52 protein-coding genes (1 of these 52 running past the window's edge) are annotated in these 57,671 nt (G+C 53.5%); 12 read left to right on the forward strand and 40 right to left on the reverse strand.

Annotation, left to right across the window (positions count from 1 at the left end):
* Positions 1 to 158 precede the first annotated feature (158 nt).
* Together serA and PHN51_10485 are read right to left on the reverse strand one after the other, a co-directional pair.
* On the reverse strand, positions 159 to 1,742 hold the full coding sequence (gene serA, locus PHN51_10480; GenBank protein ID MDD2819201.1) for a phosphoglycerate dehydrogenase: 1,584 nt from the start codon (positions 1,740 to 1,742) through the stop codon (positions 159 to 161).
* A 57-nt stretch (positions 1,743 to 1,799) separates the two neighbouring features.
* Entirely contained in the window at positions 1,800 to 2,309 is a 510-nt protein-coding gene (locus PHN51_10485) for an A24 family peptidase (protein MDD2819202.1), read from the reverse strand.
* A gap of 135 nt (positions 2,310 to 2,444) precedes the next feature.
* Here PHN51_10485 and pilM point away from each other — a divergent pair, with 135 nt between their 5' ends.
* Entirely contained in the window at positions 2,445 to 3,512 is a 1,068-nt protein-coding gene (gene pilM / locus PHN51_10490; protein MDD2819203.1) for a pilus assembly protein PilM, read from the forward strand.
* Positions 3,512 to 3,700 carry a hypothetical protein gene (locus tag PHN51_10495; GenBank protein ID MDD2819204.1) on the forward strand — a complete coding sequence of 63 codons (189 nt, stop codon included), beginning with the start codon at positions 3,512 to 3,514 and terminating at the stop codon, positions 3,698 to 3,700. The genes pilM and PHN51_10495 overlap by 1 nt, the downstream gene beginning before the upstream one ends.
* Positions 3,701 to 3,749: 49 nt before the next feature.
* Here PHN51_10495 and ilvC read toward each other — a convergent pair whose 3' ends face one another.
* From ilvC to PHN51_10525, 6 genes are all read right to left on the reverse strand, one after another.
* Positions 3,750 to 4,781, reverse strand: coding sequence for a ketol-acid reductoisomerase (gene ilvC / locus PHN51_10500; GenBank protein ID MDD2819205.1), 1,032 nt, complete (start codon positions 4,779 to 4,781; stop codon positions 3,750 to 3,752).
* A 49-nt stretch (positions 4,782 to 4,830) separates the two neighbouring features.
* Positions 4,831 to 5,367 carry an acetolactate synthase small subunit gene (gene ilvN, locus PHN51_10505; GenBank protein MDD2819206.1) on the reverse strand — a complete coding sequence of 179 codons (537 nt, stop codon included), beginning with the start codon at positions 5,365 to 5,367 and terminating at the stop codon, positions 4,831 to 4,833.
* Positions 5,367 to 7,130, reverse strand: coding sequence for an acetolactate synthase large subunit (locus tag PHN51_10510; protein MDD2819207.1), 1,764 nt, complete (start codon positions 7,128 to 7,130; stop codon positions 5,367 to 5,369). The genes ilvN and PHN51_10510 overlap by 1 nt, the downstream gene beginning before the upstream one ends.
* A 188-nt stretch (positions 7,131 to 7,318) precedes the next feature.
* Positions 7,319 to 8,950: an FAD-dependent oxidoreductase gene (locus PHN51_10515; GenBank protein ID MDD2819208.1), complete on the reverse strand. Its 1,632-nt coding sequence runs from the start codon at positions 8,948 to 8,950 to the stop codon at positions 7,319 to 7,321.
* A 40-nt stretch (positions 8,951 to 8,990) separates the two neighbouring features.
* A complete protein-coding gene (gene ilvD / locus PHN51_10520; protein MDD2819209.1) occupies positions 8,991 to 10,838 on the reverse strand; it encodes a dihydroxy-acid dehydratase in 1,848 nt (615 codons plus the stop codon).
* Positions 10,839 to 10,896: 58 nt separating this feature from the next.
* The gene (locus PHN51_10525) at positions 10,897 to 13,185 is read right to left on the reverse strand and encodes a hypothetical protein (protein MDD2819210.1); all 2,289 of its coding nucleotides are present in this window, start codon (positions 13,183 to 13,185) and stop codon (positions 10,897 to 10,899) included.
* A 60-nt stretch (positions 13,186 to 13,245) separates the two neighbouring features.
* Between PHN51_10525 and PHN51_10530 the strand changes: the two genes are divergently transcribed.
* On the forward strand, positions 13,246 to 13,884 hold the full coding sequence (locus tag PHN51_10530) for a response regulator transcription factor (protein ID MDD2819211.1): 639 nt from the start codon (positions 13,246 to 13,248) through the stop codon (positions 13,882 to 13,884).
* Positions 13,885 to 13,888: 4 nt separating this feature from the next.
* Here PHN51_10530 and gatB read toward each other — a convergent pair whose 3' ends face one another.
* Genes gatB through PHN51_10570 form a run of 8 tightly spaced genes read right to left on the reverse strand, consistent with a single transcriptional unit; the run spans position 13,889 to position 23,450 of the window.
* Positions 13,889 to 15,415, reverse strand: a complete 1,527-nt coding sequence (gene gatB, locus PHN51_10535) for an Asp-tRNA(Asn)/Glu-tRNA(Gln) amidotransferase subunit GatB (protein ID MDD2819212.1) — start codon at positions 15,413 to 15,415, stop codon at positions 13,889 to 13,891.
* Positions 15,412 to 16,905 carry an Asp-tRNA(Asn)/Glu-tRNA(Gln) amidotransferase subunit GatA gene (gene gatA, locus PHN51_10540; protein MDD2819213.1) on the reverse strand — a complete coding sequence of 498 codons (1,494 nt, stop codon included), beginning with the start codon at positions 16,903 to 16,905 and terminating at the stop codon, positions 15,412 to 15,414. Before gatA ends, gatB begins: the two co-directional genes overlap by 4 nt.
* Positions 16,906 to 16,907: 2 nt before the next feature.
* Positions 16,908 to 17,204, reverse strand: a complete 297-nt coding sequence (gene gatC, locus PHN51_10545; protein MDD2819214.1) for an Asp-tRNA(Asn)/Glu-tRNA(Gln) amidotransferase subunit GatC — start codon at positions 17,202 to 17,204, stop codon at positions 16,908 to 16,910.
* Positions 17,201 to 19,369 (reverse strand): NAD-dependent DNA ligase LigA, encoded by a 2,169-nt coding sequence (gene ligA, locus PHN51_10550; GenBank protein ID MDD2819215.1) that lies wholly within the window; start codon positions 19,367 to 19,369, stop codon positions 17,201 to 17,203. Before ligA ends, gatC begins: the two co-directional genes overlap by 4 nt.
* Positions 19,362 to 20,384, reverse strand: a complete 1,023-nt coding sequence (locus PHN51_10555) for a hypothetical protein (protein ID MDD2819216.1) — start codon at positions 20,382 to 20,384, stop codon at positions 19,362 to 19,364. Before PHN51_10555 ends, ligA begins: the two co-directional genes overlap by 8 nt.
* Positions 20,381 to 21,466, reverse strand: a complete 1,086-nt coding sequence (mnmA, locus tag PHN51_10560) for a tRNA 2-thiouridine(34) synthase MnmA (GenBank protein MDD2819217.1) — start codon at positions 21,464 to 21,466, stop codon at positions 20,381 to 20,383. The genes PHN51_10555 and mnmA overlap by 4 nt, the downstream gene beginning before the upstream one ends.
* A complete protein-coding gene (locus tag PHN51_10565) occupies positions 21,463 to 22,647 on the reverse strand; it encodes a cysteine desulfurase family protein (protein MDD2819218.1) in 1,185 nt (394 codons plus the stop codon). The genes mnmA and PHN51_10565 overlap by 4 nt, the downstream gene beginning before the upstream one ends.
* A gap of 23 nt (positions 22,648 to 22,670) precedes the next feature.
* Positions 22,671 to 23,450, reverse strand: coding sequence for an enoyl-CoA hydratase-related protein (locus PHN51_10570; GenBank protein ID MDD2819219.1), 780 nt, complete (start codon positions 23,448 to 23,450; stop codon positions 22,671 to 22,673).
* 78 nt (positions 23,451 to 23,528) lie between these two features.
* Here PHN51_10570 and glgX point away from each other — a divergent pair, with 78 nt between their 5' ends.
* Complete coding sequence (gene glgX / locus PHN51_10575) at positions 23,529 to 25,631, forward strand: glycogen debranching protein GlgX (protein ID MDD2819220.1); 2,103 nt, start codon at positions 23,529 to 23,531, stop codon at positions 25,629 to 25,631.
* 5 nt (positions 25,632 to 25,636) lie between these two features.
* Here glgX and glgP read toward each other — a convergent pair whose 3' ends face one another.
* Positions 25,637 to 28,258 (reverse strand): alpha-glucan family phosphorylase, encoded by a 2,622-nt coding sequence (gene glgP / locus PHN51_10580; GenBank protein MDD2819221.1) that lies wholly within the window; start codon positions 28,256 to 28,258, stop codon positions 25,637 to 25,639.
* A 154-nt stretch (positions 28,259 to 28,412) separates the two neighbouring features.
* Here glgP and PHN51_10585 point away from each other — a divergent pair, with 154 nt between their 5' ends.
* Complete coding sequence (locus PHN51_10585) at positions 28,413 to 30,473, forward strand: alpha-1,4-glucan--maltose-1-phosphate maltosyltransferase (protein MDD2819222.1); 2,061 nt, start codon at positions 28,413 to 28,415, stop codon at positions 30,471 to 30,473.
* Positions 30,454 to 32,646, forward strand: coding sequence for a 1,4-alpha-glucan branching protein GlgB (gene glgB / locus PHN51_10590; protein ID MDD2819223.1), 2,193 nt, complete (start codon positions 30,454 to 30,456; stop codon positions 32,644 to 32,646). The genes PHN51_10585 and glgB overlap by 20 nt, the downstream gene beginning before the upstream one ends.
* A 13-nt stretch (positions 32,647 to 32,659) precedes the next feature.
* On the opposite strand, the gene PHN51_10595 is transcribed toward glgB, so the two are convergent.
* Positions 32,660 to 33,568, reverse strand: a complete 909-nt coding sequence (locus tag PHN51_10595; protein MDD2819224.1) for a tetratricopeptide repeat protein — start codon at positions 33,566 to 33,568, stop codon at positions 32,660 to 32,662.
* Between the two features lie 87 nt (positions 33,569 to 33,655).
* Here PHN51_10595 and PHN51_10600 point away from each other — a divergent pair, with 87 nt between their 5' ends.
* From PHN51_10600 to PHN51_10615, 4 genes are read left to right on the forward strand one after another with little or no spacing between them, the layout of a single operon-like run.
* Positions 33,656 to 34,129 carry an Rrf2 family transcriptional regulator gene (locus tag PHN51_10600; GenBank protein MDD2819225.1) on the forward strand — a complete coding sequence of 158 codons (474 nt, stop codon included), beginning with the start codon at positions 33,656 to 33,658 and terminating at the stop codon, positions 34,127 to 34,129.
* A gap of 15 nt (positions 34,130 to 34,144) precedes the next feature.
* Entirely contained in the window at positions 34,145 to 34,576 is a 432-nt protein-coding gene (mce, locus tag PHN51_10605) for a methylmalonyl-CoA epimerase (GenBank protein ID MDD2819226.1), read from the forward strand.
* Between the two features lie 12 nt (positions 34,577 to 34,588).
* Positions 34,589 to 34,810 carry a hypothetical protein gene (locus PHN51_10610; GenBank protein MDD2819227.1) on the forward strand — a complete coding sequence of 74 codons (222 nt, stop codon included), beginning with the start codon at positions 34,589 to 34,591 and terminating at the stop codon, positions 34,808 to 34,810.
* 25 nt (positions 34,811 to 34,835) lie between these two features.
* Entirely contained in the window at positions 34,836 to 36,683 is a 1,848-nt protein-coding gene (locus PHN51_10615; protein ID MDD2819228.1) for an acyltransferase family protein, read from the forward strand.
* Here the strand turns inward: PHN51_10615 and PHN51_10620 are convergent.
* The 3 genes from PHN51_10620 to nucS are packed head-to-tail and all read right to left on the reverse strand — an operon-like array spanning position 36,680 to position 38,407.
* Positions 36,680 to 37,429, reverse strand: a complete 750-nt coding sequence (locus tag PHN51_10620) for a hypothetical protein (protein MDD2819229.1) — start codon at positions 37,427 to 37,429, stop codon at positions 36,680 to 36,682. The two genes, PHN51_10615 and PHN51_10620, sit on opposite strands and share 4 nt — an antisense overlap.
* 10 nt (positions 37,430 to 37,439) lie before the next feature.
* Positions 37,440 to 37,724 (reverse strand): hypothetical protein, encoded by a 285-nt coding sequence (locus PHN51_10625; protein ID MDD2819230.1) that lies wholly within the window; start codon positions 37,722 to 37,724, stop codon positions 37,440 to 37,442.
* Between the two features lie 2 nt (positions 37,725 to 37,726).
* Positions 37,727 to 38,407 carry an endonuclease NucS gene (gene nucS, locus PHN51_10630; GenBank protein MDD2819231.1) on the reverse strand — a complete coding sequence of 227 codons (681 nt, stop codon included), beginning with the start codon at positions 38,405 to 38,407 and terminating at the stop codon, positions 37,727 to 37,729.
* Positions 38,408 to 38,460: 53 nt separating this feature from the next.
* Between nucS and PHN51_10635 the strand changes: the two genes are divergently transcribed.
* Positions 38,461 to 38,784, forward strand: a complete 324-nt coding sequence (locus PHN51_10635; protein MDD2819232.1) for a hypothetical protein — start codon at positions 38,461 to 38,463, stop codon at positions 38,782 to 38,784.
* On the opposite strand, the gene murA is transcribed toward PHN51_10635, so the two are convergent.
* Positions 38,781 to 40,049, reverse strand: a complete 1,269-nt coding sequence (murA, locus tag PHN51_10640) for a UDP-N-acetylglucosamine 1-carboxyvinyltransferase (GenBank protein MDD2819233.1) — start codon at positions 40,047 to 40,049, stop codon at positions 38,781 to 38,783. The two genes, PHN51_10635 and murA, sit on opposite strands and share 4 nt — an antisense overlap.
* A 28-nt stretch (positions 40,050 to 40,077) precedes the next feature.
* On the opposite strand from murA, the gene PHN51_10645 reads away from it, so the two are divergent.
* Positions 40,078 to 40,653: a cob(I)yrinic acid a,c-diamide adenosyltransferase gene (locus PHN51_10645; GenBank protein MDD2819234.1), complete on the forward strand. Its 576-nt coding sequence runs from the start codon at positions 40,078 to 40,080 to the stop codon at positions 40,651 to 40,653.
* Between the two features lie 75 nt (positions 40,654 to 40,728).
* On the opposite strand, the gene PHN51_10650 is transcribed toward PHN51_10645, so the two are convergent.
* The 18 genes from PHN51_10650 to thrC all read right to left on the reverse strand — a co-directional run.
* Positions 40,729 to 41,121 (reverse strand): F0F1 ATP synthase subunit epsilon, encoded by a 393-nt coding sequence (locus tag PHN51_10650; GenBank protein MDD2819235.1) that lies wholly within the window; start codon positions 41,119 to 41,121, stop codon positions 40,729 to 40,731.
* A 3-nt stretch (positions 41,122 to 41,124) separates the two neighbouring features.
* Positions 41,125 to 42,570, reverse strand: coding sequence for a F0F1 ATP synthase subunit beta (gene atpD / locus PHN51_10655; GenBank protein ID MDD2819236.1), 1,446 nt, complete (start codon positions 42,568 to 42,570; stop codon positions 41,125 to 41,127).
* 14 nt (positions 42,571 to 42,584) lie between these two features.
* Complete coding sequence (locus tag PHN51_10660; GenBank protein ID MDD2819237.1) at positions 42,585 to 43,490, reverse strand: F0F1 ATP synthase subunit gamma; 906 nt, start codon at positions 43,488 to 43,490, stop codon at positions 42,585 to 42,587.
* A gap of 5 nt (positions 43,491 to 43,495) precedes the next feature.
* A complete protein-coding gene (atpA, locus tag PHN51_10665) occupies positions 43,496 to 45,121 on the reverse strand; it encodes a F0F1 ATP synthase subunit alpha (GenBank protein ID MDD2819238.1) in 1,626 nt (541 codons plus the stop codon).
* 82 nt (positions 45,122 to 45,203) lie between these two features.
* The gene (locus PHN51_10670; protein MDD2819239.1) at positions 45,204 to 46,019 is read right to left on the reverse strand and encodes a F0F1 ATP synthase subunit delta; all 816 of its coding nucleotides are present in this window, start codon (positions 46,017 to 46,019) and stop codon (positions 45,204 to 45,206) included.
* Positions 46,019 to 46,579, reverse strand: coding sequence for a F0F1 ATP synthase subunit B (locus PHN51_10675; protein MDD2819240.1), 561 nt, complete (start codon positions 46,577 to 46,579; stop codon positions 46,019 to 46,021). The genes PHN51_10670 and PHN51_10675 overlap by 1 nt, the downstream gene beginning before the upstream one ends.
* A 65-nt stretch (positions 46,580 to 46,644) precedes the next feature.
* Positions 46,645 to 46,851 carry an ATP synthase F0 subunit C gene (locus PHN51_10680; protein ID MDD2819241.1) on the reverse strand — a complete coding sequence of 69 codons (207 nt, stop codon included), beginning with the start codon at positions 46,849 to 46,851 and terminating at the stop codon, positions 46,645 to 46,647.
* Positions 46,852 to 46,924: 73 nt separating this feature from the next.
* Positions 46,925 to 47,725, reverse strand: a complete 801-nt coding sequence (gene atpB / locus PHN51_10685; protein ID MDD2819242.1) for a F0F1 ATP synthase subunit A — start codon at positions 47,723 to 47,725, stop codon at positions 46,925 to 46,927.
* A 318-nt stretch (positions 47,726 to 48,043) separates the two neighbouring features.
* On the reverse strand, positions 48,044 to 48,478 hold the full coding sequence (locus PHN51_10690) for a hypothetical protein (GenBank protein ID MDD2819243.1): 435 nt from the start codon (positions 48,476 to 48,478) through the stop codon (positions 48,044 to 48,046).
* A complete protein-coding gene (locus PHN51_10695; GenBank protein ID MDD2819244.1) occupies positions 48,475 to 49,605 on the reverse strand; it encodes an MraY family glycosyltransferase in 1,131 nt (376 codons plus the stop codon). The genes PHN51_10690 and PHN51_10695 overlap by 4 nt, the downstream gene beginning before the upstream one ends.
* Before the next feature lie 7 nt (positions 49,606 to 49,612).
* Complete coding sequence (locus PHN51_10700; GenBank protein MDD2819245.1) at positions 49,613 to 50,878, reverse strand: serine hydroxymethyltransferase; 1,266 nt, start codon at positions 50,876 to 50,878, stop codon at positions 49,613 to 49,615.
* Between the two features lie 94 nt (positions 50,879 to 50,972).
* A complete protein-coding gene (locus tag PHN51_10705) occupies positions 50,973 to 51,608 on the reverse strand; it encodes an L-threonylcarbamoyladenylate synthase (GenBank protein ID MDD2819246.1) in 636 nt (211 codons plus the stop codon).
* A gap of 3 nt (positions 51,609 to 51,611) precedes the next feature.
* Complete coding sequence (locus tag PHN51_10710) at positions 51,612 to 52,595, reverse strand: peptide chain release factor N(5)-glutamine methyltransferase (GenBank protein ID MDD2819247.1); 984 nt, start codon at positions 52,593 to 52,595, stop codon at positions 51,612 to 51,614.
* Complete coding sequence (prfA, locus tag PHN51_10715; GenBank protein MDD2819248.1) at positions 52,592 to 53,668, reverse strand: peptide chain release factor 1; 1,077 nt, start codon at positions 53,666 to 53,668, stop codon at positions 52,592 to 52,594. Before prfA ends, PHN51_10710 begins: the two co-directional genes overlap by 4 nt.
* Positions 53,669 to 53,777: 109 nt before the next feature.
* Positions 53,778 to 53,996 carry a 50S ribosomal protein L31 gene (gene rpmE / locus PHN51_10720; protein ID MDD2819249.1) on the reverse strand — a complete coding sequence of 73 codons (219 nt, stop codon included), beginning with the start codon at positions 53,994 to 53,996 and terminating at the stop codon, positions 53,778 to 53,780.
* Positions 53,997 to 54,126: 130 nt separating this feature from the next.
* A complete protein-coding gene (rho, locus tag PHN51_10725; GenBank protein ID MDD2819250.1) occupies positions 54,127 to 55,851 on the reverse strand; it encodes a transcription termination factor Rho in 1,725 nt (574 codons plus the stop codon).
* 153 nt (positions 55,852 to 56,004) lie between these two features.
* Positions 56,005 to 56,922 carry a homoserine kinase gene (gene thrB, locus PHN51_10730; GenBank protein MDD2819251.1) on the reverse strand — a complete coding sequence of 306 codons (918 nt, stop codon included), beginning with the start codon at positions 56,920 to 56,922 and terminating at the stop codon, positions 56,005 to 56,007.
* Positions 56,923 to 56,925: 3 nt separating this feature from the next.
* Positions 56,926 to 57,671 carry the 3' portion of a threonine synthase gene (gene thrC, locus PHN51_10735; GenBank protein ID MDD2819252.1) on the reverse strand. It continues 313 nt past the right edge of the window, so only the last 746 of its 1,059 coding nucleotides appear in the window; the start codon falls outside the window, past its right edge; the stop codon is at positions 56,926 to 56,928.

Consider the following 57,671-nt stretch of genomic DNA (forward strand, 5'->3'; position numbering starts at 1 on the left):
TAACAACGCCATGAACTGAATCTGACGCGCAGAAGGGCGCCGTCCCGAAGAACGACGCCCTCTAACTTTGTCTGTCATCGCAACCCCTGCACTACTCAGGTGTTGCATCGACCCCTAGAACCCAAGAATCGCTTCTGGGCCCTTACTTATGTGAATCCTTAGATGAGGCTTACTGCGCGACCTGAGTGCGCATCAATCTCTTTCACGATTGCTTCCAGGGTTGCAGCTGGCGCTGGCTGATCAAGGGTCAACACGATGAGTGCATGACCGGAATCATTGCGAGCTACCTGCATGTTGGCGATGTTCACGCCTGCTTCACCAAGAACGCGGCCAACGACACCAACGACGCCTGGCTTGTCGTGGTAGCGAAGGAATGCAAGTTGATCACTGATTGCGACGTCTATGTCGTAGCCATCAAGTTCAACGAGCTTGCCGATATTACGTGGACCGGTTGATGTTCCCGCAACTTCGACCTTTGAACCGTTTGTCAGCGTTAGACGCACACGGACGAGCGAGCGATGATCGCCACTTTCGCGATTTGTGGTCAAAGCAACTTCTACGCCACGCTGTTCAGCGAGCACCGGAGCATTGACGAATGACACTGGATCATGAACAAGGTTCTGGAAGACACCCTTGAGCGCACTGAGTTCAAGTACGCGAACATCGTGATCAATAACGTCACCAAGTACTTCAACGTCAACACGCTCAACCGCGTCACCTGCCAAGCTGCATGCGATCAGACCGAGCTGCTCAGCAAGTGGAACAAGCGGCTTGATCTGGTCGGCCATTTGGCCACCTTGGACGTTCACTGCGTCAGGTACGAGTTCGCCAGCAAGCGCAAGACGTACTGAGCGAGCAACTGCGATGCCAGCTTTTTCCTGAGCTTCATCTGTTGATGCACCAAGGTGAGGGGTAGCAACAACCTGCTCAAGGCTAAACAAAGGTGAGTCAGTGCAGGGCTCCTTGGCGTATACGTCAACACCTGCGCCCGCAACACGACCGTCAACAATTGCTTCGTACAAAGCCTTTTCATCAACAATGCCGCCACGAGCAGCGTTAATAATGCGCACGGTTGGCTTGACCTTGTGAAGCTCTGCATCACCGATCAGACCAATGGTTTCTGGTGTCTTTGGAAGGTGAACGGTGATGAAATCACTCTCAACCAGAAGGTCATCAAGGGTGACCATGCGGATGCCAAGCTGAGCAGCACGTGCTGGCTGCACGTATGGGTCATAAGCAATGAGTTGCACACCGAAGGCGCTCAAGCGCTGAGCGACCAGAATGCCGATGCGGCCAAGACCAACAACGCCAACCACCTTGTCGGAAAGTTCAACACCGTTGTATTTCGAGCGCTTCCACTCCCCCTTGGTGAGCGCAAGGTTTGCCGGAACGATGTTGCGAGCGCTAGCCAGCAACAAAGCAACTGCGAGCTCTGCAGCCGACACGATGTTTGAGGTTGGAGCGTTGACCACCATGACGCCGGCTTGAGTTGCAGCCTTCACATCGACGTTGTCCAGACCAACACCTGCACGGGCAACAACCTTGAGCTTCTTGGCAGCTGCAAGGGCCTCAGCATCGATTTGAGTTGCTGAACGCACCAAAATGGCGTCTACGTCAGCGATCGCAGGAAGCAAGGCAGCGCGGTCGGCACCATCGCATTCCACGATCTCAAAGTCCGGGCCAAGGGCCTCGACGGTTGCTGGGGACAGTTCTTCGGCGATGAGTACACGTGGTTTAGTCACTGGGTGAGTCTAGCGAGATCACAAGGGGCCTCCGTTCGCGGCTATCCACGCCATCCTTCACCCCAAATGCGCAATAAATTCGCCATGAACCAGCCATGGCCCAAGGGCAAGCGCTACCCAGAAACCTGCAACCAGGAACGGACCAAAGGCAATTGCCGATGACCGTTGCGCCCGCCCGATCACCATCAGCAGACTTGCAAAGATCCCACCAAGGAACCATGCGCAGATAACTCCGACAGCGGCGATCTCCCACCCAAACCACCCAAGGCTTAGGCCCAAAACAGGCGCAAGTTTCACATCGCCAAAACCCATCGCTCTGCCTGAAGTGACCAACCAAACGGAGCCGAGCATCAGGGTCCAGATACCTGCGCCTATGAATGCCTGCGTCCAGCTCCCCCTACCCCCAAGCGCTCCCGCGAGAGCAAGTGCCAAAGTGACGAGCGGGTACAGGCTGAACACGATGCGATTGGGGAGTCGATGCGTGCGGATATCGATAACCACGAGCGCTGTTCCTGCAATACCCCACACACATATCAATGGCAGATACGCCAGTAATTGACTGTTCATCCGGTCAGTATCCGAACAATTTTCGATGGACGCACATCACCATCCACAGGTTCCTGACCGAACTGTGTTCGACTACATGCGAATCGGGTACCGTCCACATGTAGGTAATTTGGACTTGACGCATTAAGGAATCAGATGTCGCGGCTTCACCTCACTCGGCGGGCATCACACGCCGTAGGTGTGCGATTCGAACCCTCGAGAATTCAGGCAGTTGAACTTCACCATTCCCGTGGCTCCATGCGAATAAAACATGCGACTGAAGTTGCATTGCCCGAGGGCGCCATCGTCAATGGCGTAATAACAGATCGAAGCGGGGTAACCAAGGCACTTCGAAAAACTTGGCGGCAAGGTCATTTCACTACCCGCAACGTGGTGTTCAGCGTTGATGGCGCCTCAATCACACTCGAGGACCTTGTAGAGGGTGACCAAATTGACGCACGCACTAATGCTCTCGCAATCCAAATAGCTTCTGAAACATTGATCGATGCTCGACTTACCCCCATTGCCACTGAAGCACTGCCAAGTGCCCTTGCCCGCACTGTGCATAACGTTGCCGACACTGCTCAAATGATTGCTGCGGTCGACATTGCCTCTGACGTTGTCACCGTTGCCTTCGTCAATAATGCTGGACTGCAATTCACAAGGAGTTACGCCAACCAAGGTACCGATATTGCTGCTCTCACTCTTGAGTCCACTTTTGGCATTTCCTTTGAACAGGCGCGTGAACGAATATTTGCAATCACCAGTGAATTAGACAATTCAGTGGAGTGGCAACGCCGCACTCGAGAAATTCTTCACACCTGGAATCACTCAGTTGCCAATCTCTTGGCTGATTGCATTGATCAATATTCTCAAAGTAATCCCGAATCATTGATTACGTTAATTGCGTTGACTGGCGAAGGAAAAGATGTCGCTGACATCACGCACAATTTCCGAACATCGTTTGCATGCAATGTGGTCTGCCTGGATGACTACGCGCTGCCCGTAGCACTCGCTCGCACTTCGGGGTTCACGAGTACTTTGCCCCGAACAAATCTCCTGCCTAGCGCAGTACGCGAAGCAGTGGTTTTGCTTGGCATCAAACGCTGGATTCTCGCGTCTTTCGTGATGCTTGGCATTGCCAGCGTCGCCTTGTGGTTGTACCAGCAGCCACAGCTCAATGACCTCAGTCATCAACTGCAACTCTTGAGGGGCGGGCAGTGATGGAAGATCAGATTGGTCACCCGCGCTTACGCATGATCGGCGGCGGGATTGCACTCTTTATTGCCGTTGCAGCAGCAATTTGGTTTCTCATTCTTGGCCCACGCCAGCAACAAATCACTGATCTCACGAATTACATCGATCAGTTGCAGCAGCACACTTCAGCGCCCCAAGATCCCGCACAAAGCTAATGGCCAGCCCCGAGTGGGACTGGCCATTAGCTCAAATGCTTACTGATGTTTAGCGTGCTGCAGTGCCTTCAACGTAGTCATCACCACGGTTATCAACCCAGCTCATCAAGCCGCGAAGTTCGCGACCAACAGCTTCGATTGGGTGCTTCTCGCCCTTGGCGCGAAGTGCCTTGAACTCTGGGCCACCGGCTGCTTGGTCATCCATGAAGCGTTGAGCAAAGTTGCCATTTTGGATGTCTGCAAGAACAGCCTTCATGTTTTCCTTCACCGAAGGATCAATCACGCGAGGACCTGACACGTAGTCGCCGTACTCCGCAGTGTCAGAAACACTCCAACGCTGCTTAGCAATGCCGCCTTCGTACATGAGGTCAACGATGAGCTTGAGTTCATGCAAGCACTCGAAGTAAGCAACCTCTGGCTGGTAGCCAGCTTCAGTGAGAACCTCGAAGCCGTACATCACGAGCTGGGAAGCACCGCCACACAGCACTGCTTGCTCACCAAAAAGGTCAGTTTCAGTTTCTTCGGTGAATGTGGTCTTGATGCCACCTGCGCGAAGTGAACCAATTGCCTTGGCGTAGCTGAGGGCCAATGGCCAAGCATTGCCAGTTGCATCTTGCTCAACGGCAACGATGGCAGGAACGCCACGACCAGCTGCGTACTCACGGCGAACCAAGTGGCCTGGGCCCTTTGGAGCAACCATGGCGACATCTACGTCAGCAGGTGGCTTAATGAAACCAAAGCGAATGTTGAAACCATGGGCGAAGAAGAGTGCATCGCCAGCCTTGAGGTTTGGTTCGATTGCATCCTTGTAGAGCTTTGCCTGAACAGGGTCCGGCACGAGCACCATGATGACGTCTGCCTCAGCAGCAGCGGTTGACGGATCAACCACGCGCAAGCCAGCTTCTTCAGCCTTGGCACGGCTCTTTGAGCCCTCGGCTAGGCCAACACGGACATCGACGCCTGAGTCACGAAGGGACATAGCGTGGGCGTGACCCTGGCTACCGAATCCGAGCACCGCAACCTTGCGGCCCTGGATGATCGATAGGTCGGCGTCCTTGTCATAGAACAGTTCTGCTGCCACCGGAGGTTCTCCTTGATTGTGTGAAAATTGCGTTAAAGCGCTCCACAGATTACGCGGTGCGCTCCCCTGACTTATCCGCAGGGCGGCTGGACCTATCTGAAATGGAGCGGGAACCGCGGCCAACGGCCACCATGCCCGACTTCACCAATTCTTTGATGCCAAATGGCTCCATCACCTTGAGGAAATCCGTGAGCTTCTCTGGATTTCCGGTGATCTCGATGGTCAATGCCTCAGGAGCCACATCCACGACCTTGGCCTTGAAGAGTTGGACCACTTCGATGACCCGGCTGCGGGAGTCCACATCGGCCTTGACCTTGACCAGCATGATTTCGCGAGAAACCGAAGCCGCAGGGTCAAGTTCAACGATCTTGAGCACGTTAATGAGTTTGTTGAGTTGCTTGGTCACTTGCTCAAGCGGCGAACCGTCGACGTTCACCACAATGGTCATGCGCGAAACATCGGGCACTTCAGTTGGGCCCACAGCCAAGGATTCAATATTGAACCCGCGACGTGAGAACAAACTGGCTACACGAGCAAGAACTCCGGGCTGATCTTGAACCAGCACAGACAGCGTATGACGAGTCATTATTCGTCGCCTCCCCACTCTGGAGCCATAGAACGAGCGAATTGGATTTCATCGTTACTTGCACCTGCTGCAACCATCGGCCACACCATTGCATCCTTGTGAACCACAAAGTCAATAACAACCGGTGCATCATTGAGACTCATGGCTTTTTCGATTGTTGCATCGACCTGATCTTGTGATTCGCAACGAAGACCATGGCATCCATACGCATCGGCTAACTTCACAAAATCCGGGATGCGATGTGAATGCAGATTCGTATTTGAATAACGCTCGTTGTAGAACAAGGTCTGCCATTGACGCACCATGCCAAGGCTGCTGTTGTTGATCAAGGCAACCTTGATGGGAATTTCGTTAATGGAACATGTGACGAGCTCTTGATTGGTCATCTGAAAACAGCCATCGCCATCAATTGCCCACACGGTTTTGTCAGGTACGCCAACCTTTGCGCCCATGGCTGCAGGCACTGCGTAACCCATAGTGCCCAAACCGCCTGAGTTCAACCAGGTATTCGGCTTGTTGTACTTGATGAACTGAGCCGCCCACATTTGATGCTGACCAACGCCAGAAGTGAAGATTGAGTTGTCGCCAGAAATAATTCCAAGACGCTCAATGACATATTGAGGCGACAAGGTGCCATCGGTTGGGAAGTCGTAGCCCAATGGGTAGTCATCACGGATCCGCCCTAACTGAGTCCACCAGCCTTCGTAGTCACCACGATTGTTGTTCGCGAATTCAACTTCAATGGCTGCAACCAGGTCGGGAATGATCTCTGACAAGTCACCCACGATTGGCACATCTGCAAAACGATTCTTTCCGATTTCAGCTGGGTCAATGTCCGCGTGAATCACCGCAGCGTTTGGAGCAAACGTAGAGAGCTTGCCAGTGACGCGATCATCAAAACGTGCCCCGAGGGTGATGAGCAAATCTGACTTTTGCAACGCGCCAACTGCAGCAACAGAACCGTGCATGCCTGGCATACCAAGGTGCAGCATGTGGGTGTCAGGGAATGCGCCACGCGCCATGAGCGTGGTCACCACAGGAATTCCCGTGAGTTCAGCCAAACGTAATAAGGCAGCAGATGCATTCGCACGAATCACGCCACCACCGACGTACAGCACAGGCTGACGCGACTCAACAATCAGACGAGCTGCTTCGCGCACCTGCTTGGCGTGCGGACGCGTGACTGGGTGGTAGCCGGGAAGGTCAACTGACGATGGCCAATCGAACGTGGTGAGTGCCTGAAGCGCATCTTTTGATACGTCGACAAGAACTGGCCCTGGTCGACCTGTTGCAGCAATGTGGAAGGCCTCGGCGACTGCCTGAGGGATCATGTCTGGATTCGTTACCAAGAAACTGTGCTTAGTGATCGGCATCGTGATGCCGCGAATATCTGCTTCCTGGAAGGCGTCGGTGCCGATCGAGGTACTTGCCACCTGACCAGTAATGGCCACCATCGGAACTGAGTCCATATTGGCGTCTGCGATTGGGGTAACCAAATTGGTGGCACCTGGGCCACTGGTTGCCATGCACACACCTACACGACCAGAGGCAGCCGCATAACCTTCCGCAGCATGACCAGCACCTTGCTCATGACGAACCAAAATGTGGCGAATCCGAGTTGAATCCATCAAAGGGTCATACAGGGGAAGGATCGCTCCACCGGGAATACCAAAGACATCGGTCACTCCCGCCGCCTCTAGGGACAGCACGAGGCTCTGGGCGCCCGTGATCTGCTCGCTCATTACTGCCTTCTTCTCTTCGATTCGGGTGAATCGGTCAGGTCGATCTCATAAGAAAACCCCCCGACCCTTGCGGGTAGCGGAGGGAGCGCGCCGGCTAACAATCAGGCGGCGCGCCTCATAACTACAAGTGACGTTGACACAGGAATGAGTTTACTCCCGCAACAGGCCCCTGTCACCCCCCTTTGGGGTGACGCGGGCCACGGCTTGAATTAGCCCCGAGCGGCAGGCGAATGTGACCAAGTTTGGTAGCCACCATCGAGGTTCGACGCCTCAATGCCGAGCTCCCCCAAAAGTGTGGCTGCGGTGTGCCCGCGCTGCCCCACCTTGCAATAGACAATGACGTCTTCCTTAGGTAGTTCACCAAAGCGCTCGCGAAGGTCGTCAACGGGAACATTCACAGCCCCTGGAATGTGCCCACTTTTGAATTCGCTCGCACTACGGACATCGACAACGGTCGCCCCTTGGGCCACTCGGTCAGCTAATTGGCTCCACTGCACTGAAGTTGTCAGCCCAGTGAGGATGTTGTCCGCCATGTAGCCAAGCATGTTCACTGGATCTTTTGCTGAGCCAAACGGTGGAGCGTAGGCAAGTTCAAGATCTGCGAGCTCTGGCGCGGTGATACCTGCACGCATTGCTGTGGCAATCACATCGATGCGCTTATCAACACCTTCACGGCCTACTCCCTGAGCACCAAGGATGTGTTCAGTGTCGGCATCGATCAGCAACTTGAGCATCATCGATTCCGCACCTGGGTAATAGCCCGCATGTGAACCTGGATGTGAATGCAGAACAACGAATGAACGACCAGCAGCCGTGAGCCTTTTTTCATTCCATCCGGTGGTTGCTACTACGAGGTCAAAGACCTTGACGATCGCGGTTCCAATCGTTGGAACTTCACGCACTTTGCGTTCCATGATGTGATCTGCAACGACGCGACCCTGGCGGTTTGCGATATTCGCCAATGGCACGAGCACTGCTTCGCCGTCAAGAGCATCACTCTTTTCCGCAGCGTCACCAATGGCATAGATGAACTTGTCAGATGTGCGATTGAAACCGTCAACCACAATTCCGCCACGTGGCCCTACTTCAACATCAGCTGCTTTTGCCAACGTTGTATCTGGGCGAACACCAATGGCCAAGATGATCAAATCTGCATCGATGCGTTCGCCGTTTGCCAACTCAACGCCAGTCTCAGTAACGGCAGCAAGACCCGAACCTAAGCGCACATCGATGCCATGGTTGCGCAACTCATCAGCTACTGGCAATGCCATTTCTGGGTCAAGCGGCGCCAGCACTTGATCCATGGCTTCGATCAACGTGGTCTTGATACCGCGGTGTACAAGATTTTCAGCTGTTTCCACACCAATAAATCCGCCACCAATCACTACTGCGTGCGAAGGATTGGCTTTGACGGCATTGGCCATCTTGGTTACATCTTCGATTGTGCGAAGCGTGAGCGCGCGTTCAATGCCAGGCAGCGGCGGAACGATTGGCGAGGCCCCTGGGCTGAGTACCAAGTAGTCATATGGCAGGTCATAGGACTGTCCGTCAACTAAATTCTTGACCGTCACCGTTTTAGCGCCACGATTAATTCCAGAGACTTCACTCAAGATTCGCACATCGAGGCGGAAGCGGTCGTGCAAACTTTCTGGTGTTTGCAAGAGTAGATCTTGTCGCTCTGAGATGACACCGCCTACAAAATACGGCAGTCCGCAGTTTGCATACGAGACGTAGCCACTGCGTTCGATCACAATGATCGATGCTGTTGGGTCTAGACGACGAAGACGAGTAGCTGCAGACATGCCGCCCGCTACTCCACCAATGATGACGATTTGTTTCATGGCAAAAGCATACCCCTAGGGGGTATATAAATCAAGTACATCAGTCGAGTCGACTGACATCCCGGACCGCCCCGGTGTCAGCCGAGGTCACCATTGCTGCGTAGGCCCGCAATGCCGGCGAAACCACGCGATCGCGACCTATTGGCTTATAAGCATCGGCACCCTTGGCTTCCATCGCTGCACGCCGGGCGGCGAGTTCCTCATCAGCAACATCGAGCCGGATCACGCGAGCTGGGATATCGATGATGATGGTGTCGCCTTCTTCAACCAACGCGATTGTTCCGCCGCTGGCAGCCTCAGGTGAGACGTGACCAACTGACAAACCGGAAGTTCCGCCAGAGAACCTGCCATCAGTGATCAGCGCGCAGGCCTTACCCAAGCCCTTGGACTTGATGAATGACGTTGGGTACAGCATTTCTTGCATGCCTGGACCACCGCGAGGGCCCTCATAGCGAACGATGACGCAATCACCGGCAACGATCTTGTTATTAAGGATGCCTTCAACTGCTTCATCTTGACTGTGGAAGATGCGCGCTGGACCAGAGAAAGTCAACAACTCCTCTGCAACTCCAGCGGTTTTCACGATGCATCCATCAACTGCCAAGTTTCCAAAGAGCACCGCCAAACCGCCGTCTTGAGAAAATGCATGCTCCTTGTTACGGATAACACCGCCTACACGGTCTGTGTCAACGGAGTCGTAACGACGGTCCTGAGAAAAGGCCACCTGCGTTGGCACCCCGCCAGGAGCGGCGCTGAAAAACTTATGGACTTCTGGGTCTGTTGTTTGCGCGATATCCCACTTCGCCAAGGCCATTGCCATTGTTGGTTCGTGAATCGTTGGCAACTCTGTGTGCAACACACCCGCACGATCGAGCTCACCAAGAATCGCCATCACACCACCCGCGCGGTGAACGTCTTCCATATGCACGGTTTGCACCGCAGGAGCCACCTTCGAAAGGTTTGGCACCTTGTGCGAAAGCCGATCGATATCGGCCATGCGGAACGGAACACCAGCTTCGGTCGCTGCAGCAAGAAGATGGAGCACAGTGTTCGTTGAGCCACCCATCGCAATGTCAAGGGCCATAGCATTTTCAAAGGCATCAAACGTTGCTATCGAACGTGGAAGAACTGACTCGTCATCTTCCTCGTAGTAACGCTTGGTGATCTCAACGATCAAACGACCCGCGCGCAAGAACAGTCCCTTGCGATCAGCGTGAGTCGCCAGCATCGAACCGTTGCCGGGCAATGACAAGCCCAGCGCTTCAGTCAGGCAGTTCATCGAGTTAGCGGTGAACATGCCCGAGCAGGATCCACAGGTTGGGCAAGCGGAACGTTCCATGCGCTCGATATCAGCATCGGAGTTCTTTTCGTCGCCCGCTTCGATCATCGCGTCGATGAGGTCCACTGCTCGAGTGGTATCACCCCATTGCACCTTGCCGGCTTCCATCGGGCCACCGGAAACAAAAACAACGGGAATATTGAGGCGAAGTGCTGCCATCAGCATGCCCGGCGTGATCTTGTCGCAGTTTGAGATACACACCATGGCGTCTGCCGTATGCGCGTTGACCATGTATTCAACTGAGTCTGCAATGAGATCCCGACTTGGCAATGAATAGAGCATGCCCGCGTGACCCATCGCGATGCCATCGTCGATAGCAATGGTGTTGAACTCTTTGGCGACACCGCCAGCAGCCTCGATCTCACGAGCAACCAACTGGCCCATGTCTTTGAGGTGCACGTGGCCAGGGACGAACTGAGTAAACGAGTTCACAACCGCGATGATTGGCTTACCAAAGTCGCTATCGCCCATGCCCGTTGCGCGCCAGAGTGCACGGGCACCTGCCATATTGCGGCCATGGGTTGAGGTGCGTGAGCGGTACATTGGCATAACTGGCCTACCTATCTCGTGGAATTCAAAGGTGCGCCCTCTAAGGGTAATCGCAACCCTAGGCTCGGGCACTCCCCCTCGGGCTTCTTGAGGGCCAAACCTCGATGGCGCGACTCAAAATGACTGCGTAGGCGCTTTCACCGACTTCTCGATCCTCGCCTTCCTCAACCTGAAGGGCTACATCTCCAAATTCTTGTCGTTCACCAGGGCTCAGCCCTACTTCACGCAAACTGTTGCGCTCTACCGTCAGCACCAGATGGTCTTCTACGCCATCGGTAAACACTTGTACTTGGGTTCGTTGTGTTCGGTTGGCCACCAGTAGGGAGTACAAGAGTGAATGGAGATTTGCATCAATTGGTCGACTGTCATGTGATGAAACCATGGCCTTCACCCGTGTTCTGATTCCTAGATCTGCTACTTCTTCAACCAGTGACCTCATCAGCACCGCAAACGATCCATCTCGTTCAGAATCAACCTGGATCGCTGCACGAATGCGACCATCTTGAACTTCTAATTCATTTCGCAGTTCATCGGTCAATTCACTTCCATTAGCGATCATTTCTAAAACTTCAAGTGCCGAAGAAATCGCATCATCGAGCTGCGCATTGACTTCTTGCGCCGCCTGCGCCCGCGAGCGTTCTGCAATTTCCAAGAGACGTAATGCTCGAGATCGATCTGCAGCTTTGCGATATGCCTTTGCTCCTACGAAAGAAACAATCAAAATGATTGGCAGCACAACAAGTGAATTCAGTAGAGCCAAGGCAACTGAATCACGACAGTTGGCAGAGAAACTCATCACAACGTTCCACCCACCAATAGCCCAAACAGCAAGCCCAACACTGCCAGCCAAACGACCACTCCAGGCCGAGATGATCATCACAGTGAAACCTGAAATTGTCAGAACAGGCGAAATGAACCCACTGTCACTACATGCAAATTCAGTTCTCACTAAAAATGTAGGAACAAGTGCTGGCAACAGCACCAAAAGCGCACCCAGCCACGACTTAAGCCGGTATCGGCGAACAACTATTGCGGCAGCGATCGCTATTCCCGCAAGTCCAAGCCATGCACTGATTTCAGTAATTCCTTGATCCAAGAACATGAGATGGATGAAATAGATGGATCCAACTACCGACATAGCAGCCAACGGAGAAGTAACAAGCAGCCGAGCCTTATCAAAGGGCGGGAATCCAACCGCTTGACTGTGAGGTGAAGTGGAGTCGTGATTAGCCAGATGTATTTCTATGAACGACTTTGCGCGTCCATCTGAAATCTTCTGCGTGGCGAACCTCGCTCCTATTGAATCCAGGGACTGCTCCACCACGGTTGTACGACCGATTCCAGGAACGCTTTTTTCATCTACTGGCGCACCGCCCTCAAGGCAGATGATCACACTTGCTTCCGGGGTGACTTCCATTGACAGCTCAACGCGCTTGTCTACTGAATGTCGATCAATATTTCGCATTAACTCAACGATTGCAGCCCTCAATGATTCAAATACTTCACGTTCGAGTTCGACGTCAGGAACGCTTCCAACCACGGAAACCGAAAGGTGCTCAAAATTTGCAAAGGCCACCTCTTGGATGAGGTCAGCGGTGCTGGGCCCATGATCCCAGACACGTGACCTGCGGCCAGAAGATGCAAGCGCAATTTCCTCATTGAGTCGACTTCCGTCAATTGACGTTGTTAGGAGTGCATACCTCACAGTGTTCAGTACTGACTCATGAACATAGGTAGCCGCCACACGCCAAGCGCGTGCTCGTTCCTGTAACTCAAACGAACGACTCGTTTCTAATTCGAGATCTTCGGTGAGTTGATCGCCGGTACGGGCTTCGTTCTTCAAGGTGTTCCAAGCCCACCAAAGTGCCGCAGATCCGCCTATCAACTGCCCGAAGACCACCCATCCACCGAAAATTTCAAGCGCTCCTGGCACAACAACGTTGGGGTGCGTTCGCCAAGCAATGAGCGTGACTGTTGCCGCAACTGGAATGCACAACAGCCCAATTTTTTGGGAGGTCAGTGCAATCAAGAAATACCCCAGCCAACTGGACAGAGTGGTCAATGCCAGCCAGGTCGGTGATGTCTCTGGAGCCACAAATGCACACAAAAGAAAGAACGACTGACCAAGGGGAAACAGCCAGAGTAGTTGTGTATTTCCACTGGTAACGATCGCAACTACGAACAGACAAACACCGATCAGTACTAAAACATGTTCGGTCGCACTTAAGAACGTCCATTGATATCGCGCAATGATGAGCGTTGTACTGATCCATACAACCGAGCCCGCGATCATCAACCAGCGACGAGTAGACATCAATGCGTCGGACTCAGTGGCCTTGATCGTCATTACTTGCACCTTTGATGGTTGGCATCGGGCATTAAGTCTGTAAACTAATGAAAGGCAAACATGAAGACTACGCCGAGTTTCATCATTCTGGAGGACCATCCGCTGGTCCGTGAAGCGCTAGCGGAAAGGCTTGTCTCCCATTTCCGGGACATGGCTATGGCGTATTCAGGCTCATCAATTGAGGCTGCGCTCGATCACCTTGAACAGTCGCCCGTTGATTGCGTCATCCTTGATCTTGACCTGAATGACAACAATTCGCCCCTGAACAACATCTTGGCGCTGGTCGAGTACTCCTCCCCCGTGCTCATCGTGAGTGCACTTGGCGATTCCGCAACGATCCGATCCGCACTCGCCATGGGTGTGAAGGGATATGTTTCCAAGCAGGCCGAAAGTGCGCAGCTCATCGAAGCCATCGAGGCCATCTTGCGCGGCGAGGAGTACACCTCCCCTGAAGTGGCCACCGCATTGCTCTCGGCCAAAGGGCCACAGGTAAAACTTTCCGATCAAGAGCGTCGCGCAATGGTGCTGTATGCATCAGGCCTGAAAATGACCAGTGTTGCTCGCCAGATGGGTATCACTGCAGGAACGGCCGATGAGTACATCAAGCGAGTCCGCGCGAAGTACCGCAAATCAGGAATTGCCGTCTCAACAAAAACAGACCTCTACCGCGTGGCACAGTCCGAAGGCTTGATTCCTTAAAGAATTATTCGGTGACCCCAAGGCGCTCAAGGAGCAATGCTCGAACCTTGGCAGCATCTGCTTGACCCTTGGTTGCTTTCATCACAGCGCCCACTACTGCACCAGCAGCTTGGATCTTGCCGCTCAGAATTTTCTCTGCGACATCAGGAGCTGCTGCGAGTGCTTCATCAATTGCCGCAAGCAGCGCTCCATCGTCACTGACGACAGCCAACCCACGAGTTGCGATGATTTCTTCTACCGTGCCCTCGCCGGCGAGAACGCCTTCAAATACCTGACGAGCGAGCTTGTCATTAAGCGCACCGGAAGCAATGAGCGATTCAACTTGCTGAATGTCTTGTGGCGTCACACTCAACGCTTCAAGCTCAATGCCCTGTTCATTAGCCACACGCAGCAATTCACCGGTCCACCATTTACGCGCCGCAACCGAGTCAACGCCGATAGCGATGGTGGCTTCCACGAGATCAAGTGCACCCGAGTTTGCAAGCGAAGCCAACTCAAAGTCGTTGATGTTCCATTCTTCTTTCAAACGCGCACGCTTGACCGATGGCATTTCCGGCAAACTTGCACGAAGTTCTTCGACCCAGTCCAGGCTTGGCGCTACTGGGACAAGGTCTGGCTCAGGGAAATAGCGGTAATCCTCAGCCTGTTCCTTTGATCGACCACTCGTCGACCGACCTGTGTCTTCATGGAAGTGACGGGTTTCTTGAATTACTCGCCCGCCATTATCCAAAACTGACGCCTGACGTTCGATTTCACTTCGCACTGCGCGTTCAACGGAACGCAGCGAGTTTACGTTCTTGGTTTCACTGCGGGTGCCCCAGCCATCGCCAGGCTTGTTCAGTGAAAGGTTAACGTCGCAACGCATGGAACCCTCCTCCATGCGCACATCTGAAACACCAAGAGCTCGCATGACATCGCGCAGCTCCTTCACGTAAGCCTTGGCTACTTCTGGCGCAAGCGAACCTGTGCCAATCACCGTTTTCGTCACGATTTCAATTAAAGGAATGCCAGCACGGTTGTAGTCAACAAGTGAGTACTCAGCGCCATGAATACGGCCTGTTGCTCCACCTGTGTGCGTGAGCTTGCCCGTGTCTTCCTCCATGTGTACGCGTTCAATTTCAACACGAAACACCTGCGGCCCATCAGGAGTATCTACTGTGACATCGAGGTAGCCGTCGTAACACAAAGGCTCGTCGTACTGACTGATCTGGTAATCCTTGGGCATATCTGGATAGAAATAATTCTTACGAGCAAAGCGACACCATTGCGCAATATTGCAGTTCAGCGCTAACCCAATACGAATTGTTGACTCAACAGCAACGCGGTTCACCACGGGCATTGATCCAGGCAACCCAAGGCACACAGGGCATACCTGGGTGTTGGCATCTGAACCGAAATCCGTTGAGCAGCCGCACCACATCTTGGAGTTGGTGCCGAGTTCAACGTGCGTTTCGATACCAATGATTGGCTCGTAGCGACTCATTGCCTCATCAAAAGGGATGTACACATCACCGTGCGAAGTAGTGGTCATAGCGCTGGAGCCTCCTCGATCAACAGATGCCCCCATTTATCAGTGAGCGCTGCTTCCAAAGCGCCACCGGCGAGGTAAAGACGATCATCGGCCATTGCTGGCGCCATTATTTGGAAACCAACAGGCAAACCATCTTCAGGTGCAAGGCCAATGGGTAACGACATTGCACCGATGCCAGCAAGGTTCACCGGAATGGTCGCCACGTCATTGAGATACATCGCAATTGGATCATCAAGCTTTTCACCCAATTTGAATGCCGTGGTTGGAGCAGTTGGTGACACCAATACATCGACCTTCTCAAAGGCTGCGTTGAAGTCACGAGTAATGAGTGTGCGTACCTTTTGCGCTTGACCGTAATACGCGTCGTAGTACCCACTCGACAATGCATAGGTTCCCAACATGATTCGTCGCTTCACTTCCGGGCCAAAACCTGCCTCACGAGTCATCGACATCACTTGCTCAACGCCATTGTTGCCGTCGTCACCAACACGAAGGCCGTAACGCATGCCGTCAAAACGTGCCAAGTTACTTGAAGCCTCAGACGGAAGAATCAGGTAATACGCACCGAGGGCGTATTCAAAACTTGGGCAGGACACTTCGATGACTTCTGCGCCGAGACCTTGCAAGATCTCTAATGCCTCTGCATATCGTTGAGAAACACCAGCCTGGTAGCCGTCGCCGCCCAGTTCCTTCACCACACCAATCTTCATGCCACGTACATCAGCACGCTGGGCAGCTGCAACGACATCAGGAACCGCTGCATTAATCGATGTTGAATCCATTGGGTCATAACCAGCAATTGCTGCATGGAGTAATGCTGTGTCCAGAACGGTTCGAGCACACGGACCAGGTTGATCAAGTGAGGAAGCCAAGGCGATCTGGCCGTAACGTGAAACACCGCCGTACGTTGGCTTCACCCCGACAGTTCCGGTTACTGATGCTGGTTGGCGAATTGATCCGCCGGTATCAGTGCCTATGGCAAGAGGCGCCTCAAAGGCCGCAAGGGCCGCGGCTGAACCGCCACCGGAACCGCCAGGAATGCGGTCCAAGTCCCAAGGGTTATGTGTTGCGCCATAGGCCGAATGCTCGGTTGATGAACCCATCGCGAATTCATCCATGTTGGTTTTACCAAGAATGACAATGTCTGCTGCTCGCAAACGCTGGACCACTGTTGAGTCATAGGGCGGGCGCCAGCCCTCAAGAATCTTTGAACCAGCAGTTGTTGGCTCGCCTTTCATGGCCAACACATCTTTCAAACCAAGAGGTACACCTGCGAGTGGACTCAGTGGTGCGCCAGAAGCAACCTTTGCGTCTACTGCCTTGGCTTGGTCGAGTGCTGATTGTGCATTGACGTGCAAAAAAGCATGCACTTTGCCGTCAACAGCCGAAATCCGATCCAAGTGCGCTTGTGTTACTTCAACCGCAGAAACTTCTTTTGTTGCGATGGCGTTTGCCAACACTGAGGCATTTTGGCGAATGAGGTCACTCATGATTACTCCTCATCCAAAATACGTGGAACACGGAAGCGGTCATCCTCAGTTGCCGGAGCCGCCGCTAGGGCTTCTTCACGAGTCAAGCTCGGCTTGACCACGTCGTCGCGAAAAACATTGACCATCGGAATTGGATGTGACATCGGTGGGATGTCATCGGCAGCCACCTCAGAAATACGGGCAACTGATTGCAGAATCACATCAAGTTGCTCGGAATAGTGGTCGAGTTCAGATTCAGTGAGTTCGAGGCGGGCTAACCGGCCTAGGTGAGCAACATCGGCCCTGCTGATCGAGGTCATTGCTCAATCTTATTGAGCGCAGCCTGGAACCCTTCAGCCAGCAAGACCTTGAATCCTTCGAGTCCGATCACTGGGATTCCAAGGCTCTCTGCCTTGTCCAGTTTGGAGCCCGCATTCGCTCCCGCAACGAGGAGTTGCGTCTTTTTGGACACTGATCCGGTGACTTTGGCTCCTAGGGAGCTCGCCGCTGCTTCTGCCCCATCTCGAGTGAAGCCTTCTAGTGACCCTGTGATCACCATGACCAATCCAGCTAGCGGCTGAGGTCCAGTGTCAATGACTTCATCCGCCATCCGAACGCCAGCCTCACGCCACTTATGAATGACGTCAACGCGCCAATCTTCAGCGAACCACTCGGCGATCGCTTCAGCCGTGATCTGCCCGATGCCTTCTACTTGGGCCAGTTGTTGCGTCGTTGCATGTTGCAAAGCATCCATGCTGGTGAAGACCTTGGTGATTGCTTGCGCTGTGGGTGGGCCAACATGCCGAATAGAAAGTGCGACCAGAACCCGCCACAGTGGTTGTTGCTTGGCAACTTGCAGTTGCTCAAGGATCGCTTTCGCATTTTCGCTGAGCTTTCGATCTGAATCCTTAGTGAAATAGTCACTGGTACGGAAATCTTCTTCGGTGAGATTAAATAAATCTCCCTCGTCTTGCACAAGCCCTGATTCAAGGATTGCGATTGCCGATTTTTCGCCGAGGCCTTCGATATCCAATGCTTTACGGCTACCAATATTTGCAAGGCGTTCCATCAACTGACCTGGGCAACTTCGCGCATTTGGGCAACGCAGGTCCTTGTCACCTTCGGTTTCAGGTTTCAATTCGGTGCCACAGTCAGGGCAATGCGTCGGCATCACGAATGCACGCTCATCACCCGTCCGTAATTCAAGAACAGGACCCAGCACCTCAGGAATCACATCACCGGCCTTGCGCAAAAAGACCATGTCACCAATGAGTACACCCTTGCGCGCAACTTCGAACCCATTGTGCAAGGTGGCCATCGCAACCGTTGATCCAGCTACTTTCACTGGTTCCATGACCGCAAATGGAGTAACACGACCGGTGCGGCCCACGTTGACTTGTATATCCAGTAACCGAGTGCGCACGACTTCGGGAGGATATTTATAAGCAATTGCCCACCGTGGCGCACGAGATGTCTCACCAAGTTCACGCTGGTCGGTCATGTCGTCGACTTTGATGACGATGCCATCAATCTCATGTGCGACGTCGTGGCGATGCTCGCCGTAGTAAGCGATGAACTCTCGCGCACCATTGGCATCCTCGTGCACCTTGAAATGCTCACTCGTAGGTAGGCCAAGATTTTTCAGAATTTCATAGGCCTGACTTTGGCGTTCGAGTTCAATCCCCGTGACTGCACCGATCCCATGCACGGTGAAATGCAACTCCTGCAATCTGCGCACGGAACGATCAAGTTCTGCCTGCAACTTGGAAACTCGCTGCTGTTGACGATCTGAAACGGAATCTTTTTGCGCTTCAGCCAGATCTTGCTCGCGCTTATCAATACGTTGACGAAGACTGCCTGCGGCAGCGTTGCGAGGGTTAGCAAACAGCGACAATCCTTGATCGCTTTGCTCGGAGTTCAGTTGATCAAAGGATGCATTGGTGAAAAAGACTTCACCACGCACTTCAATTAACGCCGGGATTGGCACACCTTTCGTGGCTTTCAAAGCCTTTGGGATCGCTGCAATAAATGCTGCGTTATAGGTGACATCCTCACCAACTCGTCCGTCACCACGAGTCGCAACAGATTTAAGTTTGCCTTGCTCATACACCGCATCAATGGCAAGGCCATCGATTTTGAGTTCACATAACAAACTTGGAAACTTGCTCAGTGACTTTTCGGTGCGAGCGAACCAAGCATCAAGTTCTTCAGCATCAAAGACGTTATCGAGCGAGTACATGCGCTGCAGGTGTTCAACCGGCGTGAACATATCCCCCGCCGCACCGCCAACTGCCATCGTCGGCGAATCCTGAGTCTGCAAAATTGGAAATTTTGCTTCCAAAGCAATCAACTCGTTAAAGAGTGTGTCGTACTCAAGATCGTCAATCGTTGGATTGTCTTGCTCGTAATACGCACGTCGCGCGTCCTCGATTTGACCAACAAGTGCAGACCAACGCAATTGAGCTTCGTGGGGAACGTCACTCATGTGAGTCCTCATTGCGTAGCACTCGGCCTGCGCGTTTAGCTGCGTCATACGCAGAGCGCGTTTGCACCCAAGAAGCGCCCGCACACCCACACCTCGGAGTCATCACTACAGATGCCATGTGCTCAGCATCCTCCAACCCGAGGTGGTGAGCCAGATTTCTCAAGGGCGCACTTGCAGTCGTGTCGCTCATGCGACGCTCACCCAGGAGGAACGGATCGATACAGCCAGCAAAAAGGCCAAGGCCTTGTTCCCAGGCCTCACCCATTGCGTCTTCGTCGATCCGCCCAAGGGTGAGATCAATACTGAAAAATTTTGCACCCGCATCGGTCATCACCCGCAGGGGTGGGTTGGCAGCACAACAATGAATTCCACTCAGCACGTTCGGGACTGCGTTGAGCACTGCACGCAGTGCATCTTGCACAACTGGTGGATCAACGGGATCAAAACGCGAAAGGCCACTGACACTTCCCAGTGTTCCGTTCAGCACTGCAGGCAATCCAGGTTCATCAACCTGGAGCACCACTGTCGCCTTTGGGAAGCGGCGAGCCAGATCTTCAACGTGAATACGCGCTGCTTCAGATAACGCTCCTGCCAAGTCACGACAGGCACCGCTGTCACGAAGAATGCGTTCACCGCCCGCGAGTTCAACACTGGCAGCCATAGTCCAAGGGCCAACGATCTGCGTCTTGATTGGGCCTGCGTAATCCTGCCCAAACTCTTCAATGGCATCAAGATCTTCATCAACCCAGGAGATGGCTCTTTTCATTACCCGACTTAATCCATCGGTGATTCGCCACCCATCAGCAGTGGTTTCCAACCCAAAGTCAGCACCCACTGCATGAAGTAATCCGCCCGTGCGCCCAATCAAGTCCCCGCCAGGTCCGCGATTGGGCAATTCTGGAACATGGAGGAATTCAGGTAACTCACCAGCGACAACCCGCGCTGCATCGCGTGCACTCTCACCTGGCAATGAACCTACGCCTGTTGCTGCGCCCAAATCCCACGGAAAACTCACGTGCGAACTACTCGCCGCGTTCGCTCGATGGTCGCCGAACCAATCACGCGAGTGCCATCGAATAACACAACACCCTGGCCGGTCGCTAGCCCACGAATTGCTTCATCAAGGTCAACCACAAGTTCGCCGTCAACTATGCGAGCTTTCGCTGGTACGGGTGCACCATGGGCTCTCACCTGAGCAAAGCACTGCAAGGCATTTTCTTCTATTGGTCCGTTTGTCCACGTGGGCCGCACACCAATAATTTGATCAACATCAAGCAACACAGGTGGCCCTACAAATACTTTGCGTGTGGCAATGTCAACATCAACGACATAACGCGGCTTTCCATCCGCCGCCGGTACTCGCAGATCTAATCCGCGACGCTGACCAATCGTGTAGCCAAATGCGCCTTCATGGTCAGCAATGACTTGACCAGTTTCGATATCAATGATTTCACCCGGCTGATCGCCAAGTTTTGAACGCAGAAATCCTGCTGTGTCACCATCAGGAATAAAGCAGATGTCATGACTGTCAGGCTTCTTAGCCGTCAGCAAACCTCGCTGCTCGGCCTCAACACGAATTTCCACCTTGGTGTTTGCACCGAGAGGAAAAAGCGAGCGCTCAAGTTGCCACTGCTCCAACATGCCCAAGACATATGACTGATCTTTTTCTGGGTCAACGGCACGATGGAGTTCCTTACCCAATGGTCCATCAATGACCTGCGCATAATGACCTGTAGCTACTGCATCGAACCCAAGGTCAATTGCGCGATCCAACAGTGCAAGAAACTTGATTTTCTCGTTACAACGCAGGCATGGATTAGGCGTATGACCGTTGCTATATTCCTCGAGGAAGTTATTCATGACTTCTTCGCGAAATTGCTCAGATAGATCCCAGACATAGAACGGGATATCGAGCTTGTCAGCAACACGCCTGGCATCACGTGCGTCGTCTAGCGTGCAACATCCACGCGATCCCGGCACGCTCGAAGATTTTGAAAGTGCCAGGTGTACACCTGTAACTTCATGACCCGCATCAACCATGCGCGCTGCTGTGACAGAAGAGTCAACTCCACCGGACATTGCCGTCAATACCTTCATGAACGACTCCGCACTTGCCCTGCACGACTTGCACGGTCCACTACCCCTGGCAGCACTTCAAGTAGGCGATCAACATCGGCTACTGTCGAATCGGAACCAAGCGAGAATCGCAACGATCCCCTTGAGGCTCGCGGTTCTGCACCCATTGCCAGCAATACGTGACTTGGTTCAGGAATTCCAGCCGTGCAGGCCGATCCCGTTGAACAATCAATTCCTGCTGCATCAAGCAACATCAACAGAGCGTCACCTTCACATTCATCGAAGGTGAAATGCGCATTTGCAGGCAGTCGCTGATCGCTCTTCAAGTCCGATTCACCATTGAGGCGAGCAGCAGGAACAGATGCAAGCACACGTTCAACAAGGTCGTTTCGCAATGCTTGAACTCGCGAGGCAAATGCCGCTTGCTGCTCGACCGCATGGCGTACAGCTACTGCAAAACTCGCAATGCCTGCGGCATCAAGGGTGCCTGACCTAATCTCGCGCTCATGGCCACCGCCATGAAGAAGAGGGGTCGGTTTGATATCAGGATCAAGAATGAGTGCACCAACACCAAACGGTCCACCAATCTTGTGTGCCGTAATGGTGACTGCAGACGCACGAAGCTGCGTCAAGTTCATTGGCAACTGTCCAAGCACTTGTACTGCATCCGTATGAAATGCGACTCCATGCGCGCGACACATTTCAGCAAGCTCAAAGACCGGCTGAACCGTGCCTACTTCATTATTCGCCCACATGACTGTGACTAGCGCAATATCTTGCGTGGTTACTGCTTTCGCCACTTCATCCAGATCGATTCTGCCCAGCGGGTCAACGTTGACCCACTGAACCTTGGCTCCCTGATGCTCTCCAAGCCAGGTAACGGGATCAAGGACAGCATGGTGCTCAACGCTCGATGCAACTATGCCGTTCTTTCCCAATTCTTGACCTCGCCAGAACAAACCTTTGACTGCGAGATTGTCAGCTTCAGTTCCTCCGCCCGTGAAGATCACTGCACTTGGACGGGTGACCAGATCAGCCGCGATACTCTCGCGCGCCTCTTCAACAATTCGGCGAGTTCGACGGCCGGAATCATGCAGGGATGAGGGGTTGCCCACGAGCGAACTGACCTCAAGCCAGCGCTCTTGCGCCTGCGGCAACATGCGCGTTGTCGCGGCGTGATCGAGGTAGCTGCGGGGTTTCACAACTCCCGATGGTAGTGCTCGGACTATTGGCCCGTGAACGTTGCTTTCCCCGCCCCATTTTCCACGAATGAACGCATTCCAATTCGGGCATCCTGAGTCGCGAAAAGGCCAGCAAATGCCTGGCGTTCGATTTCAATACCGGTATTGAGATCAACATCCAGGCCAAGGTCTATTGCTCGCTTAGCCGCCTGCATTGCGATCCGGGGGCCCTTGGCTAATTGTTGAGCCCACTCAAGCGCACGATCGAGTACCTGCTCATTTGGCACAACCACGTCAACCAGACCGATCTCGAGCGCTTCCTGCGCATCAACAAATCGGCCAGTGAAAATCAGATCCTTGGCCTTCGCTGGGCCAATCAGGCGCGGCAAGCGTTGAGTTCCGCCAGCTCCTGGGATCAGTCCCAGCAAAATCTCTGGCTGCCCAAGTTTTGCGTTGTCTGCACTGACGCGGAAGTCACAGGCCAGTGCGAGCTCACACCCTCCGCCAAGCGCAAACCCAGTGATCGCGGCAATTGTTGGTTGAGCAATATTTGCTACGTCAGTGAAAAAAGATTCAAGCGCGATCGAGAACTGAATGGCTTCCTGATACGTCATATCAGCCATTTCTTTCACATCAGCCCCAGCAGCGAACACTCGCTCTCCGCCATAAATGACCACAGCGTTGATGTCTGCACGCCCTGAGATTTCCAAAGCGATAGCGCCGATTTCACGCTGCATTTGTGCATTTAAGGCATTCATTTTGGGGCGCTGCAAATGAACAATGCCGACGGAATCTCGAACTTCAAGCTTGACGAACTCAGACATCATTTCTCCGTACAAAATATGGGATTGCGGCAGCCTAGCGTCGCTTTCGTCCCTTTGTGACCCTGTTAGCGTTATCAGGTGCCGCTCACCCACCCACAACGCTGGGATCCACTCGGCGTTCGCCCCGACGGAAATGGCGGCGCCTTCGCCGCGATCTGGGCCCAGGGTGCCAGTCAGGTATACCTCTGTACTTTTGATGATGAAGGCAATGAGCATCAAATTGAGCTAAATGAACGTGTCTTCAATATTTTCAATGCCCATATCCCGCATATGCCCGTGGGTACGCGCTATGGATTCAGAGTTCACGGCGACTGGAACCCTGCTATTGGGCACCGGTGGAATCCCAATAAATTATTGATTGACCCCTACGCCAAAGCCATTGATGGTCAGCTCGTATTGAATACCGCTGTCAATGGCCACATTGGCAACGATGATCTTGCCTTTAATGCAGAAAACTCCGCACCGTACGTTCCTAAATCGGTTTTGACGGATACCAGCTTTGACTGGGGAAATGATCAAGCTCCCAATACGCCGTGGAGTGACACGGTTATTTACGAGGCTCATGTCAAAGGCCTCACCAAGCTTCATCCCAGCGTTCCTGAGCACCAACGCGGCACCTACGCAGGCTTGGCCCATCCCAGCGTAATTGAGCACCTCGTTGCATGTGGTGTCACCGCAGTTGAGTTGCTCCCTATCCATCAGTTTGTGGATGAAGTTCACCTTATGGAACTTGGACTTACAAACTATTGGGGCTACAACTCCATTGGCTTCTTTGCTCCACATCACGCATACAGTTCAACGGGAAGCCGCGGCCAACAGGTCAACGAATTCAAGAACATGGTGAAGTCATTACATGCTGCAGGCCTCGAAGTAATTCTTGATGTTGTCTACAACCACACCGCTGAAGGCAACCAATTCGGCCCAACACTCAGCTTCCGTGGAATTGATAACGATGATTACTACCACCTCAGCCAAAACGGGCGCGCCTACTCTGATTACACAGGAACCGGAAACACTCTGAACCTTTCGAGTCCACATGTACTTCAGATGGTGATGGATTCGCTTCGATACTGGGTCACCGAAATGCATGTGGATGGTTTCCGTTTCGATCTGGCTTCTGCACTTGCCCGTTCAATGCACGATGTCGAAATGCTGGGAACGTTCATGTCCACTCTTCAGCAGGATCCTGTTCTGCGCCGAGTCAAACTGATCGCAGAACCTTGGGATGTTGGCCCCGGCGGGTACCAAGTTGGCGAATTCCCACCGTTATGGACTGAATGGAATGACAAATACCGCGACTGCGTCCGTGACTGGTGGCGCGGAGCAGCTGGTATCGGCGAAATTGGTTGGCGCCTCACGGGTTCTGCGGACCTGTACGGAGAAGACGGGCGCCGTCCGTTTGCATCGATCAACTTCATCACGGCACACGATGGATTCACCATGAAGGATCTGGTGAGCTACGAACATAAACACAATTTGGCTAATGGTGAAGACAACCGCGATGGCACTGACAACAACCGTTCACGTAATTACGGAGTCGAGGGCCCGACTTCAGACGAAGCCATCCTGAACGTTCGCGAACGCCAACTCCGAAACATGTTCGCGACTCTCGCGCTTTCTACTGGCGTTCCCATGATTACCGCAGGAGATGAATTCGGACGAACTCAACTGGGCAATAACAACGCCTACTGCCAGGACAACGAAATTTCTTGGGTCAATTGGGATCTGTCACAGGCGCAATGGGATTTACTCTCGTTCAACCAAAGAACAATGCAGATTCGACACAAGTACCGAACCTTCCGCCAGCGTTATCACTTCGATGGAAAACCACTTCACGAAGGCGGACCAAAAGACTTGGCTTGGATCGGCACCGATGGAAATGACATTCCCGCAGATGCCTGGCACCAAGGCGACCGCAGAACATTAGGAATGTTCATCACGGGCGAATTGCCACACAGTGATGAATTTTCGCCTCATGCCGATGCGTCATTCTTACTCATCATTCATGCCGGTGAAGGCCCTCAAGACTTCGTGTTGCCAGGCAGCCCTTACGCGAACACGTACGTTTGTGAACTCGATAGTGCTGCGAACGTCAATGCAAACACGTGGCCGGAAATGCAAGCGGGAGCCACCGTGACGATGGCTCCATTGAGCTTGCTGCTGTTTCGTATCAGCAGTTAGCGGAACTATTTATCGAACTGCACTGGCTTTTCACCAGCATGAACTTCGGCAGCAACCACGGGCTGAATCTGTAATCCCATTTCCTGAGGCGATGCAAGACCGCGATGGTTAGGCAGGATTCGAACGGTGTAGCCAAATGGACCGTTCTGTGCCAAGTTCAACTTCAGCGAGTACAACCAGCGGTTTCCGTCATAACCCTCGACAACGCTCATTGCTGGAGTCTGCGCATTCACGATCACATCGAATGAATCAACACGACCATGCACAACCTGCACAATGATGTCTTCAGGCTTGAGATCACCGAGTGCAACATAGGCACGGATTTCAACATCAGTTCCAAGGTTCACGGTGTCACCGACACCTTGAATCTCGACATGCTCAACACGCGCTGTTCCCCATGAACTGCGCACTTGGGATTTCCAAGCAGCAACTTCACGAGCAAGTGCGAAATTGTCAGCATTTGCCGCACGACCTGCATGAGCTGCCGGCAAATACAACGTGTTGACGTAATCGCGAACCATGCGGCTAGCCAGCACCTTTGGCCCAAGCGTGCTCAAGGTATGACGAACCATGCCGATCCATCGAGCAGGAACACCGTGAGCGTTGTTCTCGTAGAAAGTTGGCGCCACAGACTTTTCAATCAGGTCATACAACGCCGCTGCTTCAAGATCATCACGATGATCAGGATCTTCAACACCATCAGCAGTTGGAATGGCCCAGCCATTTTGACCATCGAACCATTCATCCCACCAGCCATCGAGGATGGACAAGTTGAGTGCACCGTTGAGCGCTGCCTTCATGCCTGAGGTGCCAGATGCTTCAAGCGGACGAATCGGGTTGTTGAGCCACACATCGCAACCTGGGTACAGCAATGTTGCCATCGCCATGTCGTAATTTGGCAGGAACACGATCCGATGGCGAACGCCCTCTTCATCAGCAAACTGAACAAGTTCTTGAATGAGTTTCTTGCCGCCATCATCTGCAGGGTGTGACTTTCCGGCAACAACCAATTGCACCGGACGCTTCTCATCAAGTAACAGCGCACGCAAACGGTTCTTGTCGCGCAGCATCAAGGTGAGTCGCTTATACGACGGCACGCGGCGAGCGAACCCAATAGTGAGAATGTCTGGATCCAACACGCCATCGATCCATTGGAGTTCAGCATCGCTTGCTCCACGCAAGAGCCAAGATTCACGAAGTCTCTTACGAGCGTCTTCGATCAGCACTTCGCGCAGCTGACGCTTAACTGCCCAGATACGTTCATCTGACGCTTGCGCGATTGCTTCCCATCCTTGCGCTTCGTTCAGTAATCCGGCGTTATCAGCACTCAGCGCTAAATCGCGAATCTGACGGGATACCCACGTAGGGGCGTGTACACCATTGGTGATCGATGTGATTGGCACATCCTCGGCGTCAAACCCCGCCCACAGACCCGCGAACATTCCGCGGGACACCACACCGTGCAACAAACTCACGCCGTTTGCGCGACCCGCAATGCGCAGTCCCATGACAGCCATGTTGAAGACGCTGGGATCTCCACCTTCGTAATCCTCAGTGCCCAACGCGAGAATGCGTTCAACAGGAACACCATCTGCCGCGTTATCGCCACCAAAGGTCTTAGCTACGAGATCGCGTGGGAATCGGTCAATTCCTGCAGGTACCGGGGTGTGCGTGGTGAACACCGTCCCTGCGCGCACTGCTTCGAATGCTTCGTCATATGACAAGCCCCGATCTGATTGCACGAGTTCGCGAATGCGCTCAAGGCCCAAGAATCCAGCGTGACCTTCGTTGGTATGGAAAACCTCAGGCGCAGGTGCGCCGGTAATGCGGCAGTAGGCGCGAAGTGCACGAACACCACCAATGCCGAGCAACATTTCTTGGTGTAGGCGATGCTCTCCACCACCTCCGTACAGGCGGTCAGTGACTTCACGTTCGGTTGGTGCATTTTCTTCTACATCGGAGTCAAGCATCAGTAGCGGAACACTGCCAACTTGCGCTACCCAAATATGTGCGTGAATCACACGCCCACCATTGAGACCAACAGCAACCTTCGCTGGGCTGCCATCTGCTTCACGAAGCAAGGTGACGGGGCTGCCATCTGGATCACACACTGGGTAGCGCTCCATCTGCCAACCATCACGCGAAAGTGACTGATTGAAGTAGCCGGCGCGATAGAACAAACCAAGAGCAATGATCGGTACGCCGAGATCACTTGCAGTCTTTAAATGATCACCAGCCAGAATGCCCAAGCCACCTGAGTACTGAGGCAAAGCCGCGGTCACACCAAATTCCGGTGAGAAATACGCAATGCCTGCTGCAGCTTCGTTACCCAGTGACTGATACCAGCGATCACTGGTGAGGTAGCCGCGCAACTTGTTCACACGCTGCTCAACCCAACCGACATAACCATCATCATTGGCGAGTTCAGCCAGGCGCTCCGCTGACACTTCTCCGAGCAAGCGAACAGGGTCTTCGCCTACCGCCTGCCAAAGATCATGATCAATGGCCGCGAACAGATCGCGGGTTTCAGGATCCCAAGACCAATGCAGATTGAGGCTGAGTTCCTCAAGGGCTGCAAGGCGCGCTGGAAGGACAGTTCGGACGGTGAATCGGCGTATGGCTCTCACGTGAAAAACCATAGCCGATATGACAGCGTTTACATCACCGAGGAGGTCACAGCCATGTGAATTTCAGGAAACATTTAGGTACCTACCGGGCTAAACGGGCGCCCTTGACGCGACGGACTGCCAGATTCCCCCATTCGCGGGTACGGTTTGGGTCATGTCCCGAATCGGAAAACCTCGGTCAGAATCTGACGTAAGCCTTTCCAATTCGCCATGGCTAGCCCCGGTCACCACAGTGGCCGCAGAGCTCTCAGGCCGCTTCCCGATCACTGATATTTCGCCTGTTGTTCTTGGCGGTAGACGAGCCGCAGCCGCTGCTGCCGGCGAATTAATTCCCATTCGAGCCACGGCCTTTCGCGAAGGTCACGACAGCTTGGGAGTTGAGGTCGTGCTTCATAACCCAGATGGCCAAGAACATTCCCGAGTGCGCATGCGCGCTAATAACGACGGCCTGGACACCTGGAGCGCACATGTGCGTCCAGACGCCATGGGGCTGTGGCATTTCAACATTGAAGCGTGGGGTGATCCTTGGGGAACGTGGACCCATCGAGCTGAAATTAAGATTCCAGCAAATCTTGATGTTGATCTTGAATGTGAAGAAGGGGCGCGCATTCTTGAACGCGCGCTTGCGGCATTCAGTGGTGCGAACCACACACTTCTTTCAACAGTCATCAGCACGCTGCGTTCACAATTGCCCCCTCTTGTGAAACTTGCCGCAGCAACTGATCCTCAAGTTGAGCGAGCAATGCACGACAACCCGCTTCGTGAATTTGTTACCACGAGTGGCCCGTGGCCACTGCGCGTGCAACGCCGCCGTGCACTTGTTGGCGCTTGGTACGAAATGTTTCCACGCAGTGAAGGCGCAGATGTTGCGAAGAAAACATCAGGCACGTTTCGCGCCGCAACTCAACGCCTCAATGCGATTGCCGACATGGGTTTCGATGTTGTGTATGTGCCACCCATTCACCCAGTAGGTGAAGTCAACCGCAAAGGTCCAAATAACACGTTGACACCTAAGGCAGGGGACCCCGGGTCACCTTGGGCAATTGGATCAAAGGCCGGGGGGCACGATGCTGTGCATCCTGACCTTGGAACGTTGAAGGATTTTGCTGCATTTGTGAAACATGCAAATGCACTCGGTATGGAAATTGCACTCGACCTTGCATTGCAAGCTGCACCTGATCATCCGTGGGTAACTGCCCACCCTGAGTGGTTCACTACCCGCGCTGATGGAAGCATTGCCTACGCTGAAAATCCACCGAAAAAATACCAAGACATTTACCCACTGAATTTCGATAACGATCCTGAAGGCCTGTACCTCGAGGTTGAACGTGTAACGCGATTTTGGGTTGAACATGGAGTTCGAATTTTCCGCGTTGATAACCCACACACCAAGCCCGTGTGGGTGTGGGAACGACTCATCGCCGCGATCAATGCAACAGATCCTGATGTACTTTTCTTAGCGGAAGCTTTCACTCGCCCACCAATGATGCGCGCGCTTGCCGAAGTTGGATTTCAGCAAAGTTACACCTATTTCACTTGGCGCAATGAACGCGGGGAAATTGAGCAATACCTCAACCAACTCGCTTCCAGCGCCGCTGAGTCAATGCGCCCGAACCTCTTCACGAATACTCCCGACATATTGACTGAGTATCTTCAAGACGGTGGACCGCATGCGTTCGCAATCCGCGCGGTACTCGCTGCAACCTTGGCTCCTACCTATGGCATTTACAGCGGATTTGAACTCTTCGAGCATGTAGCGCTCAAACCTGGTAGCGAGGAGTACCTCGATACCGAGAAGTTCCAATACCGTCCTCGCGATTGGCAGCAGGCCGATGAACTTGGCATCACGCTTGCACCGATGCTGACCAAGCTCAATCAGATTCGTCGCAATCACCCCGCTCTTCAAGACCTACGTTCCTTGAAATTCCATGCCAGCGATAACCCGAATGTCATTGCCTTTTCTAAACACGATCAAGGCGACACGATTTTGGTGGTCGTAAATCTAGATTCCTACAACGAACACCACAGCAATATCTGGTGGGATATGCCCGCTTTTGGTCTCGAATGGAACGAACGCTTTATTGCGCAAGACCTCTTGAACGACCACTCTTGGACCTGGGAGCAGCACACATATGTACGCCTAGCACCATGGGAACAGGTCGCTCACGTGATTTACCTACCGAAGGGGTCATCAGATGGCAGCGCAATCCGCTAGCACCATCGTTATCCCCCAAAGCGATCTTGATCGCATTGTCGATGGATGGCATCACGACCCTCACAGCATTCTTGGCCCACATATTGGAACCGACTCGGTCACTATTCGCGCGCTTCGACCATTAGCAAAAGCCGTCACAGTGGTGACGCCGACTTCACGTATTCCGATGACACATGAATACCGTGGAATTTGGTATGCAATCGTGTCGGGAACGCAAATTCCTACCTACGCGCTCGACACAACGTACGACCAGGAAGTAATTCCTGGAGACGATCCATACCGATTTCTACCTACCTTGGGCGATGTTGATCTTCATCTCATTAGCGAGGGTCGTCACGAGGAACTCTGGAACGCACTGGGTGCTCATGTGCGCACCTACGACACTCCCCTAGGCCAAGTCACCGGCACATCGTTTGCCGTGTGGGCGCCAAGTGCTCAAGGTGTTCGTGTCAGTGGTGACTTCAACTTCTGGGATGGCACCGCACACCCAATGCGCTCCTTGGGTTCAACGGGTGTGTGGGAATTATTCATTCCCAATATTGGTAACGGTGTCACGTACAAATATCAAATCCTTGGGCAAGACGGAGTCTGGCGCGATAAAGCTGATCCGATGGCGTATGCCACTGAGGTTCCACCAGCATCCGGTTCACGTGTTTTCACTTCGACACATCAGTGGACCGACCACGCCTGGCTTGCGCAGCGCGCCGCAAAAGATCCGCATCGCAACCCCATCAGCATTTATGAAGTGCACTTAGGTTCATGGCGCGAAGGCTTGACCTATCGAGAACTTGCTACGGAACTCGTTGAGTATGTAAAGCGAACGGGATTCACTCACGTTGAATTCATGCCACTTGCTGAGCACCCATATTCACCATCTTGGGGCTACCACGTGACTTCGTACTTTGCGCCATCGTCACGCTTTGGCTCACCTGATGACTTGCGTTTTCTGATTGACGCACTTCACAACGCGGGCATCGGTGTCATCGTTGACTGGGTTCCTGCACACTTCGCCACTGACCCGTGGGCATTGGTGAAGTTTGACGGATCTGCACTCTACGAACATCCAGATCCAAGTCGCGGTGAGCACCCTGACTGGGGTTCATTTATTTTCAATTACGGACGCACAGAAGTACGTAACTTCTTGGTTTCGAATGCCATTTACTGGCTCGAGGAGTACCACGTTGATGGCCTTCGGGTAGACGGCGTGGCTTCAATGTTGTACTTGGATTACTCGCGAAAAGCTGGTGAGTGGTACCCCAACCAATTTGGTGGTCGCGAAAACCTTGAAGCCGTTCAGTTCTTACAAGAGATGAATGCAACGGTATACAAGCGAGTACCCGGCGTTATGACTATCGCAGAGGAATCAACTGCGTGGCCAGGCGTTACCCAGCCAACATTTAATGGTGGGCTTGGCTTTGGCTTTAAATGGAATATGGGCTGGATGCACGACTCGCTTGATTACGTCGAGCATGAGCCGATTCATCGCCAGTATCACCACAATGAAATGACCTTTTCAATGGTCTACGCCTATAGCGAGCGATTCATTTTGCCAATTTCGCATGATGAAGTCGTGCACGGTAAAGGTTCACTCATCGGCAAGATGCCTGGTGATCGTTGGCAACAGCTTGCCAATTTGCGCGCGTATCTCGGCTTCATGTGGGCTCACCCTGGGAAGAACTTGTTGTTCATGGGTTCAGAATTCGCGCAATCCCAAGAATGGAACAGCGAAAAGAGCCTTGAATGGTGGCTCCTTGAATACCCAGAACATCAGGGCGCCCTAGCAGCAGTAATCGACCTCAACCGAGTCTATAAAGAAACACCAGCACTCTGGCAATTAGATGATCAACCACGTGGCTTTGAGTGGATTAATGCCAATGATGCGGAAGCCAATGTGTTTTCCTGGCTTCGCTGGGATGAGTCAGGCAGTTGCGTTGCGGTCATCATCAACATGTCGCCGGTGCCGCATCAGAACTACCGCATTGCCTTGCCTTTTGTTGGTACATGGCAAGAACTTCTCAACACTGACGCACTGCACTATGGCGGCTCAGGACTGGGCAATCAAGGCGAAGTGACTGCGCTACCTAATGCTTGGAATGGACGACCAGCGTCAGCAGATGTAGTGGTTCCACCACTCTCAGCGGTGTATCTCTATTTCGATCGCGCTCGCAACTAACTCTTAAGCACGATTAGAAAAGTGCACTCGCCAAAGCGGTGCGTGCAGGAACTACCGCTGGCTCGTCCCCCGCAATCATGAACAGTTCGAGCAAGCGGGTGCGCAAGCGTGCTCGATCGTCGCCGGCGGTGACTTTGATCGCTGCGATCAAGCGACTAAACGCAGATTCCCAGTTTCCGTTCAGTACATCGGAATCAGCGAGATCCATTTGCGCATCGACATCATTGACTGCCGCAGCGGGATTGAGCACTGCGGATTCAGTGCGTCCATACAAACCAACCATGGCCAACCCTGCTTGCGCATCAACATCATTCGGTGTCACCGCGAGCACTGCTTGATACGCATTCGCAGCTGCTTGCCAATCGCCAGCTTCAATTGCATCGAAGGCAGCGGCGAAGCGAGGATCAATTGGTTCCTCTTCGCTCACGATTTCATCCAGAACCTGTGGAGCCTCACCAACAGTTCCAGTGACGCCCTGCTGCGCCGCAATCTTCAGGACTTCAGCGATCACCGCACGAATTTGCGCTTCCGGTTGAGCGCCTTGGAACAGTGCAGCAGGTTGTCCCTTAATCACTGCGAACACGGATGGAACTGACTGCACCTGGAAGGCCTGAGCTAAACGTGGCTGCGCATCAACGTCGATCTTTGCCAAGATCCATTTGCCGCCGGATTCTGCGGCCAGCTTTTCCAACACTGGAGAAAGTTGCTTGCAAGGGCCACACCAGGTTGCCCAGAGATCCAAGATCACTGGAACTGTTTCGGACTGGTCAATGACTGCGGATTGAAAACTTGCTTCCGTGACATCAATGACGACGCCCTCAGGCGCATTGGCCATGGCCGCTGCTGCTTGTTCTTGTTGTTGACGGGCTACCGCAAGGGCACCTAAATCAATAGCCCCGCGGCCGGCAAAAGGGGTGTTCACGTGCATATTCTTGCTTATCGCGGCGAGGTTCATGACACACGACCGAACTCGGCTAGCATTTCCCCTAAATTTGAGGAGAATAGCGACGTGTACATCTCAGCCAAGGCAGATTATGGGATGCGTGCTCTCTTGGAACTCACAGCCTCCTACTTGGCCAATCCGCAAACGTTGGTCAAAGGCGAAGCAATCAGTGAATCCCAAGAGATCCCCGGCAAATTCCTCGAAGGGATTCTGAGACAACTGCGACTTGCTGGCATCGTGGCCAGTCGAAGAGGCGCCGTGGGAGGCTACCGCCTCAATATTGCCCCACAGGACATAACTATTGCTGATGTGGTGCGCGCCCTCGATGGCCCACTTGCCGCGGTCCGAGGTCAAAGACCCGAAGACGTGGAATATGCCGGCCCCTCAGAGCACCTCAAAGAGGTCTGGGTTGCGGTACGCGCAGCGATGCGCGATGTGCTCGAACACATCACCTTGGCTGATGTTGCGGCAAACCATTTGCCCGAACCTGTGACAAGGCTCCTAGATGAGCCAGGTGCATGGCAGCGACGCAAGCCATAGGGCAAGATTCAGATCATGGATCCCATTTTTAAGCGTGTAGACCACATCGGCATTGCCGTTCCAGATCTCGACGTAGCCATGAAGTTCTACGAAGAAATGTTTGGAATGAAGGTCATTCACGAAGAAGTCAACGAAGAACAAGGCGTTCGCGAATGCATGGTTGCAGTAGACGGCGGCGGAGCTCAACTTCAGCTGCTTGCCCCAACTGGCCCAGAATCAACCATCGCAAAGTTCATTGATCGCAATGGCCCTGGCATTCAGCAAATGGCATACACCGTGGATGACGTAGAGGTTGCAGCTGATGCACTTCGCGCTAAAGGCATTCGCATGTTGTACGACGCACCTCGCCGTGGCACCGGTGGTTCACGCATTAACTTTGCCCACCCAAAGGATTGCGGTGGCGTGCTTGTTGAACTCGTCGAACCAGCCAAGAACGCTGCTCACTAACACTGTTCATTTATGCCCAACGAAATCACAACGTTCTTCCACGAACATCAAAGTGAAATCGTTGCAGTAGTCGTCGGCATGCTCGGCGCCTTGGCATTACTGGCACTCGTACGCAAAGCCATCAAGTTGTTTGTTGTGCTCGCTATAGGCGCAGCACTAATCGCAGCTTGGTGGCTTTCGCGTACCAACGATCTTGCAACGCAATTGCAAGATCTCTTTTCGTTCATCAATTAGTCACCTCGATCTTCTACGATGAGTCGTGGCCACTTCCCCGACCTCTAGCGATCTCGTGCGCTCTGGTCCACAAACCCCTTGGCGGCTTGATCGTGGGCGCGCATCAGGAGAAATGGGCTACCTACCGGGCCTTGACGGCATCCGCGCAGTCGCGGTAATCGGAGTTTTGCTCTATCACGCAGACCTAGGCTTCTTGCCTGGCGGATTTCTTGGCGTCGATGTCTTTTTTGTACTGAGCGGGTTCTTGATCACCACACTTCTACTCGAACAATTCGAACGAACTGGGGCAATCAATTTCAAGAATTTTTATCTTGGACGAGTCCGCCGCCTATTCCCTGCACTCATCGCTTTACTTATTGTAGTTGCGATTGCCTGCACATTCATTTACCAAGACGCTGCACACAAAACAGCAAGCGACATCGTCGCTTCCGCGTTATATGTCAATAACTGGTGGTACATCATCGGTGACACCTCGTACTTCGACTTCATCGCTCGACCTCCATTACTCAAACACCTGTGGTCATTAGCCGTTGAAGAACAGTTCTACTTTGTTTGGCCCATCATCGCCTTCACCTTGATGCGCATTTGGCGCAGGCGTGGAGTGCTCATTGCTTCCCTCGTACTCGCAGCGCTTTCGACTATTTGGATGCTCTATCTCTCCTTGCAACATGGGTATCCCGAACTCGCCGATCCAAGCCGGGTCTACTTCGGCACTGATTCGCACGCAATGGGCCTGCTCATTGGTGCAGCCTTGGCCAGCGTGTGGCGCCCAGGCATGGTGCAAGCCATTGTTAACCGCACTACTCGTGACGGGCTCACGGTCATTGGTCTAGCGACTCTCGCTGCTCTTCTCTTGTTCTATTTCACCGTCGGTGAATTCACGCCATGGCTCTATCGCGGCGGTTTCCTTGCTCTGGCCCTTGTTGTTGCTCTGCTGATCGTTATCTCCAGCCACCCCGGCACAAATTTCGGCCGCGCACTGGGCACTCAACCCTGGCGGTATATCGGACAACGCTCGTACGGCCTGTACTTATGGCACTGGCCAATTTTCGCGGTGACCAGGCCTGAACTCGATACCTCACTCACCGGCGTTTGGTTGCTGGTCCTTCGGCTGGCGCTGACTTTTGCCGCTGCAGAACTGAGCTACCGCTTCCTTGAAATGCCAATCCGACGAGGCGTCATCGGCCGAGCATTCAAGAAACTCGAGAGTCCAAATATGCAGGTTCGACAGCGTGCCAGATTTCAGATTATGGGCGCTGCTGTCATGGCCTTCCTCACGCTGGGTGGCTTGGGTATCGCATTTGCAAATACAGCAATGAACACCCAAACCGCTGCAGATGTTGTCGCAGCAGTTGGAAAAGAAAAACGTGTGCGCCTCGATGGGGTTGTGAATCCCACCATCACCGGCATTGGTGATTCAGTGATGCTTGGGGCCAGACCTGTGCTGCGAAAGGAACTGCCTGGAATCGCTATCGATGCCTCAGTATCGAGATTCCCTGGTGGCTTTCTCGGACCTATGCGTCGGTATGAAAGCAAAGGAATGCTTTCCCCCGTAGTGGTAATTCACACAGGCACCAACGGAACACTCACTGAATCGATGACGCGAACGATTCTCAATATCGTGAAGAAACATCAGCGAGTTATCTTGATTAACAACAATGTGCCGCGTAGTTGGCGCGATTCAAATAATGAAGCGATAGCAAAAGTAGCCCCCGACTTTTCAAATGTTGTGATTGCTGATTGGCGTTCAGCTTCGGTAGGCCATCCTGAATATTTCGTATCCGATCACATTCATCTCACGAAAAAAGGAGCGCGTGCCTACGCGAACTTGATTAAAGAAGCACTCAAAGCGCCACTGAAAACAACGAGCTAGAGGTCACTCCAGCGTTCCATCGGCCCGTCCCACTCAAGAGGCAGTGGTGAATTTTGTGGGGCCACGCGAGCCACAATCTCGTTCAGCACCACACGCACTGATTTTTCGCCAACCCATAAGTGACCCGCTCCGGGAACACCGATGACTTCTGCCTGCGCAATGCGCGCAAATCTTTCAATAGCTTCCGGCGGTTGTAGATAGTCATCATTTTCAGGGACCAAGGCCGTCAGCGGTAACCCTGAATCTGCCCAACGATCAAGATCTGAAACGTGCGAAAAGCGCAATGGCGGTGACAATAAAATTGCACCGCACAGGCCCTGTTCTGTTTGACCCTTGATTGCGTGTTTCAAAATCACGTCGGTACCAAATGACCAACCCAAGACCCAAGGCGTGGGTAACCCTTGATCACGCACGAATTCCAAGGCTGCCGCTAAATCCAAACCTTCCGCATTGCCTTCATCGAAGGTTCCTTCGCTCGTGCCATGTGGACTTGTAGTGCCCCGCGTGTTGAAGCGAAGGATGGCAATATTGGCAAGTGCCGGAAGGCGCCAGGCCATCTTGCGCAACACATGACTATCCATGAAACCGCCAGCAGTGGGCAGCGGATGACAACAAACAATTGTTGCTGTGGGTTCCCTATCTATCGGCAGCGCGAGTTCACCTACGAGTGTCAATCCATCGCTGGTGTGCAATGTGATTGGCTCACGTCGAGCGGGGAGTACCGAGTTGGCAACGATTTCTGGCATTCGATCTTCCTTAACGACGAGGTCCACGGTGATGACGTGCAGCCCAACACGGCTTATGCCAATGACGCCGCGCGTCTACTCCGCCAAGATCTTGCGATGGGTAAGCAACGACGTGCGGAGTCGATGGGCGAATCTCGTGATCACATCCAGGGCAACGATAGGTCTTGATGGCAGCTGACCCGGTGACAGTTTGCACTACCCACTCTTCACCGTGAAAGTTTTCAACATCACGATAGGTGAAGAAGGCCGGACGATCCGCATTGCGCTCAGGTTCGCGACGGTGTTTGCGACCCATGACTAAAACAATCGCAAACTTGGATCTTCAGTTCCCTTAAGTGCTTCGTAGTCCAAGACAACACAGCGAATGCCTCGATCTTCAGCGAGCGTGCGCGCTTGCGGTTTGATTTCTTGTGCAGCAAACACCCCGCTCACGGGCGCTAGCAAAGGGTCTCGATTTAAGAGTTCTAGGTAGCGAGTGAGTTGTTCAACGCCATCGATTTCTCCGCGCCGTTTAATTTCGACTGCAACTGATCCGCCCTTGGCGTCTTTGCACATCAGATCAACGGGCCCAATCGCAGTTGGAAATTCGCGACGAACGAGCGACCAATCTTCACCCAACACATTCACGTGAGTTGCGAGCAACACTTGCAGGTGGGCTTCAACACCATCTTTTTGCAAACCTGGATCGATTCCAAGTTCATGCGAGGAATCATGTTGCACTTCATGAATCGTGATGCGTAACTGTTCCCCGGCCTTGTTTTCCGCTAACCAAAGCGCATGGTCTTCGTCAGCTTCTGCTTCTTTTTCTTTCAGCGAGCACGGTGGACTCATCCAGTTCAATGGCTTATATGAACCGCCATCAGCATGGATCAGCACCGAACCGTCAGCCTTGACCATGATCACACGTAGGGCAGAGGGTAAGTGGGCGGTGAGCCGACCAACGTAATCGACCGTACAGGTGGCCACCAAGATTCGCACCCCGTAACCGTACCGATGCATGGGACCAAACGCGGGAGGTGCACCATAGGCGTGTGCCCGCATGGAAAGCCTTTTCCTTCGCCTTCGGACCGATCTTTGCCCTGCTCGCCATCGGTGCCCTGATCTTTATCTTGCGGTGGGCATTTTCGCGTGGTTCTTCACTGATTGCGGCCCCGCCCAAACCAGGCACGAGCGACGAATATGGGCTTCTTGTCGCTGTATCAGTTCCGGGCACGTACATTGAAGGTGAAATTCAGCGACGGCAACTTGAAGATGCCGGGGTCCGTGCCACCCTGACGAACACTCTTGATGGTCCACGCGTGATGGTGTGGCCTGCGGATCTCGAACAGGCTCAGGCAATACTCAGAATGCCTTAACCCGGTTCGTCTACTCTCATAATCTGCGCTCCTAGCCGCACGAGATCAGGAACGAAACCAGAATACCCACGGTCAATATGCGAAACGCCGTACACCGTTGTCGTACCCTCAGCAACTAAACCTGCCAGAACCAAACCTGCGCCCGCACGAATATCAGTGGCTTCCACAGGAGCGCCTGACAGTTCGATTCGCCCACGCACCAATGCGTGGTGCCCATCCGTGCGCACATCCGCCCCCAAGCGAGCCAGCTCTTGCACAAACCGGAATCGCGCTTCGAAAAGATTCTCGGTAACCAGAGCCGCACCTTCAGCGATGGCGTTGAGCGCGATGAACTGAGGCTGCAAATCCGTTGGGAATCCTGGGTATGGAAGCGTGACAATGTCGACAGACTTTGGTCGTTCATTCATGACTACTCGGAATCCATCTTCGACGTCAGTAATCACCGCACCTGCGGTTGCAAGCTTTTCTAACGCAATTTGCAGATGCTCAGGCTTGGCATTGTGAATCGTGATGTCGCCCTGAGTGATTGCTGCTGCGACAGCCCAAGTACCGGCAACAATGCGATCAGGAACAGTTCGATGAGTCACCGCATGTAATTGCGACACACCCTCAATTGTCAAAGTTGAAGACCCAATTCCTGAAATCTGCGCACCCATTTCATTGAGCATCGTGCAGATATCAACAATTTCCGGTTCACGCGCAACGTTGTCAATCACGGTGGTGCCCTCGGCAGTAACTGCTGCCATGAGAATAGTTTCGGTGGCGCCCACACTAGGAAAATCGAGATACACGGATTCGCCATGCAAACGCTTATCGCTTGAGGCAATCAAGTAGCCATGTTCATTCACAGCATGTGCACCAAGTTTGATCAGGCCTTCAACATGCATATCTAGTCCACGCGAACCGATGTTGTCGCCGCCAGGAAGCGCGACTTCGGCTGCGCCACAACGGGCAAGCAGCGGCCCGAGCACGCAAATTGATGCCCTCATGCGCCGAACAAGGTCATAGTCAGCGCGATGATCAAGCACTGCAGGCACGGTGATCGCAACAATGCCTTCAGCCTGATCGTGAGTGACCTCGCACCCCAGACGGCGTAACAATTCAGCCATGATCTCGACGTCAAGAATGTCGGGCACATCTAGCAGCGTGGTGGTTCCCTCAGCCAGCAGTGCGGCAGCCATGAGCTTCAAGACAGAATTCTTGGCTCCGGTAACGCGGACTTCTCCAACGAGCCGGCCGCCGCCGACCACACTGAGAAGTTCCACGGGTTCATCGTAGGAGTAAGGTCAGATCATGGTGAATTTGACGCGTATCTATACCCGTACCGGCGACGATGGCACCACTTCCCTGGGCGACATGAGCCGTACGGGCAAGAATGACCCGCGCCTGAAGGCTTACGCAGACGTCGATGAAGCGAACTGCGCCATCGGTGTAGTGCTGGCCATGAAGGCGCTCGGTGACGATGTCACCGCCCTGCTCGTACGCGTGCAAAATGATCTCTTCGATGTCGGCGCAGATTTGTGTACTCCAGTTGTCGACAATCCCCCACATGAACCACTTCGAGTCACCCAGGGCTACATCGATTATCTTGAGCGCGCCTGCGATGACTACAACGCAAAACTTGATCCTCTGCGCTCATTCGTGTTGCCTGGGGGAACGCCAGCGGCTGCACAACTACATGTGGCTCGCACCGTTGTGCGCCGCGCAGAGCGCACAACTTGGGCAGCCCTTGACACCTACCACGGCGGCATGAATCCACTCACTGCTACGTACTTGAATCGCCTCAGCGACCTTCTCTTTATTCTGTCTCGTTTGGCCAATAAGGATGCCGGTGGCGACGTGCTGTGGGTTCCTGGCGCTAATCGATAGGCACGCACACTCAAAACTTTAGACAAAAAGAAAGGGACCCAGAAAATCATGGGTCCCTTTCTTAATAGTTGTGTACTAGCGCGCAGCACTCACAAGACCAGCTACCGAGATCCGAGTTTCTGCACGACGAATCGCTGCTTCATCTACGTCTGTTGATGATGACTGTGCATTGGCGAGCGCGATCTTTGCTCGCTCAAGGTCGATGTCTTCGGCAAGTTCGGCAAGTTCGGCAATGATCTGCACTGAATTATTTGCCACTGAGAAGAATCCACCATGGACGGCGACCAAAAGCTTTGAACCATCACTGCGTTCAATGCGCAAAGGACCTTCGACAAGCAAGGCCAACACTGGTTCGTGGCCAGCCAGAATGCCGATTTCGCCTTCTGGTGTCTTTGCTACGAGCGACGTTGCTTCGCCACTCCATAGAGCACGCTCAGCTGAGACGACACTGACATTGAGTTCTGCCATGACTTACTTCTTTGCCAACTCAGCTGCTGCCTTCTCAACATCTTCGATGCCACCAGCCATGAAGAAGGCCTGTTCTGGGAGGTGGTCATACACACCTTCAGTAAGAGCCTTGAACGAAGAGATGGTCTCTTCAACTGGGACGAATGAACCTGGCTGGCCAGTGAAGGCTTCTGCCACGAACATGTTCTGTGAAAGGAAGCGCTGAATGCGACGAGCGCGACCAACAATGATCTTGTCTTCTTCAGAAAGTTCATCGATACCAAGGATCGCAATGATGTCTTGAAGATCCTTGTACTTCTGCAGAATTTCCTTCACACGTGCAGCCACTGCGTAGTGCTCCGCACCAACATAACGAGGATCCAAAATACGTGACGTTGAGTCAAGCGGATCCACAGCTGGGTAAATACCAAGTTCGGAAATTGGACGGCTCAACGTTGTCGTTGCGTCCAAGTGGGCGAATGTGGTTGCTGGAGCTGGGTCGGTCAAGTCGTCTGCAGGAACATAAATTGCCTGAAGGGACGTAATCGAGTGACCACGTGTTGAAGTAATGCGCTCTTGGAGCTGACCCATTTCGTCAGCGAGTGTTGGCTGGTAACCCACTGCTGAAGGCATACGGCCGAGCAGCGTTGACACTTCCGAACCTGCTTGAGTGAAGCGGAAGATGTTGTCGATGAACAACAACACGTCCTGCTTTTGAACATCGCGGAAGTATTCAGCCATGGTGAGTGCGGTCAACGCAACACGAAGACGCGTGCCAGGTGGCTCATCCATCTGACCGAAGACGAGTGCAGTCTTCTCGAGAACGCCTGACTCACTCATTTCCAAGAAAAGGTCGTTGCCTTCACGGGTACGTTCGCCGACACCTGCGAACACCGATACACCGGAGAAGTTTTCCGCTACGCGGTAAATCATTTCCTGGATAAGAACGGTCTTGCCTACACCTGCGCCGCCGAACAGACCGATCTTTCCACCCTTAACGTACGGAGTGAGCAGGTCGATGACCTTGATGCCGGTCCAGAAAACTTCGGTCTTTGATTCGAGCTGATCGAAGGCAGGTGCCTGACGATGGATACTCCAACGCTCCTTGATATCCAAGCTTGCAGCTGGAACGTCAAGTGGCACACCCAGGGTGTTCCATACGTGACCCTTGGTGACGTCGCCAACTGGAACCATGATTGGGTTGCCAGTGTCGATGACCTCGGAGCCGCGAACCACACCATCAGTTGCCTGCATCGAGATTGCTCGCACCATGTTGTCGCCGATGTGCTGGGCTACCTCAAGGGTCAACACGCGATTGTTCGCGCCGCCCTCTTCGCCCTGGTCAAAGGACACAGTGACATTGAGAGCGTTGTACAGCGCGGGCATGGCCTCGACTGGGAACTCAACGTCGACAACCGGTCCGGTAACGCGTGCAACGCGTCCCACTCCAGCGGTGGTCTGAGTAGTCATGACGATTCCTTCTCCTAGCTCGCAGCGAGCGCGTCTGCGCCGCCGACGATCTCGCTGATTTCTTGGGTAATCTCGGCCTGACGGGCCTGGTTTGCTTGACGGGTAAGTGTGCGAATGAGTTCTTCAGCATTATCTGTTGCAGACTTCATTGCGCGACGGCGAGCAGCGTGCTCAGATGCTGCCGACATGAGCAGCGCGGAATACACCGAGTGCTCAATGTAGCGAGGCAAAAGAGCGTCAAGAACGCTTTCGACATCCGGTTCGAATTCGTACAGCGGCACAGCCTCACTTGAAGACTCCACCGTAACTATTTCATCAACCACTTCGAGTGGAAGAACGCGACGAATGCGTACTTCCTGAGTTCCCATGTTGACGAAGTGGGTGTAGACAATATGAATTTCATCGACACCACCCTCCTCAACAGGAGTATTGAAGGCGTTCAGTAAATCAGCGGCAATCGCCTTGGCATCTGCGTAAGTCGGCTGATCCGTGAAACCGGTGTACTCCCCACCCATCGCTCGCTCTCGGAAGCGGTAGTACGCCACACCCTTGCGACCGACCACGTAAGGAACAGCCGTGACGTCACTTTCGCGCAAATTTGCATAGAGCGCTTCGGCGTCCCGCAAGGTGTTTGCTGAGTACGCACCAGCCATACCGCGATCAGCAGTTATCACGAGCACTGCTGCTTTAGAACGATCGGTTGGATTAGCCATCAGTGGATGCGAAGCAATATCAGCTGCGCCAGTAGCTGCGGCATTGATCGCTGACATGAGGTGTTGCAGGTACGGCAAAGAAGCGTCAAGACGCTGTTGCGCCTTCACGATGCGCGATGAAGCAATCAACTCCATAGCTTTCGTAATCTTCTTGGTCGCCTGCACGGAGCGAATGCGCCGCCGGTAGATCCTCTGTTGGGCACCCATGTGTGTTAGCCCTTAACAGTCCGAGTGACCTGTGCGTGATCGATTGCTGAATCAGCGACAGGAGCAACTGGTTCATCGTTCACGAGCAAATGCCCTGCAGTGGTAGTGAACTGCTTCTTGAATTCCTCAATCGTAGTTTCAAGAACTGCAACGGTGTCATCTGATAGATCCGTGGTGGTGCGAATCGCGTCAAAAATTGCTGGCTTTGCGCGCTCGACATAGTCAAGGAACTCAGCATCGAAACGACGGATATCTTCAACAGGGACATCATCAAGACGACCAGTAGTACCAGCCCACACAGAAACAACTTCGCGTTCCATTGATTGTGGGTCGTACTGAGGCTGCTTCAACAGTTCAACGAGGCGGGAACCACGTGCAAGTTGAGCCTTTGATGCAGCGTCAAGATCTGAACCAAAGGATGCGAAAGCTTCGAGCTCACGGAACTGAGCAAGGTCAAGACGCAAACGTCCAGCAACCTTCTTCATTGCCTTTGGCTGAGCTGAGCCACCAACGCGGGAAACCGAAATACCCACGTTGATTGCTGGTCGAACGCCAGAGTTGAAGAGGTCAGATTCCAAGAAGCACTGACCGTCGGTGATCGAAATAACGTTGGTCGGAATGTATGCCGACACATCGTTAGCCTTGGTTTCGATGATTGGTAGTCCAGTCATCGAACCTGCACCGAGCTCATCGCTGAGCTTGGCACAACGCTCAAGGAGACGTGAGTGTAAGTAGAAGACGTCGCCTGGGTACGCCTCGCGGCCTGGTGGACGACGAAGGAGCAAGGAAACAGCGCGGTAGGCCTCAGCTTGCTTTGAAAGATCGTCAAACACGATAAGGACGTTCTTACCTTGGTACATCCAGTGCTGCCCAATGGCTGAGCCAGTGTATGGAGCCAAGTACTTGAAGCCTGCTGGGTCAGAGGCTGGAGACGCCACGATCGTGGTGTATTCCAATGCGCCGTATTCTTCGAGCGCTCCCTTGACCGAAGCGATGGTTGAACCCTTTTGGCCGATTGCAACGTAGATGCAACGAACCTGCTTCTTTGGATCACCGGTCAACCAGTTTTCGCGCTGGTTCAAGATGGTGTCCAAGCACACGGCCGTCTTACCGGTCTGGCGGTCACCAATGATGAGCTGGCGCTGGCCACGCCCAATTGCGGTCATTGCGTCGATTGCCTTGATGCCGGTGAGTAGTGGTTCCTTCACTGGCTGGCGTTCCACAACTGATGGAGCCTGGACTTCAAGTGGACGGCGGCCTTCGGCAACGATTTCGCCAAGTCCATCGATTGGCTGACCGAGCGGATCAACAACGCGACCAAGGTAAGCATCGCCAACTGGCACGGAAAGCACTTCGCCCGTGCGGCGCACAGTCTGGCCTTCCTCGACCTTTGAACCATCGCCAAGCAACACCACGCCGATTTCGCGGATGTCCAGGTTCAAAGCTAGGCCAAGAAGCCCACCTTCGAATTCCAACAACTCGTTGGTCATTGCTGAGTGCAAACCTTCAACTCGAGCGATGCCGTCACCAGTCTCGATGACACGACCAACTTCTTCACGGGCGGTTTCGGGCGAGTACGCCGCGACGTTCCGCTCGATCGCATCCCGGATTTCTTCCGGCCGGATCGTCAGCTCCGTCATGGTGACCTGCTCTCTCATTCAGGCCCGTGGGTCACGGGCACGTGGTTATTCGTAGAAAAATTGCGGGTAAAACTTAAACCTTGCCCACCACAGTGCGGCGAGCTTCAGCGAGGCGTGAGGCAATCGTGCCATCAATAACTTCACCGTTGATAGTGACGAGCGCTCCCCCTAGAACTGAAGGATCAACCACCACATTGAGCTGTACTTGCTGACCAGTGAGGTCGTTCAGTGCTCGAACCATGCGATCAGTCAACTGCTCATCAAGTGGACGAGCAACACGAACCGAAGCCACCACACGTGAGGCTTGAGCAGCAGCGAGTGCCACGAGCTCATCAATTGCTTGATCGATTCGACGCCCGTCAAGGTGACTCAGGGTAAACCCGACCACTGTTTGGGTCGTTGCAGTTGACTTGCCTGCAAGCAAATCGGACACGATGCCGGCCTTGGTGTTGCCAGAAATTGCCGGGTTAGTCAGCACCGACTGCAAATCTGCAGAACCAGAAATTGCCCGACCAATGCGGAAAATCTCATCCTCAGTGGTTCCCAAGGTGCCGTTGTTCGCCGCAACCATGAAAGCCGTCTGATTAGCCAACGTACGTACCGCTTCAACTAGATCTTCAGTTGATGACCAGCGGGAGCGAGCGACGCTGGCGAGAATCTCCACCGTTGGCGCGCTCAGCTTTGAACCGAAAATTGTCTGAACAATTTCACCTCGGTTTTGGGCTGATCGGCCACTATCGCTGAGTGCCTGACGCAACGACTTTTCGCGCCCCAACAAGTCACACGCCGAGTACAACTCATCAGCGACGAGTTCGAAACCAACCGATGAACGGCGGCTTTCAAGCTCGCTGGTGAGCTGGGCTAGGGAATGGCGACTGCTGGCATACATCAGTTGCTGCCCTGCTTTTGAGCCATTGACTCAAGGTCAGCGATGAAGGACTCAACTGTTGCCCGAACACGAGCATCATCGCTGAGTGCTTCACCGACGACACGGCTAGCGATCTGTACTGCAAGTTCGCCAACCTGAGTCGTGAGTTGACCGATGACCTGAGCACGATCACGCTCAATTGCGGCTTCAGCTGCACGAGTCACTGCGAAAGCTGCTGCAGTTGCCTCGGTGCGGGCTTCTTCCACAATGCCTCGGCGATCAGCCTGAGCTTGGGTGCGGATCTCTGCTGCTTCTTCACGGGCTTCAGCAAGTGCTGCACGATAGGATTCCAGCGAAGCTTGCGCCTCTGCCTGCATGTCTTCTGCACGAGCAATGCCACCCTCAATGAGGTCAGCGCGCTCGTCGAGCACCTTCTTCAGCGCAGGAAGAACGAACTTCCAGAAGAGGACAAAGATGATGAGAAATGACAACCCACCCCAGATGAGGTCGTAGGTAGCCGGAAGCAAGATGGCACTGCCTTCTTGCGCTGCGGCTTCAGCTAGCACATTCATCTCAATCATGACCTTCTATCAAGTTCGCCTAAGCGATCGGACGTTGACATCTCTGGTGAAACCAGAGGTATCGATTAAACGAAGAGGAAGCCTGCAACCAGACCAATAAGCGCAAGTGCTTCTGTGAATGCAATACCCAAGAACATGTTGGTACGCAGGATGCTTGTTGCTTCTGGCTGACGTGCCATGCCTTCGAGGGCCTTGCCCACGAGGATACCAATGCCGATGCCTGGGCCAATCGCAGCCAAGCCGTAGCCGATGGCGTTGAGGTTGCCGTTAATACCTTCTGCAAGCAGACTCACGGTTGTTCCTTTCAATCTTCATTCAAGACGGTTATCTGAATGTCTGGGGTGTTTAGTGCTCCTCGCTCGTCGCACCGTCAATGTAGACAGCGGTCAGAAGCGTGAAGATGTAGGCCTGCAGTACCGCGACGAGGATTTCAAAGAGCGTGAATGCAAAGCCCATTGCAAAAGCAGGCAACGCAAAAATCTTCAAATATCCATCAGCGACGAGCAGGGCGCTGGTGGCGCTAAAGAAGAGCACCAGCAACAAGTGGCCAGCCATCATGTTGGCGAGCAAACGAATGGTGAGCGTCAATGGACGCAGGATGAATGTCGAGACCAACTCAATTGGGGTCACGAGGAAGTAAATAGGCCACGGGATACCTGGTGGGAAGAGGTTGGCCTTGAGGTAATGACCAAAGCCGAGCGCGCGAATGCCTTGGATGTTGAAGACCAACCAGGCAATCAGCGCAAACAGCAGTGGAATGCCGATGACGCTGGAGACACCAATGTGCAGCGTTGGGATGATTCCGGTGATGTTGAACGCAAAGAGCAACCAAAACATCGATATGAGGTAAGGCGCGTACTTGCGACCCTTTTCACCCATGACTTCATCAATGACGTTTTTGTACACCACGTCAATGGCGAGCTCACCCACGTTTTGCACACCGCGGGGAACCAACTTTGGCTTTGCAAAAGCCCATACGAAGAACAGTGCAAGAACGCCAGCCATCAACAAGCCGATGAGATTCATGCGCGTCATGGCAAACGGGGTGCCGACAAACAGCAGTTCGCCAGGGAAAAACTCGGCTACTGAGGGTGCGTGAAAACCGCTGCCCTCAGAGGAGGCCAATGGCACAACCGTTGATAACAAGAAAGCTCTCCCACGGAATTCGTAGGCACGACCTTTTAGTCGCGCCCGAACCTCAAATAAATCACCACAACTGAAGTGACAAATCCTAGAACGACACCAATAGGGAGGAAGATCCTGGTGGTGCCGATGAGGTGATCAATCCCCACGCCGATCAGGCCCCATGTTAGAGGACCACCAACGAGAGTTCCAACCAAGGACCATACAAAATCATCGCCTCGCCCTGTTACAGGCACACTCTGACTGGCACGGTCTCCCTTCACCATGGGAGAAGTTAGCACAGCGAAATTCCTATTGGTATGCACATAAACATGAGATAGATCATGCTCCCGGTTCAACATAAGGAACCCGGGTGCGGATCACGATCATTGCTTCGGTGAAGAGGTACCCAACGATTCCGATGACAAAGCAGACAAAGAAGATCGTTTTATTGAAAAAATCAGCATCGCGTAGGGCCACCATGACCGCGATCAGCAACACAATCTTTACCAGCCAGGATCCCAAGACCACTGCCCCAAAGACCTCGGTGCGGGCTCGTGCCGTGCCTAAGGCAACGGCCACCGTGATAGTGAAAAACACAGCAGGGATTGCCAATCCAAGAGCTGCGCCCCAAGCACCGGCGGCGCCATCGATGAGAAAACCAATAAAGGACACCACAGGCAGCGCCACCAGAATTCCTGTGGAAACCCACTTCAGCACACGTGTCATCGGCGTACGGAGTCCAACAAGGTTCATAGGCGCACTTGGAATAGTCACGGCACAAACCTATCTTTGATTGCAGGTACGTCTGCCTGCTCCTTGTGGACAGTCACGACGGGTCGACGAACGGCCCAAATCAGTAGGGCTAGACCAATGACGAAGCCAATTGCGGCATAGACGAACGGGATAAAAGCGACAGCAACAGCAGTTCCAGCAATCAGACCTGTCCAGGCATACATCAAGAAAGCTGCTCGAACTTGGGAATGACCCATTTCTAGGAGTCGATGATGCAGATGCTGCTTATCTGGAGAAAAGGGATTCTTGCCCGCTCTGGTGCGCCGAATCACAGCCATAACCAGATCGATCAACGGAATCGCCATCACAGCCAGCGGAATGATCAGCGGGAGCAAGGTTGGCAAGAGTGCTGGACCAGCGACAACACTTGGATCGATTTGGCCCGTCAAGGTAATCGTTGCAGCAGCGAGCAAAAGACCAAGGAGCATCGAACCGGTATCGCCCATAAAGATCCGGGCACGATAAAAATTATGTGGCAAGAACCCCACTGCCATACCAAAGAGCAGTGCTGAAACCAGGGTCGCCAATGTCGCGCGAGCAATACCTAACTCAACGGACAACAAATATGAATACGCAAAGAACGCACCTGCAGCAACCGCAACGATGCCGGCGGCTAATCCATCAAGACCGTCAACAAAGTTCACTGCGTTGATGCACACCAACACAATGATCACTGTGAGCAGCACGCTGGTCACAGGGTCAACAACAAAGGTGCCGCCAAACGGCAACCAAATTACTGAGATGCCTTGTGCTGCCATTAAACCCGCTGCCAGGACTTGACCTGCAAGTTTCACGGGAGCATCTAAGCCCCACTTGTCATCGATGATGCCCAGCAGCACGATCACGGTTGCACCGGAAATCAAAGCCATTGGTGTGTCAGCTTGGCCGAACACCGAACCCATTTTTGGCAACTTGCTCGCAAGTAATAAGCCAGTAAGCAACCCGAAGAACATTGCTAAACCGCCAAGACGTGGCGTGGGTTCAGCATGCACATCGCGATCGCGAACTGCCGCCATCACCTTGAAACGAAGCGCAATCCGCTCGACCACCGGGGTCGTTAAGTATGTGACCGCCGCAGCAGCCAGCAAACACAGCAGATATTCGCGCATCTGACCTCTAGCGCGCGTATGCCGGGAATCGACTTGTGAGTTCGCTGACGCGCTCTGCTATTGCTGGAGCCTTCGTACCGTCAACATCGCGCACGGCTTCACCAATTGCTGCAGCAATCACTGACATTTCTGGAACACCCATGCCTTGTGTGGTCACTGCTGGAGTGCCAACGCGAATCCCTGATGCAACTGCAGGTGGCTGTGGATCATAAGGAATCGCGTTTTTGTTCAACGTAATTCGAGCGGCATCGCAGCGAGCTTCTGCATCAGTGCCGTTGACACCAATTCCCTGAAGATCAATGAGTGCCAAGTGTGTATCCGTTCCACCACTGACGGGGCGCATGCCTTCAGCAGCCAAACCGGCTGCGAGTGCTTGTGCATTCGCAATAACCTGCTTTGCATACGCCTGATACTCAGGAGTTGCAGCTTCCTTGAGTGCAACGGCCTTACCAGCGACTGCATGCATGAGTGGGCCGCCCTGCATCATTGGGAACACTGCTTTGTCAATTGCCGCTGCATGCTCAGCCTTGCAAAGGATCATGCCGCCGCGTGGTCCGCGCATCACCTTGTGAGTGGTGAAACTCACGACGTCTGCGTACGGGACCGGGCTAGGAATTGCCTTGCCGGCAACCAAACCAATGAAGTGAGCCGCATCAACCATCATGATTGCGCCGACTTCATCACAGATTGATCGGAAGGCTTCGAAATCAATCAAACGTGGGTACGCGGTTGCGCCACAGATAATCATCTTCGGCTTGTGCTGAATCGCAAGTGCACGCACTTCATCGTAGTCAATGAGTTCAGTGTCTTGACGAACACCGTACGAAACGATGTTGAACCACTTGCCTGAGAAGTTCACCTTCGAACCATGGGTGAGGTGACCGCCGTGCGGAAGGCTCATCGCCATCACGGTGTCACCTGGCTTAGTGAATGCGCCATATACGGCGATGTTTGCGCTTGCGCCACTGTGCGGCTGCAAGTTGGCATGCTCAGCGCCGAAGAGCTCCTTCGCGCGAGCAATGCCGATGTTTTCTGCAATGTCGACTTCAGCACAGCCACCGTAGTAACGCTTGCCTGGATAACCCTCTGCGTATTTGTTGCTCAAAATTGAGCCAAGCGCTGCGAGCACTGCAGGTGAGGTGAAGTTCTCCGAGGCAATGAGCTGAAGACCACCACGCACTCGTTCAAGCTCTGCCAGCAATACGTTGGCGATTTCGGGATCTTCCTGCGCAAGCGCATCGAAGTCTGGTCCCCAGAACGGCGTGGTGCTCATAACACTCCTTGTGATGGTGAAAGCCTCAGTCTACGCGGATTCACTGCAACGAGCTTCGAGGAACATCCCCGCACACCCATCTAAATGCCAGGCGCTAGGCCAGATCTGGGAGCAATTCGCGCACTTGTGTGATCGATAACGCACCCTCACGCACAACCTTTGGAGTCACACCTGTCACATCAATCACAGTGCTGGTGAAAACTGACTCTGGCAATACGCCAACATCAAGTGCGACTACGGCGCATTCACCCAGCTGGGCCACCGCGTGATCCAGGCTTTTTGGCGCTGCTTCGCCGACAGAATTGGCCGCCGTAACGATCAAGGGGCCAGTGCGTTCAAGTACCGCCAAGGTCAATGGATGAAGCGGCATCCGAACAGCAACAGGTAGCTCATGAGGTAGATCCCACGCTAATGACGGCTGACTTGGCAGCAACAAAGTCATGGGCCCGGGCCAAAAGGCTTGCATCAATGACTGCACGGTGGCAGTGACTCCTGTGGCAATACCTTGGACTGTTTGTGCACTTGGCACCATCAATGGCAAAGGTGAACCAGGTGCTTGACCTTTTGCTGCACGTATTGCAGCCACTCCCCTACGCGAGAACGGATCTGTCGCAACCGCGTATACCGATTCAGTTGGCAAGAAAACCAAATCACCGCGCTTAATTGCACTGACTGCTGTAGCAATAGCGCGATCGCGCGCAGCACCTGCATCACACGACAAGGTCAACATGCGTTAGACCCGACGGGCAATCGTGAATCTTGGTAAACCATTGAGGTCAATGCGATCAGAAACATCCTTGTACACAGGAGCTCCAGCTGAAATATTGGTAAGCGATGCGATTTCAAAATCTGAGGTGTAAGCCTTGGTAATGCCTGGTACTCCACGCATTCCGGCATCATTTCCTTGAACGTCAGCATGTTCGATAACCAATAATCCACCAGGCGCTAACAGAATTGCTGCAGTGCGCAGAACTCCACGCACCACATTAAGACCGTCTTCTCCACCGTAGAGGGCCATCTTTGGTTCATGATCACGCACTTCGACTTCGCGCGGAATCATTGCGTCTGGAATATACGGCGGATTGCTCACCACAACGGCGACCTGACCTGCAAGACGCGCGAGAGCACGGCCGGCATCAGCAACGTGTTCTGCGTCATCATGAATGACCTCAACCCGAGATCCCGCAGCACTCAAAAGGTCTTCATGCGCTTTCACATTGCGCTGGGTCCAACTGATGGCGTCGTCAGAAAACTCAACGGCATGGATTCGAGAGTTCTCAACTTCAAGCCCAAGTGAAATTGCTATGGCGCCACTACCCGCGCACAAATCAACACCAATACGCGATCCAACTGGTTGCTCGCGAAGCTCCCGAATCGCAGCTTCTGCTACCAGTTCGGTTTCCGGGCGAGGAATGAACACTCCCGGACCAACTTCAAGGTCAATGCGACGAAATCCAGTGGATCCCAATAGGTGCTGCAACGGAACGCGAGATAGGCGCTGGGTGAGCAACTGCTCAACATGAACTCGCTGTTCATCCGTGATGTCGTCTTGCAGAATTAAACGATTGCGCGGAATGCCAAGCGCATGGGAAACAATCCAAGCTGCATCAGCTGCAGGTGATGGAATTCCAACGGCATTCAACCGACGTTCAGCGTCAAACAACATATCTCGCACGGTGGAGCGTCCACCTTGAGTGCGTTCAATGTCTACGCTCACGCTGCTCCCCCGGAGGAAAGCTTTGCTGCGTTGTCGGCGTCAATGCACGCTTGGATTACCGCATCAATGTCGCCGTCAAGGATCTGATCAAGGTTATGTGACTTGAACCCAACACGGTGATCATTCAAACGATTTTCAGGAAAATTGTAGGTTCGAATTCGCTCACTGCGATCCACCGTACGAACCTGCGAACGACGCGCATCTGAGGCATCTTTCGCAGCTGCTTCCTCAGCCGCTGCAAGTAATCGCGCTCGCAAAATGCGCATTGCTGATTCCTTGTTCTGCAACTGACTCTTTTCGTTCTGACATGACACCACCACACCAGTGGGAAGGTGAGTAATACGCACGGCGCTGTCTGTTGTGTTCACACTCTGACCACCAGGACCAGAGGAGCGATACACGTCAATACGCAAATCATTTTGGTCAATTTCAACCTCAACGTCTTCAGCTTCTGGGAGTACAAGAACACCTGCTGCAGAAGTGTGAATTCGACCTTGGGATTCAGTTGCTGGAACGCGTTGAACGCGGTGCACTCCACCTTCAAATTTTAAGCGCGCAAATGGCGCCTCACCAGGCTCTGGCACTCCTCGCGTTTTCACAGCAATAGCAACGTCTTTATAACCACCAAGGTCAGATTCAACAGCCTCAATCACCTGAGTTGCCCAGCCGCGACGTTCTGCATAGCGCAGGTACATGCGAGCAAGGTCTCCAGCAAAGAGAGCTGATTCCTCTCCACCTTCACCTGATTTGATTTCCAAGATGACGTCTTTATCGTCCATTGGGTCACGCGGAAGCAGCAAGGTGGTCAGATGCTCGGCAGCAGCTGTTTCGGCAGCAATGAGATCAGGAAGTTCAGCAGCAAAGGCTTCGTCTTCTGATGCAAGTTCGCGAGCCGCCACGACATCGTCAGTTACTGCCAGCCATTGCTTATAAGAAGACACCACTGGGCCAAGTTCGGCGTAACGACGCCCAAGTTTGCGTGCCAGCGTCTGATCACTGTGCACGGCAGGATCAGCTAACTGCTGCTCGAGGTCTGCGTATTCGCTGACTAACTCGGCACACGATTCAAACACGGCGCATCCTTCCGATCAGGTCAAACATGAAACCGGGCGCCGGTCTGGGGTCGACCGCGCGACGGGGGAGACACGCGGCCGACCCCAGGCCGGCGCCCAGGGTCAAAAACTAGTTAGCTTCTTCTTTTTTGCCGAAGCGCTTTTCGAAGCGAGCCACACGGCCGCCAGTGTCAAGAATCTTTTGCTTACCGGTGTAGAACGGATGGCAGGCTGAGCACACGTCAGCGTGAATTGAACCGTTCTTCGCGGTGCTACGAGTTACGAAGGTCTCACCGCAGGTGCAGGTGACGGTGGTTTCGATGTACTCGGGATGAATGCCAGTCTTCACGAACTTCTCCTTGGTATGTCCCGGGTCGGCTTCCCACGATGGCGGGGCCGTGAACCGGATCGTTGTTAATTATGCCACTGGCCCCCCAATCCGCGAAATACGGACCAAGGGGCCAGTGGGGTGAAGTCTTTTAGTCTTCTTCGCCAGGAAGGCCACCAGAACCTGGGGTGGTCTTCATGATCTGGCTCATGAACTCAAAATTCGTCTTGTTCTCACGAAGTTTTGAGAGCAACAGTTCAATTGACTGCTGCTGATCCAGAGCGTGGAGCACCCGACGAAGCTTCCAGACCACCTTGAGCTCATCAGGAGCCATGAGGAGTTCTTCCTTACGAGTGCCTGACGCATCAACATCAACTGCTGGGAAGACTCGCTTATCCGCAAGGCGACGATCCAGCTTGAGTTCCATGTTGCCGGTGCCCTTGAACTCTTCGAAGATCACTTCGTCCATTCGGGAACCGGTTTCCACGAGCGCTGTTGCCAAAATCGTGAGCGAGCCACCATTTTCAACGTTGCGTGCCGCACCGAAGAACTTCTTAGGCGGATACAACGCCGTGGAATCCACACCACCGGACATGATGCGACCAGAGGCTGGAGCAGAGAGGTTATACGCACGACCAAGACGAGTCATCGAGTCGAGCAACACCACCACATCGTGACCGAGCTCCACCAAACGCTTTGCACGCTCAATAGCCAACTCAGCGATGATGGTGTGATCTTCGGCAGGACGGTCGAATGTTGAAGCAATCACTTCACCCTTAATCGACCGCTGCATGTCCGTAACTTCTTCAGGGCGTTCGTCAACAAGAACAACCATCAAGTGAACTTCTGGATTGTTTTCAGTGATCGAGTTTGCAATCGACTGCAACACCATGGTTTTGCCAGCCTTTGGCGGAGAAACAATCAAGCCGCGCTGACCCTTACCAATTGGTGCAACCAGGTCGATCACACGCGCAGTGAGGTTTGTTGACTCGGTTTCAAGGCGCAAACGCTCTTGTGGGTACAACGGGGTGAGCTTTGAGAACTCAGGACGATTGCGTGCAGCCTCGAGTTCGCCACCATTGACGGTGTCAATGCGCACGAGTGGATTGAATTTTTCGCGACGCTCGCCTTCACGTGGCTGCTTTGTTGCGCCGGTAATTGCATCACCCTTGCGAAGGCCGTGTTTGCGCACCATCGAAAGCGATACGTACAAGTCGTTTGGACCAGGCAGGTATCCGCTTGTGCGCACAAATGCATAGTTCTCGAGCACATCAAGAATGCCTGCTACTGGCACAAGAACATCGTCTTCGTGGATTTCGATATCCGCTTCGCTGTAACCACCATTGTTGCGGTTGCGATCGTTGCCGCGAGGGCGTTCACGGAAACGGTCATTGCGATTGCGGTTGCGGTCATTGCCGCGATCATTGCGGTCATTGCGATTGCGGTTGCGGTCATTTCGATCGTTGCGATCACCTGCTTCACGCTCACCGCGATCATTGTTGTCTTCACGAGGCGCGCGATCTTCACGAGGCGCGCGATCCTGCGATGGTCGACGATCACGATTTCGCTCTTCACGCGGAGCGCGCTCTTCACGATCCTCACGAGGGGCACGTTCTTCACGAGGAGCGCGCTCTTCACGAGGGGCACGGTCTTCACGCGGAGCGCGCTCTTCACGAGGGGCAGCTTTTTCTGCGGCCGCGGCACGTGGGGCACGAGTTGAAGTTTGGTTGGCAGAGATTGCCGCCACAAGGTCACCCTTGCGCATTGCGTTGGCACCAGAGATGCCCATTTTGTTGGCCATGGCCTTGAGCTCAGGCAGCAACATTGACGAGAGGCTTTCACCGCGTGGTTTACGGGCGGCCGTTGATTCAGTCACAAATTTCCTTTGATTCGGATGATTCTCCAGATTGAAGCCGAACAATGATTTGACCGGATTCTCAAAAATTAATGTGCGGAGCTTTGGTTGAGGAAGAACGTCAGCTGTGTACCCGCGGAGCTGGAGATAGGGAAACTATATCACGGAGGTGCGTTACAGGGTGGAAACCGGGGAAATATGCACACCTTGTCGCGAAACTTCGCGCTGGCTCACTTGCCACTGCTCCCCTGCCGCAATCGCTACCTTCGCACTATCGAAACCGGTACCAAAGACCAACACAGTTGGACCGGCCCCTGAAATCACCGCAGGCAGCCCTTGCGCACGCAGTACATCAACGAGTTCCATCGATTCGGCATAAACCGATCTGCGAGCATCTTGATGCAGATGATCTTGAGTTGCTGGCAACAACAGCGACGGCTCATTGGTGAGCGCATGGACGAGTAAGGCAGCTCGTGAGATATTGAATGACGCGTCTGCGCGAGAAACTGTTGGTGCTAAAGCACTTCTCGCATGTGAAGTTGGAACCTTGAAAGCCGGTACAGCTGTGATCGGCACAATCGATGCGTGAACGTTGTGACGAACGCTTTGTGCACGATCATCTTCAAGCCAAGCATTAGTAAACCCGCCGTATAACGCAGCAGCCAAATTATCGGGGTGTGATTCAAGTTCAAGCGCAACGTTCAAAAGCAAAGGATCTGGGAGGAGGTCATCACCTTCAACAACCATGGCACGGGCTAAGGCCAAGCCACCGATGATTGCCGCTGCAGATGAACCAAGACCGCGCCCATGTGGAATGACGTTGGTACATCGCAACACGAAACCAGTTGGCCGAACCTGCATGGCTGCAAACCCCAAGGCCATCGCCTGAACTACCAGGTTGCTTGCGTCGCATGGGACCTCTTGAATCCCCTCGCCTTCAACTTCGACAAGGACACCTTCATCCTGTGTCACCACACCTGCCAGGCGGTCATAGGAATTCAGCGCGAGCCCTAGGGAATCAAAGCCAGGGCCCAAGTTTGCGCAGGTAGCCGGCACATTGAGGCTGACAGGTTCTGCGCGAAAAGAAGACATGAGTTAAGCCAGACCCAGTGCCTGTGCTGCCGAATGCGCATCCACGGGAACAACGACAGGAGCCTTGGCTCCCTCCATTGCCCACTGGGTGTCTTTCAAACCGTTGCCAGTCAGCGTGCACACCACGAGTTGACCCTTATCTAGCTTGCCCGCCGCGTGGAGTTTCAACAATCCAGCAACACTGGCCGCTGATGCCGGCTCACAGAACAAACCTTCCTTGCTTGCAAGCAGATGATATGCAGCAAGAATTTCCTCATCAGTTACCGCGTTGATCAAGCCACCAGAATCATCGCGTGCTGCAATTGCGTAATCCCATGACGCTGGATTACCAATACGGATCGCTGTTGCAATGGTTTCTGGATTATTCACTGGTGCGCCGTACACAAGTGGCGCAGAGCCTTCGGCCTGGAAACCCCACATGCGAGGTCGCGATTGTGAAACGCCATCAGCCGCATACTCGCTATAGCCCTTCCAATACGCCGTGATGTTGCCCGCATTACCCACGGGCAAGCAATGAATATCTGGGGCCTTGCCAAGCATGTCGACGATTTCAAAGGCTGCTGTTTTTTGGCCTTCAATTCGCGCAGGATTCACGCTATTAACAAGTGCCACCGGGTATTCGTCCGCTAAGCCTCGTGCCAACGTCAAACAGTCATCGAAGTTTCCTTCAACTTGCAAAATTGTTGCGCCATGCACGATCGCTTGAGCCAATTTGCCCATGGCGATCTTGCCTTCAGGAATCAGGACCG

Source organism: Candidatus Nanopelagicales bacterium, from assembly GCA_028687755.1.
GTDB lineage: Bacteria > Actinomycetota > Actinomycetes > S36-B12 > S36-B12 > UBA11398.

Bases quoted from the DNA above. Each gene is read 5' to 3' on its own strand.
- PHN51_10485 (MDD2819202.1), bottom strand. From the start codon at position 2,309: ATGAACAGTCAATTACTGGCGTATCTGCCATTGATATGTGTGTGGGGT.
- pilM (MDD2819203.1), top strand. From the start codon at position 2,445: ATGTCGCGGCTTCACCTCACTCGGCGGGCATCACACGCCGTAGGTGTG.
- PHN51_10495 (MDD2819204.1), top strand. From the start codon at position 3,512: ATGGAAGATCAGATTGGTCACCCGCGCTTACGCATGATCGGCGGCGGG.
- ilvN (MDD2819206.1), bottom strand. From the start codon at position 5,367: ATGACTCGTCATACGCTGTCTGTGCTGGTTCAAGATCAGCCCGGAGTT.
- PHN51_10515 (MDD2819208.1), bottom strand. From the start codon at position 8,950: ATGAAACAAATCGTCATCATTGGTGGAGTAGCGGGCGGCATGTCTGCA.
- ilvD (MDD2819209.1), bottom strand. From the start codon at position 10,838: ATGCCAATGTACCGCTCACGCACCTCAACCCATGGCCGCAATATGGCA.
- PHN51_10525 (MDD2819210.1), bottom strand. From the start codon at position 13,185: ATGACGATCAAGGCCACTGAGTCCGACGCATTGATGTCTACTCGTCGC.
- PHN51_10530 (MDD2819211.1), top strand. From the start codon at position 13,246: ATGAAGACTACGCCGAGTTTCATCATTCTGGAGGACCATCCGCTGGTC.
- gatB (MDD2819212.1), bottom strand. From the start codon at position 15,415: ATGACCACTACTTCGCACGGTGATGTGTACATCCCTTTTGATGAGGCA.
- gatA (MDD2819213.1), bottom strand. From the start codon at position 16,905: ATGAGTGACCTCATTCGCCAAAATGCCTCAGTGTTGGCAAACGCCATC.
- gatC (MDD2819214.1), bottom strand. From the start codon at position 17,204: ATGACCTCGATCAGCAGGGCCGATGTTGCTCACCTAGGCCGGTTAGCC.
- ligA (MDD2819215.1), bottom strand. From the start codon at position 19,369: ATGAGTGACGTTCCCCACGAAGCTCAATTGCGTTGGTCTGCACTTGTT.
- mnmA (MDD2819217.1), bottom strand. From the start codon at position 21,466: ATGAAGGTATTGACGGCAATGTCCGGTGGAGTTGACTCTTCTGTCACA.
- PHN51_10570 (MDD2819219.1), bottom strand. From the start codon at position 23,450: ATGTCTGAGTTCGTCAAGCTTGAAGTTCGAGATTCCGTCGGCATTGTT.
- PHN51_10585 (MDD2819222.1), top strand. From the start codon at position 28,413: ATGTCCCGAATCGGAAAACCTCGGTCAGAATCTGACGTAAGCCTTTCC.
- glgB (MDD2819223.1), top strand. From the start codon at position 30,454: ATGGCAGCGCAATCCGCTAGCACCATCGTTATCCCCCAAAGCGATCTT.
- mce (MDD2819226.1), top strand. From the start codon at position 34,145: ATGGATCCCATTTTTAAGCGTGTAGACCACATCGGCATTGCCGTTCCA.
- PHN51_10610 (MDD2819227.1), top strand. From the start codon at position 34,589: ATGCCCAACGAAATCACAACGTTCTTCCACGAACATCAAAGTGAAATC.
- PHN51_10620 (MDD2819229.1), bottom strand. From the start codon at position 37,429: ATGCCAGAAATCGTTGCCAACTCGGTACTCCCCGCTCGACGTGAGCCA.
- PHN51_10625 (MDD2819230.1), bottom strand. From the start codon at position 37,724: ATGGGTCGCAAACACCGTCGCGAACCTGAGCGCAATGCGGATCGTCCG.
- PHN51_10645 (MDD2819234.1), top strand. From the start codon at position 40,078: ATGGTGAATTTGACGCGTATCTATACCCGTACCGGCGACGATGGCACC.
- PHN51_10650 (MDD2819235.1), bottom strand. From the start codon at position 41,121: ATGGCAGAACTCAATGTCAGTGTCGTCTCAGCTGAGCGTGCTCTATGG.
- atpD (MDD2819236.1), bottom strand. From the start codon at position 42,570: ATGACTACTCAGACCACCGCTGGAGTGGGACGCGTTGCACGCGTTACC.
- PHN51_10660 (MDD2819237.1), bottom strand. From the start codon at position 43,490: ATGGGTGCCCAACAGAGGATCTACCGGCGGCGCATTCGCTCCGTGCAG.
- PHN51_10670 (MDD2819239.1), bottom strand. From the start codon at position 46,019: ATGTATGCCAGCAGTCGCCATTCCCTAGCCCAGCTCACCAGCGAGCTT.
- PHN51_10675 (MDD2819240.1), bottom strand. From the start codon at position 46,579: ATGATTGAGATGAATGTGCTAGCTGAAGCCGCAGCGCAAGAAGGCAGT.
- PHN51_10695 (MDD2819244.1), bottom strand. From the start codon at position 49,605: ATGCGCGAATATCTGCTGTGTTTGCTGGCTGCTGCGGCGGTCACATAC.
- PHN51_10700 (MDD2819245.1), bottom strand. From the start codon at position 50,878: ATGAGCACCACGCCGTTCTGGGGACCAGACTTCGATGCGCTTGCGCAG.
- PHN51_10705 (MDD2819246.1), bottom strand. From the start codon at position 51,608: ATGTTGACCTTGTCGTGTGATGCAGGTGCTGCGCGCGATCGCGCTATT.
- thrB (MDD2819251.1), bottom strand. From the start codon at position 56,922: ATGTCTTCTTTTCGCGCAGAACCTGTCAGCCTCAATGTGCCGGCTACC.